Below are 57,671 nucleotides of genomic sequence, written 5' to 3' on the forward strand. Positions count from 1 at the left end.
CGTCATCCAGCACGGTACTACCGGAAGACTGCAGGATAGCCACCTCTTTTATGGTGCCGTCCTTCTTCAAGGACACCAGCAACCTCAGTGTGCCATAGATTCCGGCATTGCGCGCCTCGGTTGGGTAATTGATATTGCCCACCCGGGTTACCTTGCTCACCCAGTTCTGAACATACCAGGCGTTGCTGGACTTGAGCGTAGAGGCAGCGGTAACACGCATCACCCTGGGCTTGCGGGCATAGGCCTGCTGCTGGGCATCGAAGCGCGCCTCCAGGCTGGCAATTTCGAGGCTGCGTTCCATCAGGCTCTTTTTCTCCCGCACCGGAAGAGGTTCCTCTTCCGGCCTGGTGCGCTCCTCAGGCTGCTGAACCTTCTGACTGGACGAACTCTCGGTCTGCACCACCTGTTTTTCCTGGCGCGGCTGCGGCTCGATCTGGGACGGCGGCTCCGGCTGGACCTGAGCCACCTCAGGCTGGCTGACCTCTGCCGGTTGGGGCGTGGTCATTTCCCGAGCCTCTTCCTGGGTGCCGCTGCCTTTCTGACTGGTCTGGGCCAGAAAGTCCGCTTTCTCCGGGGCTTCTTCGTCGTCAAACTGGGACAGGGTGATTTCCATGGTCTGGGCCGAGGAACGGGGTGGCTCAGGCGCAAAGGTAATTCCCAGCACCACGATGGCATGCACCGCAAGTGCCATGAAAAGGGTGAAGGAAAACCGGTCGAAGTCGCTTACCTGAACTGCCATTCCTGATACGGATCCTGTCGTTAAACCTGCCCGGTCACCATTACCGGATTATGCCTGGCCCAGGCGTTTTGCAATTGCGTCCATTAACAGACCACCAATATCGATCCCGAACGCCGCATCGAGTTCCCGGATGCAGGTCGGGCTGGTGACATTGATTTCGGTCAGATAATCACCGATCACGTCCAGGCCGACAAAAATGAGGCCTTTCTCTTTAATCACCGGCGCAACCCGCTCGCAGATTTCCCGATCCCGGGCCGTCAGCTCCCGGCCCTCACCCCGGCCGCCGGCGGCAAGGTTGCCCCGATTCTCTCCGTGGGACGGTATTCTGGCAAGGGAATAGGGTACCGGCTCACCATCGATCAGCAGAATACGCTTGTCGCCATCGCTGATTTCCGGAATGTACTTCTGGGCCATGGCCTGGTGGGCGCCATAATTGGTGAGGGTTTCGATGATGACACCCAGGTTGAAATCATTTTCCCGGATCCGGAAGATCGAATGGCCACCCATCCCGTCCACCGGCTTCATGATCACATCGCCGTGTTTGGCATAGAACTCGCGGAAACGGCTTGCCGAGCGGCTGACCAACAGCGGTGGCGTAAGGTCCTCGAACTGGGTGGCAAAGAGTTTCTCGTTGCAGTCGCGAAGCGTGGATGCCGGATTGACCACCAGCGCGCCCTGCTGCTCGGCCGCCTCCAGTATATAGGTGGCCATCAGGAATTCCCGATCTACCGGCGGATCCTTGCGCATGAGGATGACATCCAGGTCGCCCAGCGCCCGGTCCTGGCTCGGGCCAAAGCTGTACCAGTTCTCGGGATCCATGTGGACGGTCAGGTCGCGGGTATGTGCCATGGCCCGGCCGCCATCGAGATACATATCCGGCAGCTCCATGTACTCGATTTCCCAACCACGCTTCTGGGCAGCCAGCAACATGGCCAGTGAGCTGTCTTTCTTGAAGTGGATATCTTCAATCGGATCCATCACGATCCCGAGTCTGACGGTCATGGGCGTTCCTGCACTCCTGAGGGTTAAAAACACGAACCGGTCTGCAGAGCGGACCGGGCATTAAGTGCTATGCTGTGAGATCAGATGGTATTGTACCCGAGCTGCAAATGCATCCGGAGAAATCCTCAGTCAGTTACGTGACGTTGCGGGCAGAAGTACATTTGGTCACAAACTAATACTTTTTATCCGGCCATTCATAATCTATAAATGAGCGGGGTTTATAGAAGAACCTTAAGGTTTGTGTTAAAAACCCCGTTTTAAAATAACGACAGTCGCTGAGCGCAAGGCAGTTGGACAATGGATGACAACTTCGAGAATTTGAAGATCATGGTGATCGACGACAGTAAAACCATACGTCGCACCGCAGAAACCCTTCTGAAAAAGGTCGGCTGTGAGGTCATCACCGCGACTGACGGCTTTGACGCTCTTGCCAAGATTGCCGATTCCCAGCCGGACATCATTTTTGTTGATATCATGATGCCCCGCCTGGACGGCTACCAGACCTGCGCACTTATCAAGAACAATTCCTCCTTCAAAAAGACGCCGGTTATCATGCTCTCCAGCAAGGACGGGCTGTTCGACAAGGCCAAAGGCCGTATCGTCGGCTCCGACCAGTATCTGACCAAACCGTTCAGTAAGGATGAGCTGCTCAATACCATCCGCCAATATGTTCCACAGGCGGAACAGTAAACCTGCTGACCCAAAGAACCATCGAGGAAACCATGGCCCGCATTCTGATTGTTGACGACTCCCCTACCGAGGTTAAGAAAATTTCCACGATCCTGGAAAAGCACCAGCACGAAGTGCTGACCGCCGACAACGGCGCAGACGGTGTTGCCAAGGCCCGTGCCGAAACCCCGGATCTGGTTCTGATGGATGTGGTTATGCCCGGCCTGAACGGCTTCCAGGCAACCCGCCAACTGACCCGTGCACCGGAAACCGCTTCCATCCCGGTGGTCATTGTAACCACCAAGGATCAGGAAACTGACCGCGTATGGGGTACCCGCCAGGGCGCCAAGGGTTACCTGGTCAAGCCGGTTAACGAAGACGACCTGATCAAAACAATCAACAGTCTGATTGCCTGATCCCCAACCGTGGAGTATGCATGTCCGCCCAGGCCGCCCCTTTTGCCGTTCTGACGGATATCGCCGCACGCAGCCGGTCACTGGCTGCCGGCCTGCCGGAACAACAGGAAGCCGTTGAACTGTGGAACGGCATCGGCTTCGTTCTCGCAGGTGAACGCTACGTTGCCCCCATGGGCGAAGTTACTGAAATCCTCCATGTCCCCCGGTTCACCCACATACCGGGGGTTCGCCCGTTCCTGCTTGGCGCCGCCAATGTCCGCGGCCGCCTCCTGCCCCTGGTTGATCTCGCCGGCTTTTTCGATATTCCCCGCTCTTCCCGAAGCCAGCGGGAGCGGCGAGTACTGGTGGTTGAACAGGGCGATATTTTCAGCGGGCTGGTGGTCGACAGTGTATTGGGCATGCAGTACTTCGCGACTGACAGTTTCAAGGATTCGCCCGAGGGCGTACCTGAAAACGTTCGACCGTTTGTCTCAGGCGGTTACGAACGCAACGAGGAAGTCTGGAAAGTGTTTTCGGCCGTCGACCTGCTCGAGGACGAACGATTTCTGGACGTCGCACAGTGGTAAGGGTGGTGACAATGGCAGGAACATCACCCTGACCGCCTGAAACCCGAAAAAACAAACTTGCCAATTTCTTGAAGAGGCCGGGAGCCAGAAAATGAAGAACAGAGCCGGAAGACTCAGTATGGGACAGGGAGGCAACAAGCTGGTTGCCGGCCTGATCGCCGCGCTGATCGCACTCACTATCCTGCTCGTTGTGGTGCTGTTCATTATCAACAAAGACAGCCAGAACGATCAGGAATACATCGCCAACACCGCCGAACTGAGGGTGCTCTCTCAGGAGATCGCGAAGAACGCGACCGAGGCTGCCGGCGGTACCGCCGAGGCCTTCAACCAGCTGCGCCGCTCCCGTGACGAATTCCAGCAGCTCTGGACCAACGTAACCGAGGGTAATCCGGAAACCGGTCTGCCGCCGAGTGAACTGGCCCAGCAGAGTGGCGTTCAGGAAAACTGGAACACCGTGCGGGAAAACGCCGACAGCATCCTCTCCACCCAGGATGCGGTGCTCGGTCTCCACGAGGTTGCCCGGACCCTGAACGAAACCATCCCGCAGTTGCAGGTTGAGTACGACGATATCGTACAGATCCTGCTCGACAACGACGCACCCGCCGAACAGATCGCACTGGCTCAGCGCCAGTCTCTCCTGGCGGAGCGGATTGTTCGCTCGGTCAACAACGTACTCTCCGGTGACGAAGACGCGGTTATTGCCGCCGACCGTTTCGGTCGTGACGCAAGCCTGTTCGGGCGAGTGCTCGAAGGCCAGCTGAACGGCAACCCGGCAATGGGTATCTCCCAGGTAAATGACGAAGACGCCATTTACGGCCTCGAAGCCGTCGATGAACTGTTCCAGTTCGTCTCCCAGAACGTAGACGCGATCCTTGAGGCCTCTCCCGACCTCTTCAAGGTTCGTACTGCTGCCAGCGACATCTTCCAGAATTCTGAGATCCTGCTTTCCGAACTCTCTGTGCTGGCCGAGAACTTCCGGACCCAGTCTGGCTCACGCCTGGTCAGCCCGACCCTAGCCTTTGCCATCCTGGCCGCCATGGTTGCCATTGTTGTGTTTATCGGTCTGGCCCTGTACCGCGAAGCCCAGGCCCGACTGGCCACTACGCAAGAGCAGAACGAGCAGAACCAGAACGCGATCCTGCGACTGCTGGACGAACTGGCCGACCTGGCTGATGGTGACCTGACCACGGAGGCCACGGTAACCGAGGACTTCACCGGTGCCATCGCCGACTCCATCAACTACGCGATCGACCAGATGCGCGGACTGGTACAGGCGATTCGTGGTACTGCCGTACGGGTAGCGTCAGCGGCTCAGGAAACCCAGGCCACTGCGATGCATCTTGCCGATGCTTCCGAGCACCAGGCCCAGGAAATCGCCGGCGCCTCCGCCGCGGTGAACGAGATGGCCGTGTCCATCGACCAGGTATCCTCGAACGCTGCCGAGTCCTCCGCGGTTGCGGAGCGGTCGGTTGCGATCGCGAAGAAAGGCGCGGAAGTGGTACAGAACACCATCCGCGGCATGGACAACATCCGTGAGCAGATCCAGGAAACTTCCAAACGGATCAAGCGTCTGGGTGAATCTTCCCAGGAAATCGGTGACATCGTATCCCTGATCAACGACATCGCCGACCAGACCAACATCCTGTCCCTGAACGCGGCGATCCAGGCCTCCATGGCCGGTGACGCGGGCCGGGGCTTCGCGGTTGTTGCGGACGAAGTACAGCGATTGGCGGAGCGTTCCTCCGCGGCCACCAAGCAGATTGAAGCGCTGGTTAAGACGATCCAGTCAGATACCAACGAAGCGGTTATCTCCATGGAACACACCACCGCCGAGGTGGTCCGTGGTGCCCGTCTGGCTCAGGACGCGGGTATCGCCCTCGAGGAAATCGAGAACGTATCCATGTCCCTGGCGGAACTGATCCAGAACATCTCCAACGCCGCACGTCAGCAGTCTTCGTCGGCCGCGCACATTTCCAACACCATGAACGTTATCCAGGAAATCACGTCCCAGACTTCCTCTGGTACCAATGCGACCGCGAAGTCCATCGGTAACCTGGCAGAAATGGCGTCCGAGCTGCGGTCTTCCGTTGCCGGCTTCACCTTGCCGGAAGAAGACGTGGCGGATCAGGAAGAAGAGGAAGACAGCGACGTTCCGGTGGTGGGCTGATTTCCGTTCCAGGGCTGTTGACGGTTTATGGCGCAAATGCATAACAACCTGTCACCTGCCGAGGGCATCTGGTCACTGCGCCGACTTCCGGATATGGACGAGGCGCAGTTCAGCCAGTGGCAAACCCTGCTGGAACACCGAACCGGCATAACCCTGTCCGCCGAGCGCCGTTCGTTTCTGGAAACGAATCTTGGCATTCGAATGCGGGAAATCGGGTGCGGCAGCTATCAGGCCTACTACGAAAAAATCGTATCCGGGCCCGATGCGATCAGAGAATGGTCAACGCTGGTGGATCGGCTCACGGTTCAGGAAACCCGGTTTTTCCGGGATCCCGACGCCTTCCGGCTGGTGTCCGACTATGTCCTGACCCGGCCACGGGAACAGCTGAAAAAGCGCCCCCTGGAGGCCTGGAGTGTTGGATGTTCCACCGGTGAAGAGCCTTATACCCTGGCCATGGTGCTGAATGAATGCATGAGCCAGCTGGCGTTGCAGCCGCTGTTTGGTGTCACCGGCTCTGACATCAGCAAACCGGTAATCGAGAAGGCCCGGAACGGCCAGTTCAATCCCCGCAAACTGCTGGGAATGGACGAAGACATGAAATCCCGGTATTTCCGCCCGGCCGAGCGGAATACCGTAGAAATTGTGAACAGCATCCGTGACAGGGTGTGCTTTACCAGACTGAATGTTCTGGATCTTGATAAGGCACCCATGCACGGGATGAACATTATCTTCTGCCAGAATCTGCTGATTTATTTCCGTCGCTGGCGCCGGCGGGAAATTGTCAAGCGACTTGCAGAGCGGCTGGCGCCCGGGGGGTTGCTGGTTCTGGGCCAGGGAGAGCTGACCGACTGGCAGCCTCCCGGGTTACAGAGAGTCCCCTCGGAACATGTGCTGGCGTGGATCAAACGCCAGACTGACGAAGAATAACCGGAGTGGTTATGGGCAATCACCATGACAGCATCGCCCTCGACTGGGTTCGGGGAGAGATACAGGACACGCTGACCCAGGGTCAGCATGCACTGGAAGCGTATGTCGAGAATCGTGACGACACCGCGCGCCTGCGCTTCTGCCTGAATTATCTCCATCAGGTACACGGCACCTTGCAAATGGTCGAGCTCTACGGTGCAGCCCTGCTCACCGAGGAAATGGAAAAGCTCACCCAGGCCGTTCTCAACGAAACCGTTGCCAATACCGACGAAGCCGTTGAAGTGCTGATGCAGGCCATCCTGCAGCTGCCCCAGTACCTCGAGCATCTGGCCAGCAGCCAGGACGATTTTCCAATGGTGCTGCTGCCACTGCTTAACGACCTCCGGGCCGCCCGCGGCGAATCCCTGCTGTCTGATACCTCATTGTTCAAACCGGACCTGGCCCCCTCACGCATCACCGTGACCGGGAAGGTGTCCCAGCGTCTGCAAGACCCGACGGTTCTGGGCCACATCCGCAAGCTGCGGCAGATGTACCAGTTTGCTCTGGCCGGCGTCATCCGGGAAGCGGATCTCGATGCCCATTTCGAGTACATGCAGAAGGTGATTCAACGGCTGATCCGTCTGTGCCAGAAAACGCCCCGGGGCGAGCTCTGGAAAGCGGCCAGTGCGTTCGTGGAAACACTGCAGGCACACGTGAACCCGGTGAATGCGGCGGTGAAATCCCTGCTCAGGGAGCTGGACAGTGAAATCCGCCGACTGACTGACGAGCATGCGGATATCCTTCAGCAACCGGCACCGGAAGCGCTGCTTAAACACCTGCTTTACTATGTTGCCCGTGCCCGGGATCTGGATTCACCCCAGGTCAGTGCCCTGCGGGATGCCTACCGTCTGAATCAGGCATTGCCTTCGGAAGACGACGTTGATGCCGCCCGAACCCGGGTATCTGGTCCGGGTCGGGATGCCATTCATTCCGTTGTCGGCGCACTCAACGAAGAGCTGGCGAAACTCAAGGATCAACTTGACCTGTTTGTTCGCTCAGAGCTGCGCCAGAACAGTGAGCTTGAGGACCTGCTGCCGGGTCTGCGTCAGGTAGCCAATACCCTGGCGGTGCTGGGGCTGGGCATACCGCGGAAAGTGGTTACCGAGCAGGTCGAACTGGTTGAAAAACTCAGCGCCCAGACCGAACAGGTCGATGATGGCACTCTGATGGACATCGCCGGCGCGCTGCTTTATGTCGAAGCCAGTCTCGCCGGCCTGGATAGTGAAGGACAGCAGGAGTCGTCCTCAGAAGAGGCCTCCGATGCCCCGGTGAACCTTGGCTCCAGGGAACTGGGCGAGGCTAGCGGCGCGCTGCTCCGGGAATCCCGGAACACCCTGGAACAGGTTAAATCCGCCATCGTGAATTTCATTGCCTCGCAATGGGATACCCGGGAAATTGAACACGTACCAGGCCTGCTGCACAGCATTCGCGGTGGCCTCAGCCTGATCCCGCTGGATCGGGTTGCCGGCATGCTGGCCTCGGCCGAACGCTACATTACCGATGTGCTGCTGGGCAGCAAACAGGTTCCGGACTGGAAGCAACTGGATATCCTGGCCGATGCGGTCACCAGCATCGAGTATTACCTCGAGCGCCTGGCCGACGGGATTGGCGAAAACGACTCGATTCTCAAGGTTGCGGAAGACAGTCTTTCATCTCTCGGTTTCCCGGTCGGGGCCGAACCCACCTGGACGGAAACCACCGCCGAGGACATACCCGTCGTTGAGCCGGTTGAAGAGCAACCGGATACCACCGCTACGGCCACCCCCGAAGAAACCAAGAGCTCGGATGCAGAGCTTCTGGACGATGAGATTCTCGGCATATTCGTTGAGGAAGCCGAGGAAGTTCTCGAAACCATCCATGAATTCTATCCCCGGCTGCGCCAGAATCACGATGACCGTGAAGCGCTGACCGAGGTCCGTCGTGCCTTCCACACGCTCAAGGGCAGCGGGCGACTTGTTGGCGCGACCAGTATTGGCGAGCTGGCATGGTCTGTGGAGAACCTGCTGAACCGCGTGATTGATCAGACCATTCGTCCCACCGACGACATGTTTACCCTGGTGGACGAGGTCAATGCCCGTATTCCTTCGCTGATCCGTGAATTCAAGGAAGGCCAGACCGCAGGCGACGTTGAAGCGCTCATCAGCCGCGCCGAAGCCATGGCGACGACCCGCCGTACTGATGATGAGGCCGCCGAGGCACCGGAAGTTCCCGAGGTCGAAGACACAGCGGTCGATGCACAAGAGGAAGCACAGGAAGCAGGCTCACCCAGTGAGGAAAGAGATACCGCCGAGGCCGCATCTGGAGAATCCTTCGATGAAGACGACCTGATTGACGATGAAATACTCGAGATCTTCGTTGAAGAAGCCGGTGAGGTGCTGGACACCATTCGTGAATACCTGCCGATGCTTCTGCGCCAGCATGATGACCGCAGCGCCCTGTCGGAAGTTCGCCGTGCCTTCCACACACTGAAAGGCAGTGGCCGTATGGTTGGCGCGCTGGTAGTGGGTGAGCTGGCCTGGTCCGTGGAAAATATGCTGAACCGCGTCATCGACGGCAGTATTTTCATGAACGATGACATCGCCAGCCTGCTGGAGGATGTCACCGCCAATCTGCCAGCCCTGGTCGAGGATTTTGAAAAGCGCCGGGCGCCGTCGGTCGACACGTCCAATCTGGAAGCCCGTGCCAATGCCCTGGCCAACGGCGAGATTCCCGATGCCAGCATGATGCCCGCCGCCGAATCGGATGGCTCGGAAGCGATGGCCGAAGCCGAGACCGGCACCGCCGGCGCAGAGTCCGAGACCGCTGAAGAGGATGCGGTGGACCCGGTATTGCTGGACATTTTTGAAAGCGAAACTGAGACCCACCTGCAAACACTGAAGGACTTCCTCTCGGCCGCCGGTGACAAAACCACGGTTACCTACACCGATGATCTTTCCCGTGCCCTGCATACACTCAAAGGCAGCGCACATACAGCAGGCATCGGCCCGATCGCAGCCGTGATCACGCCGTTGGAGCGCTTCGTCAAGGAATCACGGGCCCAGAACAAGCGCGCCAACCGCGACGTGCTTTCGCTGATCGAATCCGCCTGCGATTTCCTGACCCAGGGCCTGGCCCAGATCCGTGAAAACCCGCAGGCGTCGCTGCCAGGCACCGAGGCATTCCTTGAAAAACTGGAACACCTGACGGATGAAACACTGCGCAGCCACAGTGAGGAAGCACCGCGCCAGCACCCAGAGCAGGCGCCGTCACAGCTGGTTCAGCTGTTCCTGAACGAAGGTCTCGATATTGTTCTTGATGCCGACCGGATCCTTGATCACTGGGCGGACAACCCCGGCGAAATGGAGTCGTTGAACCCGCTGCGTTCCGAGCTGGAGCAGCTGACCTCCGGCGCCTCCGAAGCCGGGCTCGGCGACGTCGCAGCGCTCTCAGGTGCACTGAAGGAAACCTATGACGAGGCCGCGAAGCACGACAAAGTGCCAGACGAGGCTTTCTTCGAGACCGTGCGGGCCGCTCATGAACAACTGATCAACATGATGGACCAGGTGGCGGCCGGGCTCGCCACAGAGTCGGGCGAAGACATGGTCGCCGCCCTTGAAGGGCTGAAACAGACTCAGACCCCGGAAAACCAGGAACCCGACGCTTTCGAGCAGGAATTCACCGGCGACCTTGAGGAGATCGATCTCAGCCTTGAGATGGACGAGACCGAGACGCCAGCCAGTGAGGAGCCCGCAGCAACCGAGCAACCGCCGCTCCCGGAAACGGCCGAGTCCGATGACGAAATGGATGAGGAACTGGCGGAAATCTTCCTGGAAGAAGCCCGCGACCTCATCGATAGTACCGCCGAAGCACTCCAGAGCTGGAGCGAAGATACCGCCAACCTGGACATCCTGCGCCTGCTCCAGCGGGATCTGCATACCCTCAAGGGTGGCGCACGGCTGGCGGACATCCCGGCCGTAGGCGATCTCTCTCATGAACTGGAAAACCTGTTTGAGGGACTGACCGAGCAGCGGCTGTCGATCAACGATGAGCTGTCCGATCTGTTGTTCCGCTGCCACGATCGTTTGGCAGGTATGGTCGAAAATCTGGAGGCCAAGGAGCCGCCACGCCCTGCTCCGGATCTCATTGGCGAAATTCAGGCTTACATGGACAACGCCACCGGCACCCGGCCGGTCACCAACGTAGCCAGTCAGGACGAAGAGCCCGAAGCGGAAGCAGGTACTGGAGAACAGGTCCCGCTCCCGGACGTAGACGAGCCGGAAGAGGCTGACCTTGCCGAAGCCGATGAGGCCGGCGAATCAGAAGAAGGTGTCGCCGACCTCTCCCACCTGGATCCGGAACTGGTCGGCATCTTCCTGGAAGAAGCCTACGATCTGATCAACTCCACCGGCAGTGCCCTGCACACCTGGACGGAAGATCCTTCGGACCGGAGCATTGCCGCCGAACTGCAACGGGATGTCCACACTCTCAAGGGTGGCGCCCGGATGGCCGGCGTTGAAGCCATTGGCGACCTGACCCATGTGCTGGAAGACCTGTTCGAGAAGGTTGCGGAAGGTCAGCTGGAAGCCAGCGACTCCATGAATGACCTGCTGTTTGCCTGCCATGACAGGCTGGCGCAGATGGTCGAGCAAGTGGCCACCCAGAAGCCTTGCCCGCCGGCCGATGAGCTAGTCGCCCGCGTCCAGTCCATCCTGCGGGGCGAGGCGATGCCCTCAGACGCCCGTGAGGAAGAACCGGCAGAGGCTGAAAAAGCTGTGTCTGCGGCCGAGGAAACACCAGAAACCAGCAGCCTCAGTGAGACTCTGACGCAGGCCAGTGATGACGATCTTATCGGCATCTTCCTGGACGAAGGCCTGGAAATCTACGACGCCATCAGCGAGTGCCTGGATCAGTGGCGTGACGAACCGGAAGAACTGACCGGCCTGACCCAGCTTCAGCAGGAACTGCACACCCTCAAGGGTGGTGCACGGCTTTCTGACGTCGACCCGATTGCCAACCTGGCAGAGGCCTGGTCAGACGCCCTGGATCCGCTGATTTCCGGCTCCAATAACCAGAAGACTCTGCTCAGCCTCAGCGATCGGGCACTAGTCAGCCTCAAGACCATGCTCAACAGCCTGGAAGATGGCAGCAAGCCCGAACCGGATACCGGGCTTATTGAAGACTTCCAGGCAGCCCACGAGGTTGCCGCCGAAGAGACCGCAGCCCCCCGTGAAGAATCGGAACAGGAAGCGATCGATCCGGAAGTGCTGGAAATCTTCCTGGAGGAAGCCGGCGAGATCATGGATCAGCTCGAGCAGCTGCTTGATGACTGGCGCAAGGAGCCGGCAAACCACAACTTCAACCAGGAAGCCCAGCGGGCACTGCATACCCTCAAGGGCGGCGCCCGTCTGTCCCAGCTCACACAGCTCGGCGACAAGGCCCACGCCTTTGAAACCCGGTTGATTGATCTGGGCGGCAATGCCCCGGACGAATCACAGTGGCAGGCCATTACCGAAGATCACGACGCCATCATTGCCCTGGTTGCCGATATCCGTAAGGGCTATGAGTCGGGAGTGGGCGTGCCAGCGCCAAGCGCCGAACAGCCAGCGCCAGCCCCGGCCGCGCCGGAACCGAAAAAGGCCGAAGAGCCAACACTGCCAGCGAAGGCGGAAAAACCGGTCGCACCGGCACCCAAGCCCGGGAAATCGCCGGCCAAGGCGCGTAAACAGGCGGCCGAAGCCCAGCGGGCGGCCCAGGAAACCATCCGGGTATCCGCACCGCTACTGGATGAGCTGGTCAACCTGGCCGGTGAAACCAGTATTACCCGTGGCCGGCTTGAGCAACAGACCAGTGATTTTGGCCATACCCTCGATGAAATGGCCGCCACTATCGAACGTCTGCGTGAGCAGCTGCGCCGGATGGAAATCGAAACCGAAGCGCAGATCCTGTTCAGTGCCGAGAAAGAGCACGGTCCGGATTACGGCGACGACTTCGACCCGCTGGAGATGGACCGTTACTCGTCCATCCAGCAACTGTCCCGAGCCCTGACCGAGTCCTCCTCGGACCTTGCGGACCTGCGGGAAACCCTGTCTGACCGGGTACGGGACACTGAAACCCTGCTGGTACAGCAGTCGCGGATCAACACGGAACTCCAGGAAGGTCTGATGAAGACCCGGATGATTCCGTTCGCCTCCATGGTGCCGCGCCTGCGCCGGATCGTCCGTCAGATCAGCGGCGAGCTGGGCAAGAAAGTGGACTTCGATGTCCGCAACGCCGAAGGCGAGATGGACCGGAACATCCTCGAGCGTATGATCGCGCCCCTGGAACACATGCTCAGGAACGCCCTGGACCACGGCATCGAAAGCCCGGCCGATCGTAAGCAAGCCGGGAAGCCGGAAACCGGCGAAGTCACGCTGTCACTGACGCGGGAGGGCGGCGACGTGGTGCTGCGCATGATCGATGACGGCGCCGGCATTCCCTCTTCGGTGATCCGTGACAAGGCCATCCGTCAAGGCATGCTGCGGGAAGATGAGGATCTGTCTGAACGGGAAATCCTCCAGTTTATCCTGCAACCCGGCTTCTCCACCGCTCAGCAGGTAACCCAGATTTCCGGCCGCGGCGTAGGCATGGACGTGGTTGCCAGTGAAATCAAGCAGCTCGGCGGCAGCCTGGATATAGATTCCGCCGTTGGCCGCGGGACGACCTTCACCGTGCGCCTGCCGTTCACGGTTTCCGTGAACCGGGCCCTGATGGTGTCCACCGGCGAGGACTTCTACGCCATCCCGCTGAACACCATTGAGGGTATTGTCCGGGTCAGCACCTACGAGCTCGAGGAATACTACAAGCCGGATGCGCCGCTGTACGAATATGCCGGCCAGGAATACCGGCTCCAGTACCTGGGCAGCCTGCTGAACAGTGACCACCATCCGAAGCTGCAGGGCCAGGCCCTGCCGCTGCCGGTGATCCTGGTGCGCGGTGCCGAGCAGCCCATGGCCCTGCAGGTGGACAACCTGATGGGCAGCCGGGAAATTGTTGTTAAATCCCTTGGCCCGCAATTCAGTTCGGTCCGGGGTGTTTCCGGTGCCACCATTCTGGGTGATGGTAACGTGGTGGTGATTCTCGACCTGCCGGCCATGATCCGTTCCGACATTCTGTCCGAGCGTCAGCGCCTGGCCAATCTCGAGAAGGCCCGCGAGTCGGCGCGTTACGAGGAACAGGCCACCGTGGTCATGGTGGTGGACGACTCGGTCACGGTACGGAAGGTTACCTCACGACTGCTGGAGCGTAACGGCATGGAAGTCATCACCGCGAAAGACGGCCTGGATGCGGTCGCACAGCTTCAGGACCACAAACCGGACATTATCCTGCTGGATATCGAGATGCCGCGGATGGATGGTTTCGAAGTTGCCAGCTTTGTACGCCACGACGATAACCTGCGGGAAACTCCGATCTGCATGATCACCTCCCGGACCGGCGAAAAACACCGCGAACGTGCGCTGGCCATTGGTGTCAACGAGTATCTCGGCAAGCCGTTCCAGGAAACCGAGCTGCTTGAGACCATTGAGCGGCTGACCGGAAGACAGTGATGGCCGGCCAGTGCGGCCGGCCAAAGGTCGGGATCGTGTCGGACGTGGTCCTGCAGCGTCATCGGCTGCAGGCCGCCACATCCAAGTTTGGTCTCGAGGTGCGTTTCTCTGGGGATCCGGACCGGTTGCTGGGCTATCCGGAGTTTCCCGATGCCAGCCTCTGGCTGGTCACCCTCGAGGACGAGGCCGATCACCCGTTACTGTTCGATCACCTGCTTGAAAACACGGAAGCACCGGTGCTGTTCGGGCTGGACGAAGCCCCCAAGCCCGGAAGCACCGAGTACTTTCGCTGGGAAAGACGGCTGCTGGGCAAGCTGGAGCAGCAACTGGGGCATCTGGAAGAGCTGGATTCCGAAGCCACGCTGGCACAGCTGGAACAGGATACGCCGGCGGCGACACCATCACCGGACCTTCCTCACTGGATTCCACCGGCTGTTCCCGGATCGGTGGCCGAGGAAGTCTGGATCCTGGGCGCCTCATTGGGTGGCCCGGCAGCGGTAAAGACGTTCCTGGATCACCTGCCTCCGAATCTGCCCGTGGGCTTTATCTATGCCCAACACATTGATGGCAACTTTACCGAGGTTCTTACCCGGGTGCTGGGTCGCCACGCCCACTACCAGCTCAAGCGAGCGGAAGAAGGGTACCGGGTCAAGAATGGTGATGTTGTGCTGATGCCGGTAGAGCACGAGTGGAAGTTCGGCGAACAGGGCACCCTGACGGAAACCAGCAAGGCCTGGCCGGGTCCCTATGGGCCCTCTATTGATCAGGTTTTGCTGAATGTGGCTGATCATTACGGCCAGCGCTGCCATGCTATTCTTTTTTCCGGCATGGGCAATGATGGCGCTATTGCGGCGCCTCTGCTGAAAGCTTACGGTAGCCGGATCTGGGTGCAGGAGAGCACAAGCTGCGGCAACAGCTCCATGCCGGAATCCGTAGCCGCCACCGGTTGCGCCGGTTTTTGTGGTACCCCGGAGCAGCTGGCCCGGGAACTGGTAAAAACCATTGAAGAATCCTGCCTGCTCAAGAGCCGGCAGAAACGGGACTCCGCCTGAGGTAACAAGCAATGAATGACAACAGCCAAACCCTCTCCTGCGTCATGATTCCCATGAGCGGTCGGCAACTGTTGCTGCCAAACGTCTCGATTGCAGAAGTAGTCGACTACGCCAGCTCTGATGCGGGTGCCAACACACCGGAATGGCTGGTTGGCTACCTGGACTGGCGGGGCCTTCAGCTCCCCGTGATCTCCTACGATGCGGCCAACGGTGGCGCCCTCACCGTTCCAGGCGACAATCGTGGCCGGATTGTTGTGCTCAACACCATCGGAGACCACCATAAGGAAATCCCGTTTATGGCACTGGTCACCCAGGGTATTCCCAGCCAGGCCCGTCTGACAGAGGAACAGGTCAGGAAGCTGGAGGGCGAGCCAGGCCCGGCGGATCTCATGCTGGTTGAGGTAGAGGGCGAGAACGCCTGGATCCCCAACCTGGAATACCTGGAATCCCTGGTTCTCAAATCCCGACACTGACCGGTTTTCCGTTTCATTGCCGGGCATGGCAGACATTCCTGCAAATGTTATAATGTTTCAAATTTTGCAGGATTTCGACCATGTCTGCCCGAGCCATTCCCTATCGGCCCCACAACCACGACGCCTGTGTCAGCCAGGCCCTGACTGACGCACGGGCCATTTGCCAGCGCCAGAATGCCCGTCTCACCCCCATCCGGGAACGGGTGCTGGAACTGATCTGGCAGTCCCATAAGCCCCTGGGTGCCTATGATGTGCTCGGGGAGCTGTCCTCCGATGGCCACAACGCGGCCCCGCCAACGGTTTACCGCGCGCTGGATTTCCTTCAACAACACGGCCTGGTGCATCGTATTGCCTCACTCAATGCTTTTATCGGCTGCACCCACGCAGGTGAGAACCACACCGGCATGTTTCTGATCTGTCGCGCCTGCGGCAATGTTCTCGAATTGACTGCACCGTCGGTCTCGACGGAAGTGCGCAAAGCTGCCTCCGAGGAAGGCTTCCGGGCTGAGAACACTACCCTTGAGATAGCCGGCCTTTGTCCCCGTTGCCAGACGGAGCCGGACCATGAGTGATCCTCTGGTAAGCCTGGAAAATCTCACAGTCCAGTTTGACTCACGGCCTGTGGTTGACCGGGTCAACCTGAAGATCCATCGGGGCGATATCATCACGATTATCGGCCCCAACGGGGCCGGTAAAACCACGCTGATCAAGGCTGTCCTCGGTATCCAGAAAGTGTCCGCAGGCCAGGTGTCGGTGAAAAAGAACCTGGTGATTGGCTACGTGCCACAGCATCTGACTCTTGAGGCCACACTCCCCCTCAGCGTCAAGCGGTTCATGCTGCTCAGCGGGCAGTCGCTCAGCGAATGTGAGTCCGCACTTGCCCGCACCGGTGTCGGCCACCTGTTGCATGCCTCCGTGCACCATCTGTCCGGTGGCGAAAAACAGCGGTTGTTGCTGGCCCGGGCCCTGGCCCGCAAACCCGATCTGCTGGTGCTCGATGAACCCGCTCAAGGGGTCGATATCAACGGTCAGGCGTCGCTGTATGACCTGATTCGCCAGTTGCGGGACGACCTGAATTGCGGTGTCATCATGATCTCCCACGACCTGCATCTGGTTATGGCGGCCACTGACAAGGTGATCTGCCTGAACCAGCATGTCTGCTGCAGCGGTTACCCTGCAGACATCTCCCACGACCCGGCATTTATCGAGACGTTTGGCCGACCTGTGGCCGAATCCCTGGCGGTTTACCACCATCACCATAACCACAGCCACGACCTGCACGGGGATGTGGTGGACAGCGAGTCTCATAACGCCGCAGCTGGCCACGGCGGACACACGGAGTGTGATCATGCCCATCATTAACGCCATTCTGGACGATTTCTTCTGGCGCGCCCTGATTGGCGGCCTCGGCGTTGCCCTCGTGGCGGGACCACTGGGTTGTTTCGTGGTCTGGCGAAGAATGGCCTATTTTGGCGATACCCTGGCACACTCGGCGCTTCTGGGCATTGCCCTGAGCTTTCTGATCAGCGTGCCGCTGAACCTCGGGGTGATCATTACCTGCGTGGTCCTGGCCATGGCACTGGTACTGCTGTCCCGAACCAGGACGCTGGCAACGGATACCCTGCTCGGGATTCTGGCCCACAGCGCCCTGGCCATCGGCCTGGTAACGCTAAGTTTCATGCCGGATGTGCGCGTGGACCTGACCGGACTGCTGTTCGGGGATCTTCTTGCCATGAGTCGTGAAGACCTGCTGTGGATATACGGCGGCGCGGCACTGATCCTGGCCCTGTTGGCTGTGCTCTGGCGCGGATTGTTGATGAGCACTATTCACGAAGAGTTGGCCCGGGTGGAGGGCGTTGCCGTAGAACGTCTCCGTCTGGTTCTCATGCTGATGTTTTCGCTGGTTATAGCGGTGGCCATGAAAATCGTCGGCGTGCTGCTGATTACCGCATTGCTTATCATTCCCGCGGCAACTGCCAGACGACTGGCCCACAATCCGGAGATCATGGTGGCCATGGCGATCGGGTTCGGGTTTGTTGCGGTAAGCGGCGGCCTCAGTCTGTCCTGGCATCTGGACACACCGGCCGGCCCGTCCGTTGTTGTGACGGCTTTCGCCGTTTTCCTGCTGGTCTACGGCGCAGCCGGCAAAGTCCGGGCCTGAGCATTTCCCTCTATCCCCGGGCTGGACTAGAGTATAGGAGTACAGTCGGTCTGACCCAAGGGTAAAGACCCAGCCGCAAAGGACGCCCGGCATGGAAAGCTCAGCTCCAGCCCGGTTCCGTAGACCGGTACTTTGGCCAGGGCTCTGGATCCCCCTGCTTCTGGTCGCAGCCGGGCTGCTGGTAACCGGAATTACCGCGAATATCGAAGGACGGCGGGCCATGGCCCTGGCTGAGGCCCGTTACTATGCCCAGCATCAGGCCCTGGTCAATCATCTGCTGGCCAACGTGCCGAATCAATCGGAGGCGGGCGATAGCAGCCAGCCCGTATCGGTCTGGCTCCAGGCGTTGTTTAGCGACACTCTCCCCGATTCCCTCGGCCTGCGTATCGATACCCTCGAACGCCACACCAAGATGCCACTGCTGGAAATACGAACCAACGGTTCGGTGGACCCAACGCGGGCACTACGCACTGAAGTGTCACCGCTGGACCAGCATTGGATACTCACCACCGTGCCCTCTCCTGAGGGGCTGGAAGAGGTCGCCCGTGCGGCCGAGCATACGGTCTGGATAGCCGGTTTCGCGCTGTCCGTCTTCGCTGCCTCTCTTGCCCTGCTACTCAACCGGCGGCTTCATTTGCAGACGCTTCATAACCTTGGCCTGGAACAGCGGGAAATCGGGGCTGACCATCAGATCGCCAACTTTCAGGTCGAGAAGTCGATTTTGCGTCAGGCGCTGAATGACAGCGAACAGCGAAGTCGTGATCTGGTGGCTCTATCCGGAGCCGTGATCTGGGAACTGGATGAAAATGGCAGGATCGGCTTTGTTTCACCACAGATCGCCGAACTTCTGGATCGAGCGCCGGCCGACCTGGTAGGGCAGCCCCTGGAGGAGCTGGTTGCACCGGCCTTTCAGTCCAACTACCGACGGGCCCTGGCGGCCGCTCGCAGTGATCGCACCATTGAGCGGATTGATCTTCCTCTACTCCACCGCAACCAGGAAGCGGAGGTCCCGGTTGTGCTCAGGGTCCGGGCGCTGAAGGACCCGGTCCACGGGCTGTCAGGCTTCAGGATAAGTACACTGCAACGTTTGGCTGTCTAGTCTAGCGTTTTGTGAGTGCCATCGCATAAGGGGGCGTTGCCGGTCTGCTTGCACCCGCAGAACCAGACCCACTCTTTCTTTTCCGCCTCGTATTTCACCGGGCTTATACCGGTGCCCTTATGGGAGCCGTCACAGAATGGCTGGCTGCCACTGCGGCCACAGGCACACCAGAAATAGTTCTTTCCTGCCTCCACCATCACAGAGAAAGGTGTCTTGCTGGCAACCAGCGGTTTTTCATCCGACATCATCTGTTCCCCCAAGTCATAACTGTACTGAAACAGTATAGACACTCCTGAAGAAACACCGTCTTTAAAGGGGCCTGACGATATCTGTAAGACGCCCGGTTTCAATAAGCTCCAGAAACTCGTCACCCAGGCGGTCACTTTCGGTAATAGCCGATCGCCAGGCCCGCTCCCGGCCGGCGTCATCACCGACATAGCGCTCAAAATCCTTCCGGTCCGGGAGTTTTCGGTCAGGCAGGGATTCCAGATAGGTTTTTGAGGGTGCAACCAGCAGTACATCCTGTAACCGGGTGGCGTCGCCCCGCCGCCAGGGCAATGACTTGTCGAACCAGCCGGGGACCACCTTATCTGTGAAGTGCGGGTATAGCACCACGCCCGGCTGCTGGTAGGGCAGGTCCAGGTGATAGTCCAAAAGGCCACCGTCACGATAGACCCCTTCAGGCGCACCGGGAATATTGCGGACACCGGACATAACCAGCGGAATGGAGGCAGAGGCCAGAAGGGCAGGCAGCAGGTTCTCGCGGGATAACGCCACTTCGTGACTGGGGAAATCCACCAGCTTCGCCACGGGCGCTTTGAGGCGGGCGTCGTGGATTATGCCCCGCTCCATAAACCGGCCCAAATGCCGGCGACTGACCATATTGGCGCTGATGGCACTCATTAGACCAAGCCCCAACCGCCCACGCGCATCCTCCGCCAACCTGCCAAGACTGCGAACCACCACAATGTTCAGCCGGTACCAGGGGTGGTTCAGAATGGCGTCTTCCCGACCACCAAGCAGTTCCTCCAGAAACAGCACACTCTTGCGGCTCACTTCCGCAGCACTGACACCTTTGGCAAACCGCTGAGCGGTATAGAGTTCAGCCAGCCGACTGAGCTGGGCTTTCGGGTCATCGGAAGAAGCCACGGCGGCAAATCGCCAGCTTCCAATCGAAGAGCCGATCAGCGATCGCTCCTGCGGCACCCGCGGCAGCCAGTCGCCGAATATGGCCTTATCCAGGCCACTTATTCCCAGAGCCTTGGGGCCACCGGCAGCACCTGGAATCACGTGTACGTCTTCCGGTGACAACGGTTTTTCCTTGAGGCGCTGCAAAGCGCGACGGCCGGCCCGGATCGTCAGGGCCGGTTCTCGGGTGTGAATAGCTGTCATAGGGTGGTCCCTGGGCGTGTCCCTGAATTGTTCTCGCGGAGTTTAGCGAAGTGGACAGGGCCCGGCCAACTGAACAAAACTAATGGTGGTCATAAACGACGCTATCTGCTTAATTAGAGAAATGGCCATGCTAGACTTCAAGACGGTCCCGGCACAGGACGCGGGCGGATACGACTCAGACAGCGGGAGTATGCTGTGAATTTTTCGGTACCACCCTCTACCCTTGCAACCAACCCGACCCTCGCGGTGCTGGGTTTCAAACGCCAGTTGGTCTATCACCTCCATTTCTGGGCCTTTATTGCGGTAGCGCCCCTGGTAATGGTGCAGTGGCAGCAATCCCATTATCTGCTGTCATCCGTGCTGGTTCTCTTTTGTGTCAATGCCCTTCTGGTCATCGCTTTTCTGAGGTTCCGCGGCACCTATTTTCTCAAAGGCCGACTGTTCCCCCTGCTCGCGGTGGTCAGTGCTGCCTATTCCACGCACATCAATGGCCACGCCGGTCTCTACTGGGCCTACCCTGCCGCCACGGCCCTGTTTTTCCTGTTGCCGCTGAGAGAAGCAATCGGCAGCAACATCATCTTTGTGGTGGTTATGGCTGTCGTGTCCTTCCTGCGCTTTCCTGAAGCCGACTTTTGGCGAATCACGTTTTCCCTTGGCCTGACCTGCCTGTTTGCCATGATTTTTGCCTTCCTGGTGGGCAAACTCCAGCAGGAGCTCACACGCCTGGCTACCACGGATCCATTGACCGGTTGCCTGAACCGGTCACAGCTTGCCGACATCCTCAACGGCCAGATTCAGATGCGGGAGCGGTATGAGCGGGTATCCAGCCTGATTTTGCTGGATCTGGACTACTTCAAGACCATTAACGATCAGTGGGGACATCTGGCCGGTGACAAGGTTCTCACGGAAATGGCGCTGCGTTTGCGCAAACGATTGAGGGAAAGTGATCAGTTGTTCCGGATCGGCGGCGAGGAGTTCATGATTGTCCTGCCGGAAACTCGCCAGAAAGATGCCGATGCGCTGGCCCACCAGCTTCTGACCAGCATCAGTGCCCGGCCCTTCCTGGAAGACATCAAGGTGACGGCCAGTGCCAGTGTCGCGGAAGTCAGCAAGGGGGAAACCTGGTCGGTCTGGCTGAACCGGGCGGATCAGGCGCTGTACGAAGCGAAGTCCCGGGGGCGCAACCAGGTGGTCAATGCCGCTCGGCCGCTCCCGGTTGTCGGCCGGGGCGCCGACGACATGCCCGATTCTGCGTCGGGTTGAAGCTTAGTACCTGCCTCGCTTACTGATCGCAGCGTTTACGAAACTCCCGGTAGGCGCTGAAAACCTCCCAGGGGCACTCGAAATGCGGGTAGTGCCCGATATTCCTCAGAGTGACTACGTCGCCTTCGGGTATCAGTTCGCGGTACCGACGTGCCATGCCGGCTCCGGAGACAGGATCGGCCGTACCGGAGATAAGTCGCATCGGTTGAGTCGCCTTCTGCAGCGCGCCAACCCAACGGTTCCGGTGACAACGACGCTCTTCCATAAACTGGATCAGGTGGTGCAGGATGCCTCGCCCGTTGTTGTAGGTCAGCAGATGCCAGAAGTCCTCCATGTCCTGACGGTCCGGCGGATTCTGGCTGCCGAACAAGCGGCGGAAGTTGCGCTCGAAACTGCGTCGGGTCAGGCCTCGACTAATCAAACCGCCAAAGGGGCTTCTCAACAGCTTCTGAATCAGCAACGGATTGTGGACTTCCGGGAAAAGGGCACCATTGAGAAAGCAGACACTGGCAATCCGGAAAGGCAGCCCGCCATCCTGCTCACGGGCCAGGAGCTCCTGGGCCACACTGCAACCATAGTCATGGACCAGCAGGTGCACCGACGGCAGGCCCAGCCCCTCAATCCAGCCCTGGAACAGGTCGGCCTGGTCTTCGATGCTGTAATCGTAGTTGGAGGGCTTATCTGAAAAACCGAATCCCAGCATATCCAGAGTCAGCACATTGTGCTGCTGAACAAGCATCGGCCAGAGGCGGTTCCAGTCCCAGCTCGCGGTAGGAAAACCGTGAATCAGGACCAGCGGTTCTCCCGTACCTGCCATCCGGCTGAAAATGGCATGCCCCTCGAAACTGAACCACTTACCTCCCTGTTGCCACCCTTCAAGGGTGCCTTCCTCGCGCCCTGCGGCGGAAATCCCACCAACGGTGGGCATCACCTCTTCCATGTATTGTCCCCGGCGAACATTTACAGCCTGAAACTGTAGAACAAAGCAGTCCCCACTGCCATAGCCCTATCGCCCAAGCCGCAGGGCAAGGCAGCCAAAGTGGTCTTTTCCGGCAATGACTCCGTAAACCGTAGAGATGGTGGGCAAATTGCCTTAAGCTTTGGCCCTCGTAAGACACTGCTAACCGGAAAAGACTATGAGCAAACTCCTTGACGACCTCTCCGGGCACTTTCGTGCCATTATCGATGGCCTGGGCGAAGACCCGGACCGCGAGGGTCTGCAAGACACTCCAATGCGCGCCGCCAAGGCCATGCAGTTCCTCACGTGCGGTTACAAGCAGGACCTGGGCGACCTGGTGAACAATGCGGTATTCGAGTCGGCCATGGACGAAATGGTCGTGGTCCAGGACATCGAGCTTTACAGCATGTGTGAACACCATATGTTGCCGTTCATCGGCAAGTGCCACATCGCCTATCTGCCCCAGGGCAAGGTGCTGGGTCTGTCCAAATTCGCCCGCATCGTCGACATGTATGCCCGCCGCCTGCAAATCCAGGAAAACCTGACCCGGCAGATTGCCGAAGCAATCGAGAGCGTCACCGGCGCGAAGGGCGTGGCGGTGGTTATCGAGGCCCAACACATGTGCATGATGATGAGAGGCGTGGAAAAACAGAATTCCCGCATGAAGACGTCGATGATGCTGGGGCAGTTCCGTAAATCCCAGGCTACTCGCACCGAGTTTCTGACTCTGATCAGTACCAATCGCTGAAGCACCTGACCCTAGGGAGGCCGCATGACAGACGTCCACGGGAACCACCTGGCAAAAGTCCGTATCAAGGATCTTCTCCTGAGAGCCTACATCGGCATAAAGGAAGAGGAAATCAACAACCAGCAGGATGTGTTGATCAACGTTGCGCTGACCTACGATGCTTCTGAAGCGGTAAACCGGAATGAAATTTCAGCCGCCCTCAACTATCGCACCATCACCAAGCAAATCATCCATCATGTGGATGGCAACCGGTTCGCACTACTCGAACGACTCACCCACGAGGTCCTGACCATCGTGATGGAGCATGAGGCAGTGCAATGGGCCGAAGTGGAAATCGACAAGCCTCACGCGCTACGCTACGCGGAATCCGTGTCTGTCTGTCTTCAGGCACACCGTTAATTCAGCGAGGTTTCCCCAGCATTATGCCCAGCAATACCCCGGACCAGATGCGTGACATCCTGACGACGGTCAGGACCATTGCCCTTGTTGGCGCCAGTGAGAAGACCAGCCGGCCTTCCCACGAGGTCATGGAATTCCTTCAGGACCAGGGCTACCGAATCCTCCCGGTCAATCCACGTCTGGCAGGCCAGAAGGTGCTTGGCGAAACCGTTTACGCCGATCTGCATAGCTTGCCGGAACCGGTGGACATGGTTGATCTGTTCCTGGCACCAGAACGCACCGATGCGATCATTGATCAGGCCATCGATCTCAACATCCCGGTAGTGTGGCTGCAGATTGGTGTTATCAATGAGGAAGGTGCTGCTCGGGCAGAGGCAGCGGGGCTGACGGTGGTGATGGATCGTTGTCCAAAGCAGGAAATCCCCCGCCTGGGTATCCCCGGGGTTTCTTAACACCCCTGAAACCTGACCTGAATCAGGAACTGCGTCACACTTCCGGCACTCTTCTGTAACGGGCCTTTCAGGTCTGACATAATCACCGGACATATACAGAAGACTGGTAGAGCCATGTGGTTCCGACGTAAATCCAGCAAACAACACCGACACTCAGTCTCGGCGCCATCGGCGCTGCCTACCGATTGTGACGACGCTGTCTCCACCCTCCAGCGGGTGAGACTGCCGGTGGACCTTCTTCAGCCGGGCATGCGCATTGTCAGCCTGGACAGGCCCTGGACCCAGGTACCGGTTCTGTTTCAGGGGTTCACCCTGACCGACGATAACCAGGCGCAGATTCTGCGGCAGTACTGTGAATGGGTATTGGTGGAGGATGAGGAAGAGCGCCTGAACCCGGTGCTCGATCAGATTTCGGTACTCAAGCGTCGCACCAACGAACCGCTCCCGGAAACCCGTTCGCTGCAACAGGAACTGCCCAGGGCGCAGGCGACCTGGAGCCGGACCCAGGCCTTTGTGGAAGAAGTCACCCGACGGATCGAGGCCGGCAACGACCTTAATCTCGAGAGCGCCCGCCCCATCATTCGAGAATGCGTGGACAGTGTGAAAGCCAATGCCAGCGCCATGTTCTGGATGAGCCGCATAAAATCCCGGGATGCCTACACCGCCGAACACTGTCTCAGGGTGGCTATTTTCTGTGTCGCCTTTGCCCGTTTCCTGGGGATGCCGGATGAAGATCTGGAAACCGTCGGCATGTGCGGACTGCTGCACGACCTTGGCAAATTGAAGGTACCAGACGAGATCCTCAACAAGCCCGGCGCGTTAACGCCTGAAGAGCACGGCATCATGCGTCAGCACACCACCCTGGGGTACGAATTGCTGAGTGCCGATCCGCACCTTGATCCGATCATCAGTGATGTATCCTGTCACCACCACGAGCGCATCGATGGCCGTGGCTACCCGAAACAACTGGCAGAGTGGCAGATCAGCCGGTTCGCCCGTCTGGTTTCCATTGTTGATGCCTTCGACGCCATTACCAGCGACCGATGCTACCGGGACGGACTTCCGGCTTCCGATGCTATCCGCATCCTCTTCAGGAACCGCGGCCAGCAGTTCGATGCCACCATGGTGGAAGCATTCATACGAATGATCGGTGTGTACCCGCCGGGCAGTCTGGTAGAACTGTCCACGGGGGAAGTAGCAATCGTGGTGGCGACGCACCCGGGACGAAAGCTGAAACCCAGGGTGGAGGTGTTGCTCGATGGCGACAAGCAACCAGTGCCACCCCGGATCATGGATCTTGGATCGGCTGGTTCTGAGACTGGTCAGGCTGCACCGGATATTGCCCGGCCACTGCCCGACGGTGCCTTTGGAGTCTCACTTCGGGACCGAATCAAGCAACTGATGGCGGTAGCCGATACAAATGCCTCATAATTGCGTGGGCGTTGCCAACAGTCTGGCACCACCGTTTCAAGTCACGGAGTAACCTGTGGAACAACCTGTATCACCCCCCAAAGCTGTTGTTTCGGGCCTCTTGAGCCCGGCGTTTCCGGTGGTGATTTTCTTGGTTTTTCTGGGCCTGGCAGCCGGCCTGCGCTACGGACTGGTTCAACAGGACAAAAGTCAGATCGAAGCAAATCTGGCCAATGAAGCAAGGGCCATGGCCAACCACCTGGAGCGGGAGTTCCGGGTCCACGCCGAGGCGATCCGGCGCATGGCCAAACGCCTTGAGGCAGACCCGGCCAAAACCGAACAGGAGTGGCGGAGGGATGCCCGCAACTACCTCGACGACTTCGGCGTTTACCAGGCCATCGAATGGATTGACTCCGATTTCATTATCCGCTGGCTGGAACCAATAACCGACAACGAAGAGGTCATCGGCTACAACGTCGCCTTCAACGAGGAGCGCCGCCAGGCACTGGAACTGGCAAAACAGTCAGGCACCTGGGATCTTTCCGGTGTGATCGATTTGCGCCAGGGCGGCAAGGGCATGGTGATTTATGCACCGGTGGGTGCCGGCCCTGAAAACAATGGCTTCATGGCTGGCGTGTTCCGGATGGAGGTGCTGGCCCGCCAGCTCCTCACCGAACGGGTTCTGGAATCGTTCCGGATTGAAATCCGCGAAGCCGGCGAAGTGACCTATGAACTGAATGTGTCGCAGCCGGTCAATAGCGAATTCACTAAAAGCCAGTCCGTTAATCTACCAACACTCGATTGGACATTGACGCTGCGCCCGTCCGTCGGATGGGTCGAACGCCAATACAGCAACTGGCCGGCCCTTACCTTTACCACGTTCCTGTTGATGGGCCTTCTGACCAGCCTGACCACGCTGCTGGTACAGCTCATTCTGAAACGCAACCGCGCGTTGCTGAAGACCCGCCGGGAACTGGATCAGGAAATCGAACAGCGCACCGCGATCCAGAAGGATCTGGCGCGGCTGGAATCCACCGACACCCTCACCGGCCTGGCGAACCGTCGGTTCTTCATGGAAGACCTGTCTCACACCCTGAACATTGCGGATCGCCAGATGCGCCAGGTTGCCCTGGTAATGCTGGACCTCGACCGGTTCCAGACGCTGAATGACTCGCTTGGCCACCAGTTCGGGGATGAGCTGCTGATCAAGGTGTCCGAGCGGCTGAACCGTCTGAGTAACGAACGGCTGCTGGTGGCCTACTCCGGAGGCGATGAGTTCATGTTCTGCCAGCAGCAGGTAGACGACATTGACGACATCATTCACCTGCTCGGCCAGATCAAACAGTGCTTTGACCAGCCCTACGACGTTCAGGGGCAGTCCCACAGCATTACCGGCACCATGGGCGTGGCGGTGTATCCCCAGAGCGGTCTGGACGCAGATACGCTGTTGCGCAATGCCGACATTGCCCTGTATCGCGCCAAGGAGCAGGGCCGGAATACCTACCAGTTCTATACCGAAGGCATGCAAGAACGGGAAGTCATGCGCCTGGAGCTGGACAAAGATCTCAGCCAGGCCCTGGCCAACAACGAATTCGTGCTCTTCTACCAGCCTCAGTTGAATCTGGACACCGGTGAAATCCAGAGTGTTGAAGCGCTGATACGCTGGCGCCATCCCCGCCGGGGGCTGCTGCCTCCCGTGGAATTCATTCCCCTGGCCGAGGAGAGCGGCCGGATCACCGATATCGGGCGCTGGGTAGTGATGGCCGCCTGTCGGCAGCTGGCGGCGTGGAAAGGCACTCCCCAGGAAGGCCTGCGAATTGCAGTCAATCTCTCGGGCCGGGAGCTGGACGACGAGGATCTGGTGGATCATATCCGGGAAGCGCTGGCCGCAGAGAATGTCCCGGCGGATCGTCTGGAGGTTGAGCTGACCGAGGAGATCTTCATCCAGAATATCGAGCACAATCGCAATCAGCTCTCCCGTCTGCATCAGTTGGGAGTGAACCTGGCTATTGATGACTTTGGTGTCGGTTATTCGTCTCTCGGCTACCTGCGGGATTTCCCGGTCGACCTGTTGAAGATCGACCGCTCGTTCATCACGGAGGTTACGGAACGCCACGACGATGCCGTCATTACCAGGGCGGTAATCAATCTGGCGCACAACCTGGGTATTCAGGTGGTTGCCGAGGGTGTGGAAACCGAGGAGCAACTGAGCTTCCTGAAAAACCAACGCTGCAACTTTGCCCAGGGTTACCTGATCAGCCGGCCGATCCCGGTTTCCGACCTTGAAAAGGCTCTGGCTTCCGGCGTTCTGGTGGCGGGCATTACGGCCGATTCCGGATTGTAATTGCCGCGGCCCGTCCCCAAGATACGGTTAAATCCTTCAGGTGATATTCTATGGCCGCGCAATACCTGACACCGGAGCAGGACGATAAGATTCGCCAGTGGGAACGCTGGAACCGGAACTATTTTATTTTTGCCTTCGTGGCGCTGACCGTCATTCTGGTGTTCAGCAGCCAGCTGGGCTTGTCCAGCGACGAAAGCTGGGGCCCCCTGGGTGTTCTGATCGCCGCCCTGATCACGCCCATCATAGTTCTGCAGCTCAAGCTGGCGTGCCCGGCCTGTGGCCACAAGATTGGCTGGCAGGCAAAGCTGATGGCGCCGGATCAATGCAAGACCTGCGGTACGTTTCTACGCTCGCGGGATTGATAGCCCTCCTTCCATTTTCCCTTCTCAAGAAAACCTTTGACCTGTGAGTTGCTCACAGGTTTTAGTCTATTCTTAATTGGTTTGGAGTTTGCCGTGCTGAGGTGGGTACGGCTTCCGAAAACCGCTGTGAATACGTCCCTGTACGCTTGCTCTGAACCTTCCCTGGTTCAGAGCATTTTCGGAAGCCGTACCCACCTCAACACTCCGCTGACTTCAGTCTCTGGTTCCTGAAGCCATTATCTTTGGCACATTGAGAACAAGGCGATGAAAGTAAAAGAGCTTGCAGAAGCCGCTGGCGTCAACCCGGATACGGTCCGGTTTTACACCCGCGAGAACCTGCTCAAACCGACCCGTAACCCGGACAACAACTACCAGCAGTTCGATGCCGAGGATCTTCGACGGCTTCGGTTTGCCCGTAAGGCGCGGCAGCTGGGATTTTCGTTGCCTGAGATACGACAGATTCTGGATCAGGCGGACGATCATCATTCGCCGTGTCCGATGGTTCGGGATGTGTTTCAGCATCGGTTGGCGGAGGTTGAACGGGAGATTCGGGAGCTGCAGCAGTTACGCAAACGGATGACCACCGCGCTGGCGGCCTGGCAGGGCATGCCCGATGGCACGCCGGATGGCCATACCATTTGCCGGTTGATCGAACACTGGGATGATCCGGCGCCCTGTTGCGGGGCAACTGAACAGAACGAGGAGTGATTCTGGATGACTGACACACCTGTTTTACAAACCACTCTCAGCATTTCCGGGGCTTCCTGCCAGGGCTGCGTGAAGAAGATTCGCAGCGCCCTGGAGCCGTTGACTGGTGATGCTGAGCTGGTTGAAGTCGATCTGGAAAAGCAGACCGTGGCTCTGCCGGAGGGCGTGGATGCCGATGAGGCGGCTCGGATCGTTACCGAGACCGGCTACCCGGCCGAGCCTTTCCAGGAAGACGCCGAGCCGGCCAGTTGCTGTTCCTCGGGGAATAAGGATGAGGCCGATACCGCCGGCGACTCGGAAGATCAGGCAACCGAGGCTGATTCTGCTCCGACTGGTTCTGGGGCAATAGCCGGTGCGGACGGGCAGATTCATCTGTCGGTGACCGGTGCTACCTGTTCTTCCTGTGTGAACACCATTGAGAAGGCCCTGATGTCGGTCTCCGGTATCAGCCATTCCCATATGAACCTGGCGGATAATACCGCCACGGCCACGGGTAATGCCGATCCCGAGGCGCTGGTGAAGGCAATTGAAAGTGCCGGTTATGGCGCCAGCGTGATTGAAGACGAGGACGAAGCCGACGCGCGCAAACAGGAGGAAGACCGCAGGCAGTACAAGACGCTGCTGGTGAAGATGGCGGTGAGTCTGGGCCTGGGTCTTGGGCTGATGGTCTGGGGGATGGGCTTCGGCACCATGATGGTGACCGACGCCAATCAGGGCACCTGGCTCGGGCTGGGTGTGCTGACACTGGTCGTGATGGCCGCCACCGGCGGGCATTTTTATACCGGCGCCTGGAAGGCGTTTCGGCACCACAATGCCAACATGGATACCCTGATTGCCCTGGGTACCGGCACCGCCTGGCTTTATTCCATTGTCGTCGCCAGTATTCCTGGCGCGTTGCCGGAGATGGCCCGCCATGTCTACTTTGAGGCCTCGGCGATGATCATCGGCCTGATCAACCTGGGTCAGGCGCTGGAGCTTCGGGCCAAAGGCAAGACGTCGGAGGCGGTGCGCCGGTTGCTGGACCTGCGGGCGAAAACCGCGCGGGTGATTCGCGATGGTGAAGAGCAGGACATTCCAGTAGAGGAGGTTCGCAAGGGCGATCACATTCGGGTCAGGCCCGGTGAGAAACTGCCGGTCGACGGCGTGATTGCCGAAGGCTCTACTCGCATTGATGAGAGCATGCTCACGGGTGAGCCCATGCCGGTGAACAAATCCGAAGGCGATGAGGTGTCCGCCGGCACCCTCAATACCCATGGCTCGATTGTCTACGAGGCCACCCGGGTTGGCAGTGACACCGCGCTGGCTCAAATCATCAAGCTGGTGAAAAAAGCCCAGGGCTCGAAGCCTGCCATTGGACGGCTTGCGGACAAGATTTCGTCGGTGTTCGTGCCCACCGTGATGCTGATTGCCGTCGTGGCGGCGCTGGTCTGGTACAACGTCGGTCCGGAACCGGCGGTGGTTCATATGATGGTGGCGGCCACCACGGTGCTGATCATCGCCTGCCCCTGTGCCCTGGGCCTGGCCACGCCGATGTCGGTAATGGTTGGAGTTGGCAAGGCCGCGGAATACGGCGCGCTGATTCGTCAGGGCGATGCCCTGCAGACCGCTGGCAAGCTGGACCTGGTGATACTCGATAAAACCGGCACCATCACCGAAGGTCATCCGGCAGTTACCCGGGTTTATGCCAGCGACGGTGACGAGCAACGCCTGCTGGCCCTCGCGGCAGGGCTGGAACAACACTCCGAACACCCTCTGGCCGAGGCGATTCTGGCGAAGGCCAAAGAAGAAAGCGTTCAGCTGGAGAAGGTGACCGGTTTCGAGGCCCTGAATGGTAAAGGCGTGCAAGGTGAACTCGACGGCAAGCCCGTGCGTCTGGGCAACCGCCGCTGGCTGGAAGACCAGGGCGTTGCTCTGGGCGATCTGGACGATGCCGCCCACTCGATTACCGAAGAAGCCGGCACGCCTCTGTTTCTGACATTGGGCACCGAAGCTCTGGGTGTCATCGGCGTTGCCGATGCCATCAAGCCGGACTCCAAGGCTGCCATCCAGCGCCTCCACAAGGCTGGCATCAAGGTGATGATGGTCACTGGCGATGTCGACGCCACTGCAAAGGCCATCGCGAAAAAAGCCGGCATCGATGACTATCGCGCGGAAGTGCTGCCTGAAGACAAGGCCGAGGTGGTCAGTGAAATGCGTGGCAAGGGCCACACAGTCGCTATGGTCGGCGATGGCATCAACGATGCTCCGGCCCTGGCGGCAGCAGACGTCGGTTTTGCCATCGGCACCGGCACGGATGTGGCCATTGAGAGCGCCGGCATCACTCTGATGCGAGGCTCGCTCCATGGCGTGCCTGATGCCATCGAGATCTCCCGGGCCACGGTGAAAAATATTCACCAGAACCTGTTTGGCGCGTTCGTATACAACACAATGGGTATTCCGGTGGCCGCCGGCCTGCTCTACCCTGTTTGGGGAATACTGATGAGTCCGATACTGGCCGGCGCTGCCATGTCCCTGTCTTCGGTCACCGTGGTCTCCAACGCCAACCGTCTGAGGTTGTTCCGAACCAGTCACCGTCCGGAACGGAGCGACAGCAACAGTGATCCGAAACAGCAACAGGAGCGGAACTGATGGAAACACTGCTGGTCAACGTCGGAGGTCTTGCCCTGATGGCAGCCATCGTCTGGTGGTTCTGGCTGTCCGGTTCTGACGACACAGGCTCAAGTGAACATCAACATCACCACTGAGGTACTTGCCATGAAAAAACACACCCTGGCTTTTGGCCTGATGGCAGCCCTGGGATTCAGCACCACGGCGCTGGCAGCCGGCGCAGCCCAGAGCATCCACGTCTACAAATCCCCGACCTGCGGCTGCTGTGGTGACTGGATTGATCACCTGGAAGAAAACGGCTTTGAGGTGGAGGCGACCAACACCAACGATATGGGCAGGATCAAGGCCGAAGCAGGCCTGATTGCCGGTCTTGGCAGTTGCCATACCGCATTCGTGGGTGATTACGTCATCGAGGGCCATGTGCCGGCCGAGGACATCAAGCGCCTGATCAGCGAGGCCCCCCAGGCCACCGGCCTTAGCGTGCCTGGGATGCCCATCGGGTCACCCGGCATGGAGATGGGCGACCGGAAAGATCATTACAAGGTCATCCTGTTTAACGAGGCCGGACAGACCCGGATCTTTTCCGAGCACAATTAACGCGAATCACCAGGCAAGGGCCGGTATTTATCGGCCCTTGCGACCGATTTTTTTCTCCCGCTTTCCGCCAGTCCCTGTCTGTTTTTTCTACACTCTGGTTAACCAGTGTTCTATCATTGGCGCCCAGAAACCCAGAAAATCCGAGAGGGATACTCGTTGAGCCTTAAAACCCGCATCCTTGGCCTGGCCGCCAGTCTCATCATCGTGGCTTCCGTGGCTTCGTGGCTGGCCTATCGGGAGCTGTCCGAGAGCATCATCGAGCGCTGGGGCCAACAGGTCGCGGAAATACAGGTACGCTACGACAGCGCCCGCCTGCTGCAGTCCCTGGAGCGGGAAATAGGGTTGGCCAAACAAATGGCAAGTTCCTCCGCCCTTATCAACTGGGCCGCCAATCCCGATGACGCCGCACTCGAAGCTGAAGCCATCCGCCAGATGGAGAGTTTTCGTTCCAATTTCCGGGACAACAACTACTTCGTTGCCCTCGTCAACAATGGCCACTATTACTACAACAACGAGGAAGACGAATACGCCGGTAACCAGTTCCGATATGTGCTGGATAACGAAAAACCCGACGATGCCTGGTTTTTCCAGCTCATAGAGGAAGGTCGCGACTTTCATCTCAACGTCAATCCGGATACCGAGCTGGGTGTTACCAAACTCTGGATTGATGTGCTGATGCGCGATGAGGCCGACGGAATTGTCGGCATGGTCGGAACCGGTCTGAGTCTGGACGCTTTTCTGCAGGATATTGTCGACATCGGTCAGGAGGGCATCACCACCCTGTTCGTGGATTACAACGGCGCCATCCAGCTATACCGCGACCGCAACTACATCGACTTCGCCAGCATAATCAAACCCGAGGGCCAGAAAAACACCGTCGATCTGCTGTTCGATGATCCTCAGGACAAACAGCAGATTCTCGGTATGCTGCAGCTTCTCAAGAAGCGAAGCGACCAGGCCGGCCAGGTGGAAAGCGGCTTCGTGACGGTGGATGGCCGCAAGCATCTGGCCGGGGTTGCCTTCCTGCCGGCCATTGGCTGGTTTGAGATCACCCTGCTTGACCTCAATACACTCCTGCCAACCAGCTATCTGTGGCCGCTGGTGGCGGTGTTCCTGGGCACACTGCTGGTCACTCTGGTGCTGTTCCACCTGATCATCCAGTCCCGGATTCTCAAGCCCATCATGAGCCTGGAACACGCCGTGGAAAAAGTCCGGGAAGGCAGCTTCGATCTGCCGCGGCTGGATAAACCGGATAATGAGATCGGCTGGCTGGCGGATCATTTCGAGAAAATGACCCAGAGCCTCGGCCACTCCACCCGGGAACTCGAAGAAAAAGTCGCTCAAAGAACGGATGAGTTGAACCGACTGGCCCGGATCGATCCCCTGACCGGCCTGAAAAACCGTCGTGGTCTGGACGAGGTGCTGGATGAGGAAATCCAGCGAGCCCGCCGCCAGGAGACCGGCTTTGGCGTGATCTGGCTGGACATTGACCATTTCAAAAGCATCAATGACAACCTGGGCCATCAGGCCGGCGATCAGATCCTGTGCCGGGTTGCCCTGTGGCTGAAAGCCGGAGTTCGCCCCTACGACCATCCGGGACGCTGGGGTGGGGACGAGTTCGTGGTTCTGTTGTCGCCCTGTGATCCCGAGACACTAAGCCGTATCGCCCTCCGCATCCGGGAATCCGTGGAACAGGAAAGCCGTAAAACCGGGACCCAAGTCACCGTCAGTATTGGTGGCTACTTTGCTCTGCCGGGTGACAGTACCGATACCATTCTTCGTCAAGCGGATCGGGCCCTTTATCAGGCCAAGGATGAGGGGCGCAACCGGGTCTGTATTACCACCTCGGAAGACCCGGAGATTAACCCCGCGTAACGGGTCTGACTCATACCGCCATAACCGTTATACTCCGCCCCATCATTCATTTTTTACCAGCCAGGTTACTTCATGCTCAATGCCGACGCCCTCAGCCAGTTGCGCCAGCTGAAATCGGATATCAAGGACAACAAGGTGGTTTTCCCCGGAACTGTCAAAGCCACCAATGGCCGCTTCGGATTTGTAGCGCTCGACGAGGGCCGGGATGTCTTCCTGCCACCCGAGGAGATGCAGAAGGTACTGCCCGGGGACCGGGTGAATGTCACCGAGCAGGAAGTCGAGAAAGGCAAAACCCAGGGTGTGGTGGACGAACTGCTGGAAACCCGCCTGAACACCTTTGTGGGGCGGTACCTGGTGAAAGGCAAAGGGCATTTCGTGGTGCCAGAGACCCCGGGCATCAACCGCTGGATCTTCATTCCCCCCAAGGAGCGAATGAACGCCCAGCAGGACGATTACATCTATTGCCAGATTCACAAGCATCCCATCAAGGACGGCAAGGGTCAGGCCAAGGTATTACGGGTAATCGGCAAGGCCGGGGAACCCGGCATTGAACGCTCCTTCACCCTGGCTACCTTTGATCTGGCGGACACATGGCCAGACGCCGTACGCGCGCAGGCCGACAGCCTCAGTGACAGCGATATCGAGTCCCGGGAGGCCGGACGGGAAGACCGAACGGATCGCCCGTATGTGACCATCGACAGCCCGGGCACCCAGGACATGGACGATGCCCTGCTCGCCGAACCCAACGCCACCGGCTGGACCCTGTCGATTGCCATTGCCGACCCGACCGCCATGATCGACACAGACAGCCCGGCCGAACAGGAAGCGTTCAATCGGGCCACCGCCATTTACTTCCCGGGCGAACCCCTGCCCATGCTGCCTGACAGCATCAGCACTCGCCTGTGCTCGCTGATGCCGGAAACCAGGCGCCTGGCTCTGGTGTGCGATCTCCAGGTCAACAATGATGGCAGCCTCGGTGACTACAGCTTTCATCAGGCGGTTATCCAGTCCAAGGGCAAGCTCAGCTACGAGCTCGTCTCAAACCTGATCGAAGGTCGGGAAGACGATGAGATCAAGGCACTTCCGGACGCCGTTGCCAACAGCCTGGACCAATTGCATCAGGCAGCGACAGCACTCAGGAAATGGCGCAGTGAACATGCGCTGCTAAGCGGCGACCGGCCGGAATTCCGCCTCCGCCTGGATGAAAACAAACGTATCCGGCTGATTGAACCATCCATCCAGAATGAAGCCCATCGCCTGGTGGAAGAGTGTATGGTCGCCGCCAACCGCTGCGCCGCGGACTTCCTGACCAACCAGACCGCAGGGCTGTTTATCCAGCATCCCGGGCTACGTGATGATCGTGCCGATAACATCCGGGCGCTGATCGACAGCCATGCACCGCATCTGGCCGACGTTGATGCCCATCAGGCCGAGGGCTTCCGCAAACTGATGAAGGAAACCGACTCCCTGGAAGCCGAAGTACCGGTCAAAGCCATACTCTCCCGCCAGCTGGCCCGGGCCGAGCTGAGCTTCAAGCCTGCGCCTCACCAGGGTATGGGCCTGGACGCCTACACCACGTTTACTTCGCCGCTGCGCAAGTTCTCAGACTTCTATGTCCACCGGCTGATCAAGTCGGCACTGTGGGATACCCCCATGAAAGCCTTGACTGAGGATCAGCTCGAGGCCCTGCAGGCTGCACAGATCCGCGCCCGTCAGGCGGCAAACAGTCTGGAAGCCTGGCTCAAGAGTGACTTTGCCAAAACACTCGGCGAAGAACCCATGGGCGGTGTGATCAGCCGCACCGTGCCGGCCGGTTTCTTTGTACGACTGGATGCCAACGGTCTGGAAGGGTTCGTCAGCTGCAAGGATCTGGATGGCAAATACAGCTTTGACCCGGTCACGCTTCGCCTGATCCACAACAAGAACGGCCGCATATTCCAACTGGAACAGCCGGTGACGGTCAGCTTTGCAGGGGTAGACGAGGAGCGCAGACAGATCAATTTCAAGCTGGTGGAAGCGCAGGAGATACCCACCGGGGCCAGTTCCGACGGCGGTTGAAAAACCACGCAGGCAGGCGCATCGTACTTACAAGGACATATTCCTTTGATGGAGGTGCGCCATGCCCATCAGCCCTGACGAATTTCTGAAAAAGTACGGTTTTGACAAGGAAGAGGAAGAGCGGGACCACAGCCTGCGCCACAACGCCATGGAGCACGCCAAGCATCTGCGCCGGCCCCATGCGGGAACGCCCCACGACTGGGAAGAGTGGGAGCGGTACAAGAGGGAACATCCGGATGACGTTGAAGACGATGATCAGTAAACGATAAACGCCTCATCAACGCCAGTTACTGGCATGGTTAACAAATTTTTGCATTGTTTTTCATTTCTCTATACTTTCCGGAAATAAGAAATTACTGCCTATTTTTCATTTAGTTAGAAAATACACATTCCTAACCCTTCTATTCCATTATTAGAGATGCCTCACCTTGGTGCGCTTGAGGCGAGGCGCATCCATTAAAAATTGTTTATACATTTACCCGAATTCCGGAGTGTCGCTGTCCCGGACTCATTTCAACCAGTGGAATTTGGGTATCAAAATGAAGTTCAGTCGTTTTCAAAGCTTTGGGAAAAAAGCCGCCGCGGCTTCGAGGGCAGGCAAGGCTTTCGTCAGTCTTGCCATGGCCGTTTTTCTGGCAGGGTGTCAGGTCTATCAATTCGACCGTAGCAGCGTAAGCGCCAATAGCACAGCTTCCTATACCACCGGGACAGTCCCCTTCACCGTCGTCGGAGACGATCGTCCTGACTGGTTGGTTCCCGAATCCCCTGATGCGCCTGAGGTGGTCGTCACGCGAACGACTGAAGTGAAGGCTTCGGCAGACTTTAACGGCGTCAGTTTCCTGGGCTACATGGTCACCCTGTCACTGATTCCCTATCACGACGCAGTTCAGTACGAGGATATCTACGCGCTGAGCTGGCAGGGTGAAACGCTGCTGGAGAGCCGCGTGAGCTATTCCATTGACTCCTACCTGTCCCTGTATTTCCCAACGCCAATGATGTTTATGGGATCACTGAGTGATGAAGCCGCAGAACAGGCAGTGGCACGAGACTTCATCACCGAGCACCATAAAGACAGCGTCCTGGCAGTCATTGATCAGCAGCGCAGGGATTTCGAGCAAGCAAACCCTCAGACTGCCGATGAAATTGCGGCCTATCTGAGGACTAGTGGAGCAAACTCTGTCTATCGCCCGTCGGCGGTGCTCAGGCTGATTGACCTGGCACCCGAGACCGACACGCTTGCCTATCATGCAGCAAACAGCCAGGTACCGGGCTACGTTGATCTGCTACCTGCTCGCTACAAGGCCTGGTTGATTGGCCCGGAGGGTCTGCGTGGTATAGACCTCAAGGCCGCTCTGGATCAAGGAGCCAAAACTGACGACTTGCTGATCCAGGTACTCAATGCCTATCCCGATGAGGACAACATTCCCGCAACCTATGAAATAGTGGGCGGCCAGTATCAGATTGTTAAGAAAATCCGGACGGGATACTACACGGGCATGACAGATGACCATCGCTCTTTACTCAAGGTGGGGGGGCTGCCGGAGCGACTGGTCGACCGGATGAGTAACGAAGCACCGTCAAAACAACTCTTGGCCGCCGCGAAAACCGGTAAACTTCGCGACGGGGATGGAAACATCCGGATTCCCACCGAAGAGGAACTGCTTGAACAACTGGTTCGCCAGGACAACCTTGGCAAATACATGAGCCCGTATACCAGCGATGACGTACTTGCCGAGTGGGTGAACTCCGCCATCAACGCCAATATCGGCGCAACGGTTGGCACCGGAGTCGGCGCAGCAGCCGGCGCCTACGCAGGAGAAAAAGCCCTGGAGCAGATTCCTTTCGTTGGCGGTTTTCTCGGTGGTGCCGTGGGGGCCGAAATCGGCAAGTCTGTTGGTCGGGAAACGGCGATCAGCGCCTCAGGCGGCTGGGAAGCCATTCGCGCCTCCTCAGACCGCAGCTTTGATGACATTCATTCCATGGCTCGCTACCTGAAAGCAAAATACGGCCACACCGGCAACTTTGCCGATGCCATGAAAGCAACCCGACAGATCTACCCGGAATTGGCAGAAGCCCTCGCGCGTGCCTACTGACATAACTGGAGATATACATGTTCACCAAAAACACTCTCAAACCGGCCTGCGCTCTGGTCCTGACGTCCCTGTTTCTTTCCGGCTGTGCCAGCAAGATCGAAAACGTACAGGGTAAGCCCAGTGTCTATGAGGACGTATCGACTACAGGCAGTGTGGGCGGCGTGGGGATCGAGAGCCAGGATGTGGTCGCGATGACTGACCAGATGATGCGTGACATGCTGGCCAACCCCATGCTCACCGGCCGTTCAACACCACCCCGGATCATTATCGATAACGAATACATCAAGAACGAAAGCACCTCGGTGATCAACACCAACATGCTGACCGATCGCCTGCGCATTGAACTGAACCGGGCTGCTAACGGCCGGATGATCTTTGTTGGTCGTCACTTCTCCGACATGGTCCAGAAAGAGCGGGATCTGAAACGGGATGGCGCGGTGGATGGCGGCACCATTCGTCAAACCGCTGCTCAGGCAGGCGCCGACTTCCGCCTCGGTGGCCGCATTTCGTCACTGGACGCCATCGATCGCAACACCGGAACCCAGTCACGCTACAGCCAGGTGACCTTCGAGATGGTCGATCTCGAGCTGGGCACCATTGTCTGGAGCGGACTCTACGAAATGAGAAAGGCGGCCCGTGACAATGTGGTTTACCGATAACACCTGGCTGAAGCCGGTCTTGGCCTCGGCGATCGCCGGCATACTGGCGGGCTGCGCCAGAGGCCCGAAAGTCTATGACCGGGCAACGCTGGCCCCGGCTGAACAGTCGCTGGTCAGCAGCAAACCCGAGATCCTTCAGGCCGACTTCCAGAACCTGTTTGAAGAAGGCCGGCGCAACAAGGTCCTCAACCTGATGGAGATTGGGGTCAAGGCCTACCGCGCCGGCTATCGCGAGGAAGCGAAGAATACGCTTACCCAGGCACGTCTGGAGATCGAGAACGTCTACGCCGATACCGACGCCGCGCGAAAAGCCCGAAGCATCTGGTACGAAGAAGCCGAAAAGGACTTCAAGGGCGAGCCCTATGAGCGCGCCATGGTCTACTTGTACCTGGGCCTGATCTACCTTGAGGAAGGCGACTACGGCAACGCACGGGCCAGCTTCCTGGCTGGATTGCTGCAAGACGCCTTTGCCGAAGAGGAGCAGAACAGTACCGACTTCGCACTGCTACTGTATCTGGCCGGCTGGTCCGCGATGCAAATGGGCAGTGACCAGTTGGCACGGGAGCATTTCGAGGAACTGAAGCTCTATCGGCCGGACGCCCCCATTCCGGAAGCCGACGACAACGCGCTTTTGATCGTGGAAACGGGCAGGTCTCCCAGAAAGCTGGGTGACGGTGTCGGGCACTATCAGTTGGTCTATCGCCGTGGCAAGAACTTCCAGGATGTGGCTGCCGAAGTCCGTAACGGTGAGGAATGGTCCGCTCTGTACCCCATGGAAGATATTTTCTTCCAGGCCTCCACTCGCGGGGGCCGGGCTATAGATCGGATTGTCGAGGGCCAGATCCAGTTCAAGGAAAACACCCGGGCCGTCGGCTCCACCCTCAGCAGCATCAGCCAGGACAGCATGCTGGCCGGCTTCAGTAACGCTGCCGGCGGCGCCGTCGGGGCCGGATACGCCGCCATCAGCCTGATCAGCGTTGCGGCCGAAGGTATGTCAGCGTCCGCCAATACCCGGGCAGACATCCGGTACTGGGCGGGGCTGCCCGACACCATACACCTGTTACCTGTAACAGCCGCCGACGGCGATCCAGTCACTGTCCGTTTTCTGGATAACACCGGTCAGCCCGTGCCAGGCCTTGCCGACAATACCGAATTCAAATTTGATGGTCGCGGGGCAGGTCTGGCCTTCGCCACGTCTCGCCGTCCGGATTCCGGAGGAACCCAATGAACACACTGATTAAATCCATGGCCGCAGCAGCGGTCTGCCTGGGCCTGCTGTCTGGCTGTGCCGTCAAATCCGCCAGCAGCACGGACCTGATCGAGCGCACCGCGCCAATCACCATGAACTCCGTGGCATTCACCGACTACAACCTGCAGCGCACCTGGAGCCGAGGGTTCGGCCAAGTGGAGGACGGCGAACGCTATCGCCTGTCACTGGTCCAGCACGGCCAGCGGCCAACGGCAACCGGAACCACAGAGGTGTACGTGGTTCTGCGCAACCACACGGATTACGATTACCGGATTGAAGCCCGTACCCAATTCTTCGATCAGGACGGGGTGCCCACCGATGTGAAACCCACGTGGCAGCGCTCGACCATCCCGGCGAACAGCATCGCCACCTATCGTGAACTGTCTACCAGCACGCAACCTTTGCAATACCGCGTGGAAGTCCGGGAGCTTAACTGATGAAGCGATTTGCGCTGGCACTCTGCGTGCCCTTGCTGGCGCCGGGTTTTGCCCTGGCCGCCGACCAGACCCATGAGGCTGCGCCGATGATGGCGCCGGCCCAGAAGCCGTTGACTGATGAAGACCTGAAAGAAGATCGTTCGGCACCCCAGCGCACAGAAAGCGTGGACGTGATTCTCTCACGCTTCAAAGGTGCCTTCGGCAAACAGCCACCCCGCATGGCCGTGTTCTGGAATCGCGCCTTCGACGACCAGGTCAGCGACTGGAGCAGCAACACCCGTGGCGTGGTATCAACACGAGCCTCTCTGAATGGGGAGATTCCCGACGGCAACGTCAATCTCCAGGCACAGGGCCAGGCAGCAGCGCAGGGTGAATACCGTTCTAATCGCCAGACAGGCCCTGCCGGACCGGCGTTTGAACTCCAGAGTGGGCTCGTCAGCCAGATGGTTGAGGCCGGCGTCACGGTGGTGGATCGGGCGGCCATCATGCGTATTACCGATAACGCACTGGAAACCGGTGAGTTCTCTCGCCTCTCCCCGGATCGGCGCCGGCTGGAAATGCGCGCACTGGGCGAACACGCGGACATGTTACTGGTGTTTCGGAAGCTTGCCAGCGACCGATTCGAAGTGCAGGTTCTGGACGTTCGCGACGGCAGCATCCGTGTGATGCTCAGTTCCAATGGCGTTCCACCTGAGAAAGCCGGGAGCCGCCAGTGGAAAGCCACCGATCGCGGTTTTCAGAAAGTCGAGCAAACCATCACTCTGGATGAAATCGGTCGGGAGCTTGCGCTGCAAACACTGGCCAAACTGTCCTCCTGATTCAGGAGGCCAGCATCCGCTCCAGCCGTTCATCCTTCGCTTGCCACTGATCCCCCAGCCAGTTTTTCACATTCCGGCGATGCTCAGCATCCGTTGAGTAGTCCCGGCCTTTCAGATGGTCCGGGATATCAACGGTGTGGATTTCCATTTTGACTTCCTTGACCCGGCCACAGATAAACTCCCAGAAGGTGGGTGCTCCGTCCGGATAGGCGATGGTCACATCCACCAGCGTCTGGATCGAATCGCCCATGGCGTCGAGCACAAAAGCGGCACCGCCAGCCTTGGGTGTCAGCAGGTGCTTGTAGGCCGACTTCTGTTTGTCGTGTTTGGCCTGGGTAAACCGGGTGCCTTCAACGAAGTTCATCACACTGACCGGGGTATGGCGGAACTGCTCACAGGCCCGACGCGTTGCCCGCAAATCTTCACCGCGTTTCTCCGGGTGTTTGATCAGGTACTCCCTCGTGTAACGCTTCATGAATGGGAAATCGAGGCCCCACCATGCCAGGCCTATGACGGGCACCCATATCAGTTGCTGCTTGAGGAAAAATTTCAGGAACGGCGCCCGATGGTTGAACACCCGCTGCATGGCGAAGATGTCCACCCAGCTCTGGTGATTGGCCAGCACCAGGTACCAGCTTTCCCGCTGGAGATTCTCCGCGCCTTTCACATCCCATTTCGTACCATGGGTCAGCTTCATCCAGCCGGTGTTGCAGGCAACCCACGCTTCCGCGATCCAGATGATGACTCGGGTGCAAAGGACCCGGAAGCCCTGAATGGGGATGATCAGTTTCAGAATGGCCGGTATATAAAGCAGTATGCACCAGAACAGGGTGTTGATTCCCAACAGGATGGAATTGAGTACACCGATCACGGGGGCAGGGAGAAAGCTGAGCATGGCGGTCCTGTTTCTGGTTATTGTTTGCAAATAGGGGCTAATGATAGCAACCACAGACCGCATTGGGCAGTGGCCTGAAGTGACCGGTTTGCCCACCGGTTTGGACGCTTCTGCCATGGTGATTTGCACCTCACCATGGATAATCTCGATGTCTGACCTGCAAGACGGGACAGCAGAGTTCGGTAATCCGTATAGTGAGCGTCAAATTCTCCATGGACATTCCCATGCCCAATCTCTTCAAATCCGCCGCTGACCGGGCGGCAGGCGTTACCCGGCAAACGGCCCTTTATGCCGGCAACGCCTTCGACCGGGTGTTCCGGGCCGCCAGCCTGGTTCAGGCCGGGCAGACGCCGTTTGAGACTCTGTATACCGATGGCCTGGTAAGCCTGCGTTACTACCCGCCACTGGCCGAGGATTTCATTGAGCTGGAAGGCGAGACCATTCCGGTTGAGCGAACGGCCCATAAGACACCGATTGTGATCGTGCCGCCCCTGGCGGTGAATATGCTGATCTACGATCTGTTTCCCCAGCGCAGCCTGGTTCGGTTTCTGCGTGCCAAGGGGTTCGAGGTATATCTGATTGACTGGGGCATACCAACGCGGGAGCACAGTCACTACAACCTGCATACCTATGTGGCCGAGTTGTTGCCGGCCTACCTGAACCGGGTTCGTGAGCACAGCGGTGAACAGGAGTTGTCGCTGCATGGCTGGAGTATGGGTGGCATGTTCACGCTGTTCTATTCCGCACTCAGCAACGATCAGCACGTGCGCAACGCCATCGTGCTGGGCTCGCCGATCGACAGTCATGCATCCGGGATTCTGGGGCTTGTGAATCAGCGCATGGCGGATGTGGCCGGGTTTGTGCGGAAACGCACCGGGTTCCGGCTACACGATGTGAAACCTCACTGGTTTCACACTCCCGGCTGGGCCAATACCATCGGGTTCAAGCTGACCAATCCGATTGCCAGCGTGATGAGTTACTGGGAATTGATCATCCGTCTGGGTGACCGGGAGTTTGTCACCAGTCACGCCACCACATCGGCGTTTCTGGACCGTATGGTGGCCTACCCCGGCGGGATCATTCAGGACACGGTGGTGCGGGTCTGGATCGACAACCAGTTGTCCAAAGGGGAAATACAGATCGGCGAAGACGTTGCCAGGCTGGACAATGTGAGTGCCAACTTACTGGCCATCGCCGGGGGCGACGATACGCTCGTGACGCCGGGTGCGGCCAAGCGGGTGATGGATCATGTGAGCTCTGCGGACAAGACGTTCCGGGTTGTGCCGGGTGGCCATATGGGCATTCTTGCCGGGAGCAAGGCGCCTCGTCAGAGTTGGCTGGAGTTGGCGGAGTGGTTGGCTTTGCGGTCGGACTGAGCCTTCTGCTTGGGATGCTTTGGAGTTTGCCGGCGAGTGTTGGGGTAGGCTTTCCAAAACCCGCTACGAGCACATCCATGTGCGCTTGTTTCGGGCCATCCTTGGCCCTCTACAGTTTTGGAAAGCCTACCCCAACACCCGCCTCCGCTGGCATCAGAGGTTCTTCAAGGTTGCCTCTAGTTCTGAGAGACTGTTGATTACAGCAGACGGTTGAATTCCCCAATCTTCAAACACCTTATTCGGATCCCTTTGAACCCAGATTGCGAGTAATCCTGCAGCTCGGGCACCAATCACATCCCAGGCGTTACTGGAGACAAGGCACAGGGGCTTTTCCCAGGAACCGGTTGCTCGCCGGGCATAGGTGTAAACGGCAGGATCGGGTTTGAAGCTTTTAACGTCATCTACCGAGACCAGGCCTTCAAGTTGGTCCAACAGGTCGTTATGCCCCAACACCTTTTCCAACGCCGGGTAGCTTCCATTGGAAAACGCGAACAGCGGATACTGCCCTTTCAGTGTTTTCAGCGCCGGCAAGGCATCGTCAAACGCGGGCAGAGACAGGTAGGCTGCCATCAGGGCGTTTTCGCGCTCTTCGGACAGGGTCAGTTTGTGGGTGGCCATGGCGTAGCGCAGGGCTTGGCGGGTGCAGACACCGAAGTCTTCGTAGACTTTCATCAGGCCCTTGCGAAACGAGAACTCCAGTTGCTTCTCCCGCCACAGCGCGGCCACGGCTTCTGCCCTGTCGCCCGCGTCTTCCGCCAGCACGCGGGACATGCCCATGGGGTCAACCAGGGTTCCGTAGACGTCGAAAGCGAGGGTCATGTTCATCTGTGGGGCTCCTCATCCGGAAGGCGGTTCTGGGTCGTATACTGGAGTCACAGTATCGGGATTTGAACGATCACTCAACACAGTCAGCAATGACGACAGTAATGACCAAAGGAGCGAAACCCACACGCCGGCTATGACTATCCTCAGGACTTTGATTGCTTTACTGGTGCTGGCCGCCACTGCCGCCTGCGCCACCAGCACTCAACTCTACAGGCCCGGGCCATCAACCCTGGGCGCCGAACCGGTGACCGACTTCGACCGCTACGTCGAATCTGTCAAAGCCTATGTCGATACCAATCTGGTGCCTGTGGACGGGTTTGAGCGGGAACAGCAGGTGCAGTGGAACCTGCCGTACCGGCTGGCACCGTCGGCGGGTTGCAGCTCCGGGGATCGTACCGGGATCCTATTGGTTCACGGCCTGAGCGATTCGCCCTTTGTATTCCGGGATCTGGCCCGTTACCTGGCGTATCAGTGCGTTGAGGTCCGGACCCTGTTGCTGCAGGGGCACGGCACCCGGCCCGGCGATATGGTGACGGCCAGCGCCGACGTCTGGCGCGATCAGGTACGCCATCACTTTGTTGCCCTATCACAGGACGTGGACCGGGCGTTTATTGGCGGCTTTTCACTGGGCGGGGCACTGGCCACAAATTACGCGCTTTCGGAGACCGGGCCGCGGCCTGCAGGTCTGATTGCGGTTGCACCGGCCTGGCAGCTTAACGGTTTGCGGGACTACCTCTGGCTGGCGCCCATTGCCGACGTGTTTGCTGATTTTGTAGAGAAAGAGCCCGAGCTTAATCCGGTGAAGTACGAGTCGTTTTCCTTCAACGCCGGCAGTCAGATCGGCGACGTTATATCGGCGGCCCAGAGCCGGATAATTCAGCAAGACAGTATCGATATGCCTTTATTCCTGGCTGCCACGGCGGCGGACTCGGTGATCAATCTCGACTATCTCGTCACACAGTTCCGGGAACGGTTCAGCAACTCCGGGAACGCCATGGTGATCTTTCGGGATACCCGCACACCCTGGCCCGACGCGCAGGCCCATGAGCGCATCCGTTTTCTGAACAGCTATCTGCCGGATGCCAATATCCTGGAGTTCTCTCACCAGTCGCTGCTGGTTGCGCCAGACAACGAACTTTATGGCCTGGGTGCGCCGCTGCAGCGATGCCTGGAACCAAATAACATTTCCCTGGAGAGCTGCCGTCAATTGCCAGAGGAGGATCTGTGGTTCAGTGCCTGGCACGACACGGAGCGTCCGGTGTATACCAGCCGGCTGACCTACAACCCCTGGTTCGAAGATCTGGCGGAGGCTGTCGGGACATTCATTCAGGCAAACGAATCAGGCGAGGCGCCGTAGCGCCACCGAAGGCATCGGGTTACACTGCCATTCATGAACCCGATTGATACATTCAACCTGGATTTCCGGGCCCTCAGCACCTTTCTGGCGGTGCTTGATGAAGGCAGCGTTTCCCGTGCCGCACTGAGGCTTGGTGTTACCCAGTCCGCGGTAAGTCACACCCTGGAACGTCTGCGCCAGGCCCTGGGCGACCCCCTGTTCGTGAAGTCCGGGCGCGGCATTGTGCCAACGCGCTACGCACTTCAGGCCGGGCCGCATATTCGCCAGATCCTGGATGACCTGCAGTCGCTGTCGTCGGGCCCGCCGTTCAGCCCCGCCACGGCCGAGTTCACTTTCACCATTGCTGCCAATGACTACCAGCGGGACCTGCTGTTACCCGGGCTGGTGCGAACGTTGCGGCAAGAGGCTCCTGGCATCAGTCTCCAGGTGATTCCGTCTGGTATTCCCAGGGCCGATCTGTTGCGAAAGGATGTCTGTGATCTGGTGATTTCTCCACATGCGCCGGAGGCGACGGACATTATGCAGCGGGGCCTGATGGCCGACCGTATGGTGGTGTTCTACGATCCCGAACACCGGAAACCGCCAGCGGATCTGCCGGAGTACCTGAAGGCAGACCACATTGCCCTGTTGTTTGCCACGGGTGAAAAACCGACTGTGGAAACCGCCATGGACACTCGTGGCCTGGTTCGTCGCAACGTGGTGACGGTTTCCAACTTCTCCGGCCTGCCGGAGTTCCTCCGCGGAACAGATATGCTTGCTACGGCGCCGGAGGGCATGAGCAAACACTTACTCCGAGACTTCGCCTGGGTTCCGCTACCTTTTGATTTCAAACCCTTTACCCTGCTAATGCTGTGGCACCGCCGCAATCAGAACGACCCCGCCCACAAGTGGCTGCGTAATCAGGTGAATGCCGTTGCCGCTACGCTTAATGGCCTGAAAAGTTAATCAATTAGTTTTGCTCATAGGTTGTATGAGCTTTGCTGGCGTTATCTTCTGGCCTCCCCTCACCTAGACTGCCATTACTCGGCGGTCGGCCAGGTTGGGAAAGGCTTTCCAAAACACGCTACGAGCACATCCATGTGCGCTTGTTTCGGGCCATCCTTGGCCCTCTACAGTTTTGGAAAGCCTTTCCCAACCTGACCTGTCGTAACTCTTTTGGTAACTCTCTGACAACGCATTAGGAAATCCATGCTGACTTTGACCAGTGTCTGGACAACGGTACTTCTCGCCGCCGCTGTGGCCCTTGGGCCGCTGGCGACTGATATGTATCTGCCGGCACTGCCACAAATAGGTTCAGACTTTGGCACCGGCACCGATCAGGTTCAGCTGACACTGAGCCTGTATCTGGTGGGCTTTGCCATTGCTCAGCTGATTTGCGGTCCGTTGGCGGACCGTTTTGGTCGCAAACCGATCATGATCGGTGGTTTCGTGCTTTTCGCCATTGCCAGTATTGGCTGTGCCCTGGCGACGAACATCGAAACACTGATTCTGTGCCGTTTCCTGCAGGCTCTTGGCGGTTCTGCCGGCCCGGTTCTGGGTCGGGCCGCCATTCGGGATATCTACACGCCTCGCGAAGCCGCCAAGATTCTCGCCATCCTGGCCAGTATCATGGCCCTGGCGCCTGCGGTCGCGCCGACCATCGGTGGTCTGCTGACGGCCAGGCTGGGCTGGGCTTCGGTGTTCCTCGCCCTGGGTGGCTATGCACTGGTGATGGCCGTGGTGGTGGCCTTTGGTATTCCCGAGCCCATGCGCCCGGAGCATCGTCAATCGCTGAAGCTCTGCAGCCTGCTGCGGAACTATCGGATCATCGCGAAGGACATCAGCTTCCTGGGTTACACCCTGACCAATGCCCTGATCTTCTCCGGCCTGTTCGCCTTCCTGTCAGGTTCTTCGTTCGTGCTTATTGATTTCCTGGGCGTGCCGACAGAACAGTTCGGTCTGTACTTTGCCTGCATGGTGGCCGGCTACATTGTTGGCAACCTGACCGCCGTCCGTCTCGGCCGTCGGCTGCTGCCGGACCAGATCCTGGTTCGCGGCCTGATCATTGCCGTTGCTGGCGGCAGCCTTATGGCCGTGCTGGCACTGAGTGAAGTGTTCAACGTCTGGGCAGTCATTCTGCCCCAGGCCCTGTTCATGATCGGCACCGGGATGGTCCTGCCCCAGACCATGGCGGGCGCCCTGGCAAACTTCCCCACCATGGCCGGCTCCGCCTCGGCCCTGTTCGGCTTCACCCAGATGGCCGTCGCCGCTGTTGCTGGCATGCTGGTCGGCCACCTGCACGATGACACCTCTCTGGTCATGGCCTTGATCATCGCCGCCTGCGCAGCACTCGCCATGGCCTGTTATCTGCTGCTGGTTCAGCGTTATCCTGCGAAAGGTTTCGAACCACAAAGTGCCACTGGCAATTAAGGCAAAATCATCCAAAGTGGTCTACACAGAGTACGTAAGACTCTAAACCAGACACCGAGGAGCGAATACCATGAGCAGTGTTAACCTGGACGGCAATCCCATTGAATTGAGCGGTAAATTTCCCGAAACAGGCGACAACGCGCCTCCCTTTACCCTGACCAACAGCGGGCTGGAAGAAGTCAAACTCGACAACTGGGCCGGCAAACGCAAAATCCTGAACATCATCCCCAGCATCGACACCGGCGTCTGCGCCGCCTCCACCCGGAAATTCAACGAAAAGGCCGGCAGCCTGGACAACACCGTGGTCCTCGTCGTCTCTGCTGACCTGCCCTTCGCCGCCGCCCGGTTCTGCGGTGCCGAAGGCCTGAAAAACGTCGAAACCCTCTCCACCTTCCGGAACTACAGCTTCCAGCAGGACTACGGCGTCGCCATCCAGGACGGTCCCCTGGCCGGTCTCTGCGCCCGTGCGGTGGTTGTACTGGATGAGAACGACAAGGTCATCCACAGCCAGCTGGTCGATGAGATCAAGAACGAGCCGGATTACGATGCGGCGTTGAAGGCGCTTTAAAACCGGCAATCAATAATCCGGCAGTTGGCAGCATCGCCTGAGCCCGGGCGAAGCGGCCGGTGCGACTTTCCAGGACTGTGCATTGCCAGGGATGGCAATGCCAAGCCCCCATGGATGGGTTCACGGCGTGTCCTGGAAAGTCGCACCGGCTGCTTTGCTAACACCCAAGCCAGGACCTGTTAGAATCCCCGCCCAAAGCCCGAACCCCAACCGAAGGCCCACAACACCCCGTGCAGACCACCACCCAAAACCCATCCCTGGCCCGCCAGCTCTACAGCATGACCTGGCCCATGCTCTTCGGGGTACTGTCCCTGATGACCTTCCAGCTGGCCGACAGTGCCTTCGTGGGTCAGCTTGGCCGGGATCCGCTGGCGGCACTGGGTTTCACACTGCCGATGCAGCAACTGATCATCGGCCTTCAGGTGGGTCTGGGCATTGCGACCACGGCGATCGTCTCCCGCACACTGGGTGGCGGCGATGAACTGCGCGCTTACCGGCTGGGCGGACTGATCATTACCGTTGGCGGCAGCCTCGTCTTCGTGATCTGCGGGGCTCTGTGGTTTCTGCAGGGGCACATCATGACCGCGCTTGGCGCAGAAGACTCGCTTCTGCCCCTTATCCGGCAGTACTGGGTTCCCTGGCTGATGGCCGCCTGGACCGGAGCCTTCCTGTACTTCGGCTACAGCGTTTGCCGGTCCCACGGTGACACCAAATTACCGGGATACATGATGGTGGCCACGAGCCTGACCAACATCGCCCTGGACCCGCTCTATATCTTTGTTTTCGGCTGGGGACTACCTGGCGCCGCCTGGGCCACCATTACCTCTTTTGGTATCGGCTGCCTGGTCATCTACCCGAAACTCCTGAAACGCCAATGGGTGCGTTTCGATCTTCAGGAGCTTGCCCTCTGGAAGGCCCTGAGACAGCTCAACGGCATCATGGCCCCGGCCATGGTGAGCCAACTGATGCCCGCTGTCTCGGCCATGCTGGCAACGGCTCTTGTCGCCGGCTTTGGCTCCGCCGCCGTTGCCGCCTGGGGCCTGGGTACCCGCCTGGAATTTTTCTCCATCGTAGTGGTGCTGGCCCTGACCATGTCGATGCCGCCGATGATTGGCCGTTTATTGGGTGCCGGGGATATCGAGCAGATCCGGAAACTGGTGCGCCTTGCGGTCCGGTTTGTGGTGGTGTGGCAGCTGGCCATCGGCCTGACCTGGGTGGTGGCTTCCGGCTTGGTATCGGAGCTGTTCTCCAGCGACAGTGATGTGCAGGAGGTTCTGGCCGGTTATCTGGTGCGGGTGCCGCTTAGCTACAGCGGTCTGGGCGTCTGTATGCTGATGGTGTCGGTGTGCAATGCCCTCGGCCTGGCGATGCGGGCCCTGTTGGTCTCCACCCTGCGCCTGTTCCTGTGCTTCCTGCCCCTGCTCTGGATCGGTAGCCAGATCAACGGGGTCTACGGCCTTATGAGTGGTGCGCTGGTGGGCAATCTGTTTGCGGGCGCCATGGCTTACAGCTTTTACCGTGCCGGCATGACGCGTTTGAAAGCGGAGCTCGCCTCAGGCAAAGCGTGAGCGGAAGCTCTCGGGCACCGGCACCACTTCCTTGCGGTGGTAGTTGAAGAAGACGAATCCGTATTTGGCCAGTGCCACCGGCTGGCCGCTCTCGGCCTTGGTGACCCGGAACACGAAATCCCCGCCATACTTGTTGAAGTCCATCAGACCCACTTCAAAGCGCAGCATTTCCGGGAAGAAGGATTCTGACTGGTACATGGTGGCCAGGTCGGTAACGATAATGCCGGTGCCGTCTTTGCTCGCTTCCTGGATACCGTAACTGACCAGGAACTGGGCCCGGGCTTCTGAGAGCATGGAGATCAGGGCGTCGTTGCCGAGGTGGTTGGCGCCGTTGATGTCGGTGATTCTGACGGGCATTCTGGTTTCGAAGCAGAAGACGTCGTCCGGGAAGGAGAGTTTGATTCGGGCCACGGGGGTTCCTGTTTTCGCTGAGGATCTTGGGGCGAATCATACGCTGTTCGACTTTAGTGTTCATCTCAAGACGCCCAGTCCCAAATCGGTTATCTTGCTATGAGACCTCCGCGCCTATGGTTTTGGTGGAGCGACGGCAGGGAAGGGCTTTCCAAAACGCGCTCCTTACGGCACGTCCATGTGACGCTTGACTGTCGCCATCCATGGCGACAGACAGTTTTGGAAAGCCCTTCCCTGCCATCGTTCGTATCACTCCCGCGCACTGACAATAAATATTTGAAGATGGAGTTTTATGGATATTCGCCCTGCTGCCACCTTGGTTCTGGTTCGAGACACTGCCGACGGTCTTGAGGTCCTGCTGCTGCAACGTACCTGGGACGCCGTGTTTATGCCCGGCTATTTTGTGTTCCCCGGTGGGCGGGTCGAGGAAAACGAGACTCACGGTCAGGACCATATTATCGGGTCCGGAGACGCTGAGATCAGTCAGACCATGAGTGTCGATGAAGGCGGCGCGGACTATATGTTGGCGGCGGTTCGGGAGTGTTTTGAGGAGTCCGGGGTTCTGGTTGCGGTGGATAAGCAGGGCAACCCGATATCCGGGGATCATCCGGCCCATGCGGACCGGAGGTCGGTGTTCGATGGCGATCTGTCTTTGGCCAGTCTATGCAAAAAGCACGGGCTGGCGCTTCCGCTGGACAGGCTGGCCTATCTCGGCCACTGGATCACGCCACCGGGGCCGCCGAGGCGTTTCGATACGCGGTTTTTTGTGACGCCCGCTCCGGAAGGTCAATTGGCCGGGCACGACGGTATCGAAACCATCGATCATGTCTGGATCCGCCCGGAGCAGGCCCTTGAGGATCATCGGAACGGCCAGCGGTTGCTGGGGTTGCCGACGATTCGGACGTTGCGGGTGCTGAACGGGTTCGAGACCACCGATGCGCTGATGCGCTATGCCCACGCCAATCCCCCTGAACCGTACCCGAATCAGCCCTGGCCGGCGGTCAAAAAGGGCAAGCCGGTGACGCTGGAACCCGGAGCGCCGGCCTATGATGAGGCGGCCAAGCTGGATCCGGAGGGTGAAGGCTCGACCCGGGCGGAGATTATTCCCGGTGAGCCGGTTGAGGTTGCGGCCCGGGTCACCCGGCTGACGGCGCCCAACCCGGGAATGATGACCGGGCCCGGGACCAACACCTACATTCTGGGCCAGGAACGCTTCACGGTGATTGACCCCGGCCCCGCCAACGAGCCCCATATCGAGCGGATTCTGGAGGTGACCGGGGGAGTGATTGATCAGGTTCTGGTGACCCACACGCACCAGGATCATTCGCCGGCCGTAGCGGCCCTGAAAGAGCGCACCGGTTGCCGGGTGTTCGGTTGGCCGGCGCCCCCGGGTGCCGGCCAGGACCAGACTTTCCGGGCCGACGATGAACCGGAGCACGGTGATCTGATTGTGACCGAAGCCGGGCTCCTGAAGGTGCTGCATACCCCGGGCCATGCCTCGAATCACCTGTGTTTTCTGCTGATCGACCAGAAGCTGCTGTTCTCCGGTGACCACATCATGCAGGGCTCAACGGTGGTCATTAATCCGCCGGACGGCGACATGAAGGCCTACATCGAGTCGCTCTACGACTTGCTGGCCGAATCCATTCGCTACATTGCGCCAGCACACGGCTTCCTGATGGGGCATCCCGAAGCGGTGATCGATTTCCTCATCACCCACCGCCTGTCCCGTGAGCACAAGGTGGCCCGTGCGCTGGAAGCCCTGGCTCCAGCGGATCTGAAAGCTCTTACCGCAAAAGCCTATGACGATGTTCCGGCCGCCATCCACGGCCTTGCGGCACGGTCAGCCCTGGCGCATTTGCTGAAGCTGGAGGCCGAGCACAGGGCGTTCCGGGAGGACGATCTGTGGCATGCCGTACACGACAGCTAACGCGGGAGTAACGAAAGCACACGGGATTTCGCAAAACACCCATATTGTTAATCACTTTTCCGGCGTATAACTGTCTTCGTTATAACTTGCCCGGATTTCATGAAAGTGGCATTAAACCTTTGTCACAGCAGTATTCATGACCGCCAAAGGCACTCTATCCTTGAGCGCACACTGACGAACCGTGAGGAAATATGCTGTTTGAGCGGCTTCAAAAACCGTCCCGCCGGATCCTGCTGATAAGCCTGGTCATACCCTGGCTGTCGGCGCCTGTTCTGGCCGAAACCGATTCGGCAAAGGCCAGCAAAAAATCCGAAGTCCTGATCGCGGAACTGGCCGAGGACGAGAGCGTCGAAGACGTTGAACAGTCGGCCCCCCTGCAGACCAAAGGGAAGGACAACAAGGCCCGTAAGCCGGAAGCCCCACAGGGCGGAGTCGGTATCGATACCCCCTCAGCGGGTTCCCGCAAAGTGGCCCCGAATATCGATCTGAAGCAGGTTGCACCGCCACCGGAGGCACAGGTTTCAGCGCCCGCTGATACCGATGCAGATGCCGCAGAATCCGAGGTTATGGCAACCGAAGCGGTGGCCGAACCTGAGCCGCAACCCGAACCCGAAATTCGCGAGGGCAAGGTATTCACCCTGCTCGACAACGATGTCATGCCGGGCACGTCTACCCGCCTGGCCTGGACGCCAGGCATCCAGATTGCCGGTCTGTCCCAGACCACGCCGGTACTGGTGGTTAACGGTATCAATGCCGGCCCCACGCTGTGCCTCACCGGCGCCATCCATGGGGACGAGCTGAACGGCATCGAAATTATCCGCCAGACCATGTATGACCTGAACCCGGAAAAACTGTCGGGCACGGTCGTTGGCGTGCCGATTGTGAACCTGCCCGGATTCCAGCAGGGCAGTCGTTATCTGCCCGATCGTCGAGATCTCAACCGGCATTTTCCGGGCAGCCCCAATGGCAGCCTGGCCGACCGGATTGCCCATTCACTGTTCGAGAACGTGATTCGCAAGTGCGACATGCTGGTGGACATTCACACCGGCTCACTGAAGCGCACCAATCTGCCGCAACTTCGCGCCGACATGAATAACCCGGACGTGGCGGAATTCACCCGGGGCTTTGACCGCATGGCGGTGGTTCACAGCTCCGGTTCTGCGGGCATGTTGCGCACGGCCGCTGTGGAAGCCGGTATTCGCACCGTCACCCTGGAAGCCGGCGAATCCCACCGTATCCAACAGCACCAGATCAGCGCCGGCGTGAACAGCCTCACCAGCCTGATGGAACGCCAGGGCATGATCTCCCGAATGTTCGTGTGGGGCGATCCGGAGCCGGTCTACTACGATTCCGACTGGATCCGCGCGGACCACGGCGGGATCCTGTTCAGCGAAATTGAGTTGGGAGCAAACGTATCGGAAGGGGAGATTCTCGGTTACGTCTCCGATCCGATCACCAATGCCCAGCACCCCATCCGGTCCACCACCGATGGCCGGGTTATCGGTATGGCCGTGGACCAGGTAGTGATGGCCGGTTTTGCCGCCTACCACATTGGTACGGAGGCAGAAGTTCCCGGAGAGTAGTATGCTAGGCTTTTTTCGGGCATCACCAACCCAGAGGAGCCTTTGTGTCTTCCGAGAACGCCGGAGTTTTATCACGTATTCCCGGCCTGGCCTACATCGGTCTGGTTCTTACGCCGCTGTTCTGGGCCGGTAACGCGGTGGTTGCCCGGGGCACGGTAGAGAACATTCCGCCGCTCTCCATGTCGTTCTGGCGCTGGGTTATCGCCCTGGCCATCCTGCTGCCTTTCGGCCTGCCGGGTATCTGGCGCCACCGCCAGGTTATCCGCCAGCGATTCGGTTCCATGCTGGCCCTGGCGACCTTCAGCGTGGGGGCGTTCAATACCCTGCTGTACCTGGCGGCGACCACAACCACCGCTACCAATATTGCCCTGATCAACGCCACCATCCCCATTTTCGTGGCACTGCTGGCCTGGATTCTCCTCGGCGACCGCACCCGTCCGGTCCAGGCCTTCGGGATCGCACTGGCAATCACCGGCATCGTTACCGTGATTGCCCGCGGTGATCTATCGGTGCTCACCAGCCTTCAGGCCCAGCCGGGGGATCTGATCATGGTGGCGGCGGTATTCAGCTGGGGCCTGTTCTCGGTGCTATTGCGGCGACAGGCCGTGCCTCTGCCTGCGCTGACCTTTCTTACCACGCAGATTCTTCTGGGCACGCTGGTTGTGCTGCCGTTCTATCTGACGGATCTGATTTTCTTCTCCGGCGGCTTTGAGCTATCAAAAAGCACCGCCATGCCGTTGCTGTACTTCGCCATCTTCCCGGGGATCCTGGCCTATGGATTCTGGAACCACGGTGTGCATAAAATTGGCCCGGCCAGGGCGGCCATCTTCATGTACCTGACCCCTGTGTTTGCCTCGATTCTTGCAGGCATTTTCCTGGCCGAATCCCTCGGCCTGTTTCATGTTGTAGGCGGGGCGCTGATCCTGGCCGGGCTGGTGCTGGCCACGCAGACCCGGAAACGTACCCACTACCCAACTCCAGAGCAGTTAGCAAAAGGAGACACCCATGATTAAATCTATCCCAGAAAATTCTCGCCCCTTCTTTTGCCTGGCTCTGGTCCTGTTGACCGCTGGCCTATCAGCACCGGTTGCGGCTGAACCTTGTGATCCCGAAGAGTCCAAGTGGGTACCTACCCGTTATTATCCAGCCGGTGCCGCGGTCTTTCACAAAGGCAGTTGGTATGAGTCCCGCGAATTGCACGAAGGCCTGGAGCCGGGTATTACGTTTGATTGGAAGGAGCTGGATTCTGTGCCGGACTGCCAGGGCCGGAAGCAAAAGGTTGATCAGGCCAACAATGAGGGCGACCCGGAAGGAACACCGACAGGAGCCAACCAAACCGCCGGTAAAAGCAAGCGGGGTGAGACGGCCTCGGGTATGTGCGTTCGACCGGATCCATGGCTCTTTTCCAAAAGCTACACGGTTGGCAGCCTGGTCACCCACGGCGGCCAGATCTGGGAGGCTATCCGGGCAACCAACGGCGATATGCCCGGCATGAACAAGCCTCCTCGCTGGCAACTGGTTGAGGATCATTGTTCGCTGGAAGGCCAACAGTAACGAGAAACGGACAACTAACTAGAGAGCCGCTTCGATGCGGCCAATGACCTCTTCCAGAATCGATCTGGCGCAGCCGATGTTCAGGCGCATAAAGCCACTGCCCGGGTCGCCAAAGGAGAGTCCGGGGTTCATGCCCACACGGGCTTCCCGGACAAAAAAGCGTTTCAGGCCCGCATCGTCCAGGCCCAGTTCGCGGCAATCAAGCCACATAAGATAGGTGCCCTCCGGTGCGGACACGCGAATGCCGGGCAGGCGCTGAGCAACAGCTTCCACCACATAGTCCCGGTTCGCCTGCAGATAGGCCATCAGATCGTCCAGCCAGGGACCGCCATGACGGTAGCCGGCCTCAAACCCGGCAATACTGAACGGATTGCACTGGGGCAGATGCATGGATTCGAACACCGCCTTCATGGCCTTGCGCCGATCAGCATCAGGGATCACCAGGGCTGACAGGCCGAGGCCGGGCATGTTGAAACTCTTGCTCGGTGCAACCGCCGTTACCAGTGCATCTTCAGGACCGGCCAGGTTCGCCAGCATTGCGTGGCGCGGTTTATCCGGGAAGGTCAGATCGCAATGGATCTCGTCGGAGACCACCACCAGCTGGTGCCTGCGGGCGATATCCAGTACCGCCCTCAGCTCTTCCTCGGACCAAACCCGGCCCACCGGGTTATGGGGCGAGCACAGCAGCAGGATTCGGGCATCCGGGCGGGCAGCGCATTGCTCCAGATGATCAAGATCCATGCGGTAGTGGCCCAGGTCTCCGGTGACAGGATCCTCCGGCACCAGCGGGTTTTCGATCACCACCCGGCCACTGTGCCGCACCGAACTGAAAAACGGCGGATAGACCGGCGGCTGGATGATGACACCCTCACCGGGTCCCGCGTAGGCCATGCACGCGGCGTTGATCGATGGCACCACGCCGGGCGCCATCAGTATCCACTCACGCCGAATTTCCCAGTCATGGCGACTGGCAAACCAGTCAATCATCGACTGGTAAAGACTGTCCGGAAACAGGGTATAGCCGTATACCGGATGTTCCGCCCGCGCCTTCAACGCACGGGTAACAGCCTCCGGTGCCGCGAAATCCATATCGGCCACCCAGACCGGGATAACATCCTCGGTACCAAAAACCGCCTTGCGGGCATCAAACTTGACGGAACAGGTGTGTTCCCGGGAAACCGGCTGATCAAACGGGCTGGACACAGGGACTCTCCAGGGCAGATAACAACATTGGAAAACGGTATTGTGGTGGGCCCGAACGGCCATCGCAACCGCCTGCTCTCGATGTCGCCACAGTGTCCATATCCGGCTTTGGTCGAACATCGTCGATTAACACTTGCCCAGATGGGCCGATACTTGCGAACCTAACGGTTTATCCAACAAAAACTTCCAAACTTTCTCCCGGAGCCTGTTCAATGATTGGCCAGATCCTGTCCACCATGTTGCCGGTGTTCCTGATCGCTGGTTGCGGCGCCCTCTACGGCCGTTATCGGACCCCCGATATCCAGGGACTGAACGTTCTCAACATGGAGCTGTTTGTGCCCATGCTGGTCTTTGCCGTTCTTGCAGACCAGCAGGCTCCGCTGCAGGAGTATGCCCGGCTGGCACTGGCGGCCACCGTGGTTGTGCTCGGATCAGGTATTGTCCTGTACCCCCTGGCAAAGGTTCTGAAGCTTAACCTGAAGACCTTCCTGCCGCCGATGATGTTCAACAATTCCGGCAACATGGGGATTCCGCTGCTGGTATTGGCCTTCGGCGATGAGGCCCTGCCGGCGGCCATTGTGCTGTTCATCGTGGAAATGTTGCTGCACTTTTCGGTGGGGCTTTACATGCTCGACCCCCATACGTCGATCATCAAACGGCTCAAGCTGCCCATCGTTTTTGCCAGTATTGC

Annotated in this window: 50 protein-coding genes (2 of these 50 only partly in view); 41 read left to right on the forward strand and 9 right to left on the reverse strand. The window is 58.9% G+C overall.

The window, feature by feature from the left end; genetic code table 11:
• Window positions 1–739, reverse strand: partial view of an energy transducer TonB gene (locus ACO06L_RS13165; protein ID WP_202346144.1) — the 5' portion only. Its footprint begins 128 nt before the window's first position; only the first 739 of its 867 coding nucleotides appear in the window; the start codon lies at window positions 737–739; the stop codon falls past the left edge of the window.
• Between the two features lie 48 nt (window positions 740–787).
• The gene (gshB, locus tag ACO06L_RS13170) at window positions 788–1,741 is read right to left on the reverse strand and encodes a glutathione synthase (RefSeq protein WP_082905159.1); all 954 of its coding nucleotides are present in this window, start codon (window positions 1,739–1,741) and stop codon (window positions 788–790) included.
• Window positions 1,742–2,038: 297 nt separating this feature from the next.
• Between gshB and pilG the strand changes: the two genes are divergently transcribed.
• The 12 genes from pilG to ACO06L_RS13230 all read left to right on the forward strand — a co-directional run bounded on the left by pilG (window position 2,039) and on the right by ACO06L_RS13230 (window position 18,872).
• Window positions 2,039–2,431: a twitching motility response regulator PilG gene (gene pilG, locus ACO06L_RS13175; RefSeq protein WP_008175635.1), complete on the forward strand. Its 393-nt coding sequence runs from the start codon at window positions 2,039–2,041 to the stop codon at window positions 2,429–2,431.
• 32 nt (window positions 2,432–2,463) lie between these two features.
• Window positions 2,464–2,826: a twitching motility response regulator PilH gene (pilH, locus tag ACO06L_RS13180; RefSeq protein ID WP_008939836.1), complete on the forward strand. Its 363-nt coding sequence runs from the start codon at window positions 2,464–2,466 to the stop codon at window positions 2,824–2,826.
• A gap of 20 nt (window positions 2,827–2,846) precedes the next feature.
• Window positions 2,847–3,392 (forward strand): chemotaxis protein CheW, encoded by a 546-nt coding sequence (locus ACO06L_RS13185; protein ID WP_064229600.1) that lies wholly within the window; start codon window positions 2,847–2,849, stop codon window positions 3,390–3,392.
• Window positions 3,393–3,483: 91 nt separating this feature from the next.
• Window positions 3,484–5,559, forward strand: coding sequence for a methyl-accepting chemotaxis protein (locus ACO06L_RS13190; protein WP_202346145.1), 2,076 nt, complete (start codon window positions 3,484–3,486; stop codon window positions 5,557–5,559).
• Window positions 5,560–5,586: 27 nt separating this feature from the next.
• On the forward strand, window positions 5,587–6,486 hold the full coding sequence (locus tag ACO06L_RS13195; RefSeq protein WP_202346146.1) for a CheR family methyltransferase: 900 nt from the start codon (window positions 5,587–5,589) through the stop codon (window positions 6,484–6,486).
• Between the two features lie 11 nt (window positions 6,487–6,497).
• Window positions 6,498–14,087, forward strand: coding sequence for an Hpt domain-containing protein (locus ACO06L_RS13200; protein ID WP_202346147.1), 7,590 nt, complete (start codon window positions 6,498–6,500; stop codon window positions 14,085–14,087).
• On the forward strand, window positions 14,087–15,139 hold the full coding sequence (locus tag ACO06L_RS13205) for a chemotaxis protein CheB (protein WP_064229596.1): 1,053 nt from the start codon (window positions 14,087–14,089) through the stop codon (window positions 15,137–15,139). Before ACO06L_RS13200 ends, ACO06L_RS13205 begins: the two co-directional genes overlap by 1 nt.
• Window positions 15,140–15,150: 11 nt before the next feature.
• A complete protein-coding gene (locus tag ACO06L_RS13210) occupies window positions 15,151–15,612 on the forward strand; it encodes a chemotaxis protein CheW (protein ID WP_064229595.1) in 462 nt (153 codons plus the stop codon).
• An 80-nt stretch (window positions 15,613–15,692) separates the two neighbouring features.
• Window positions 15,693–16,184, forward strand: a complete 492-nt coding sequence (locus tag ACO06L_RS13215) for a Fur family transcriptional regulator (RefSeq protein ID WP_202346148.1) — start codon at window positions 15,693–15,695, stop codon at window positions 16,182–16,184.
• Window positions 16,177–16,974: a zinc ABC transporter ATP-binding protein ZnuC gene (gene znuC / locus ACO06L_RS13220; RefSeq protein WP_202346149.1), complete on the forward strand. Its 798-nt coding sequence runs from the start codon at window positions 16,177–16,179 to the stop codon at window positions 16,972–16,974. Before ACO06L_RS13215 ends, znuC begins: the two co-directional genes overlap by 8 nt.
• Complete coding sequence (gene znuB, locus ACO06L_RS13225; protein WP_202346150.1) at window positions 16,961–17,773, forward strand: zinc ABC transporter permease subunit ZnuB; 813 nt, start codon at window positions 16,961–16,963, stop codon at window positions 17,771–17,773. The genes znuC and znuB overlap by 14 nt, the downstream gene beginning before the upstream one ends.
• 91 nt (window positions 17,774–17,864) lie before the next feature.
• A complete protein-coding gene (locus tag ACO06L_RS13230; protein WP_202346151.1) occupies window positions 17,865–18,872 on the forward strand; it encodes a PAS domain-containing protein in 1,008 nt (335 codons plus the stop codon).
• Here the strand turns inward: ACO06L_RS13230 and ACO06L_RS13235 are convergent.
• Together ACO06L_RS13235 and ACO06L_RS13240 are read right to left on the reverse strand one after the other, a co-directional pair.
• Window positions 18,869–19,117 (reverse strand): CDGSH iron-sulfur domain-containing protein, encoded by a 249-nt coding sequence (locus ACO06L_RS13235; protein ID WP_064230100.1) that lies wholly within the window; start codon window positions 19,115–19,117, stop codon window positions 18,869–18,871. The genes ACO06L_RS13230 and ACO06L_RS13235 overlap by 4 nt on opposite strands.
• Before the next feature lie 64 nt (window positions 19,118–19,181).
• Window positions 19,182–20,264, reverse strand: coding sequence for a patatin-like phospholipase family protein (locus ACO06L_RS13240; protein WP_064229590.1), 1,083 nt, complete (start codon window positions 20,262–20,264; stop codon window positions 19,182–19,184).
• A 195-nt stretch (window positions 20,265–20,459) separates the two neighbouring features.
• On the opposite strand from ACO06L_RS13240, the gene ACO06L_RS13245 reads away from it, so the two are divergent.
• Window positions 20,460–21,527 carry a GGDEF domain-containing protein gene (locus ACO06L_RS13245; protein WP_064229589.1) on the forward strand — a complete coding sequence of 356 codons (1,068 nt, stop codon included), beginning with the start codon at window positions 20,460–20,462 and terminating at the stop codon, window positions 21,525–21,527.
• A 19-nt stretch (window positions 21,528–21,546) separates the two neighbouring features.
• Here the strand turns inward: ACO06L_RS13245 and ACO06L_RS13250 are convergent, their stop codons facing one another.
• On the reverse strand, window positions 21,547–22,467 hold the full coding sequence (locus tag ACO06L_RS13250; protein WP_202346152.1) for an alpha/beta fold hydrolase: 921 nt from the start codon (window positions 22,465–22,467) through the stop codon (window positions 21,547–21,549).
• 196 nt (window positions 22,468–22,663) lie between these two features.
• On the opposite strand from ACO06L_RS13250, the gene folE reads away from it, so the two are divergent.
• The 17 genes from folE to ACO06L_RS13335 all read left to right on the forward strand — a co-directional run bounded on the left by folE (window position 22,664) and on the right by ACO06L_RS13335 (window position 41,301).
• The gene (folE, locus tag ACO06L_RS13255; RefSeq protein WP_064229587.1) at window positions 22,664–23,233 is read left to right on the forward strand and encodes a GTP cyclohydrolase I FolE; all 570 of its coding nucleotides are present in this window, start codon (window positions 22,664–22,666) and stop codon (window positions 23,231–23,233) included.
• 24 nt (window positions 23,234–23,257) lie between these two features.
• Entirely contained in the window at window positions 23,258–23,632 is a 375-nt protein-coding gene (gene folX, locus ACO06L_RS13260; RefSeq protein ID WP_064229586.1) for a dihydroneopterin triphosphate 2'-epimerase, read from the forward strand.
• 23 nt (window positions 23,633–23,655) lie between these two features.
• Window positions 23,656–24,084 (forward strand): CoA-binding protein, encoded by a 429-nt coding sequence (locus ACO06L_RS13265; RefSeq protein WP_064229585.1) that lies wholly within the window; start codon window positions 23,656–23,658, stop codon window positions 24,082–24,084.
• A gap of 114 nt (window positions 24,085–24,198) precedes the next feature.
• On the forward strand, window positions 24,199–25,515 hold the full coding sequence (locus ACO06L_RS13270) for an HD-GYP domain-containing protein (protein WP_227512820.1): 1,317 nt from the start codon (window positions 24,199–24,201) through the stop codon (window positions 25,513–25,515).
• Between the two features lie 55 nt (window positions 25,516–25,570).
• Window positions 25,571–27,838 (forward strand): putative bifunctional diguanylate cyclase/phosphodiesterase, encoded by a 2,268-nt coding sequence (locus tag ACO06L_RS13275; RefSeq protein ID WP_202346153.1) that lies wholly within the window; start codon window positions 25,571–25,573, stop codon window positions 27,836–27,838.
• Window positions 27,839–27,888: 50 nt separating this feature from the next.
• The gene (locus tag ACO06L_RS13280) at window positions 27,889–28,200 is read left to right on the forward strand and encodes a hypothetical protein (protein ID WP_064229583.1); all 312 of its coding nucleotides are present in this window, start codon (window positions 27,889–27,891) and stop codon (window positions 28,198–28,200) included.
• 264 nt (window positions 28,201–28,464) lie between these two features.
• Complete coding sequence (locus ACO06L_RS13285; protein ID WP_202346154.1) at window positions 28,465–28,908, forward strand: MerR family transcriptional regulator; 444 nt, start codon at window positions 28,465–28,467, stop codon at window positions 28,906–28,908.
• Window positions 28,909–28,914: 6 nt separating this feature from the next.
• Entirely contained in the window at window positions 28,915–31,536 is a 2,622-nt protein-coding gene (locus tag ACO06L_RS13290; protein WP_202346155.1) for a heavy metal translocating P-type ATPase, read from the forward strand.
• Between the two features lie 126 nt (window positions 31,537–31,662).
• Window positions 31,663–32,112, forward strand: a complete 450-nt coding sequence (locus ACO06L_RS13295) for a DUF411 domain-containing protein (RefSeq protein ID WP_202346156.1) — start codon at window positions 31,663–31,665, stop codon at window positions 32,110–32,112.
• Between the two features lie 156 nt (window positions 32,113–32,268).
• The gene (locus ACO06L_RS13300; RefSeq protein ID WP_202346157.1) at window positions 32,269–33,987 is read left to right on the forward strand and encodes a diguanylate cyclase; all 1,719 of its coding nucleotides are present in this window, start codon (window positions 32,269–32,271) and stop codon (window positions 33,985–33,987) included.
• 72 nt (window positions 33,988–34,059) lie between these two features.
• Window positions 34,060–36,045, forward strand: a complete 1,986-nt coding sequence (locus tag ACO06L_RS13305; RefSeq protein ID WP_202346158.1) for a ribonuclease R family protein — start codon at window positions 34,060–34,062, stop codon at window positions 36,043–36,045.
• A gap of 61 nt (window positions 36,046–36,106) precedes the next feature.
• Window positions 36,107–36,307, forward strand: coding sequence for a hypothetical protein (locus ACO06L_RS13310; protein WP_064229577.1), 201 nt, complete (start codon window positions 36,107–36,109; stop codon window positions 36,305–36,307).
• Between the two features lie 277 nt (window positions 36,308–36,584).
• A complete protein-coding gene (locus ACO06L_RS13315) occupies window positions 36,585–38,138 on the forward strand; it encodes a carboxyl-terminal protease-like protein (RefSeq protein WP_202346159.1) in 1,554 nt (517 codons plus the stop codon).
• A gap of 17 nt (window positions 38,139–38,155) precedes the next feature.
• Window positions 38,156–38,797, forward strand: a complete 642-nt coding sequence (locus ACO06L_RS13320; RefSeq protein ID WP_064229575.1) for a penicillin-binding protein activator LpoB — start codon at window positions 38,156–38,158, stop codon at window positions 38,795–38,797.
• A complete protein-coding gene (locus ACO06L_RS13325) occupies window positions 38,781–40,025 on the forward strand; it encodes a hypothetical protein (RefSeq protein ID WP_202346160.1) in 1,245 nt (414 codons plus the stop codon). Before ACO06L_RS13320 ends, ACO06L_RS13325 begins: the two co-directional genes overlap by 17 nt.
• Window positions 40,022–40,483 carry a YcfL family protein gene (locus ACO06L_RS13330; protein ID WP_202346161.1) on the forward strand — a complete coding sequence of 154 codons (462 nt, stop codon included), beginning with the start codon at window positions 40,022–40,024 and terminating at the stop codon, window positions 40,481–40,483. The genes ACO06L_RS13325 and ACO06L_RS13330 overlap by 4 nt, the downstream gene beginning before the upstream one ends.
• Complete coding sequence (locus ACO06L_RS13335) at window positions 40,483–41,301, forward strand: hypothetical protein (RefSeq protein ID WP_202346162.1); 819 nt, start codon at window positions 40,483–40,485, stop codon at window positions 41,299–41,301. The genes ACO06L_RS13330 and ACO06L_RS13335 overlap by 1 nt, the downstream gene beginning before the upstream one ends.
• Before the next feature lies 1 nt (window position 41,302).
• Here the strand turns inward: ACO06L_RS13335 and ACO06L_RS13340 are convergent, their stop codons facing one another.
• Complete coding sequence (locus tag ACO06L_RS13340) at window positions 41,303–42,196, reverse strand: acyltransferase (protein ID WP_202346163.1); 894 nt, start codon at window positions 42,194–42,196, stop codon at window positions 41,303–41,305.
• A gap of 224 nt (window positions 42,197–42,420) precedes the next feature.
• On the opposite strand from ACO06L_RS13340, the gene ACO06L_RS13345 reads away from it, so the two are divergent.
• Window positions 42,421–43,572, forward strand: a complete 1,152-nt coding sequence (locus tag ACO06L_RS13345) for an alpha/beta fold hydrolase (protein ID WP_202346164.1) — start codon at window positions 42,421–42,423, stop codon at window positions 43,570–43,572.
• 153 nt (window positions 43,573–43,725) lie between these two features.
• Here the strand turns inward: ACO06L_RS13345 and ACO06L_RS13350 are convergent, their stop codons facing one another.
• Entirely contained in the window at window positions 43,726–44,397 is a 672-nt protein-coding gene (locus tag ACO06L_RS13350; RefSeq protein ID WP_202346165.1) for a haloacid dehalogenase type II, read from the reverse strand.
• Window positions 44,398–44,530: 133 nt separating this feature from the next.
• Here ACO06L_RS13350 and ACO06L_RS13355 point away from each other — a divergent pair, with 133 nt between their 5' ends.
• The 5 genes from ACO06L_RS13355 to ACO06L_RS13375 all read left to right on the forward strand — a co-directional run bounded on the left by ACO06L_RS13355 (window position 44,531) and on the right by ACO06L_RS13375 (window position 50,299).
• The gene (locus tag ACO06L_RS13355) at window positions 44,531–45,754 is read left to right on the forward strand and encodes an alpha/beta hydrolase (protein WP_202346166.1); all 1,224 of its coding nucleotides are present in this window, start codon (window positions 44,531–44,533) and stop codon (window positions 45,752–45,754) included.
• A 33-nt stretch (window positions 45,755–45,787) separates the two neighbouring features.
• Complete coding sequence (locus ACO06L_RS13360) at window positions 45,788–46,699, forward strand: LysR family transcriptional regulator (RefSeq protein ID WP_202346167.1); 912 nt, start codon at window positions 45,788–45,790, stop codon at window positions 46,697–46,699.
• Window positions 46,700–46,942: 243 nt separating this feature from the next.
• On the forward strand, window positions 46,943–48,163 hold the full coding sequence (locus tag ACO06L_RS13365; protein ID WP_202346168.1) for a Bcr/CflA family multidrug efflux MFS transporter: 1,221 nt from the start codon (window positions 46,943–46,945) through the stop codon (window positions 48,161–48,163).
• 70 nt (window positions 48,164–48,233) lie between these two features.
• Entirely contained in the window at window positions 48,234–48,731 is a 498-nt protein-coding gene (tpx, locus tag ACO06L_RS13370) for a thiol peroxidase (protein ID WP_202346169.1), read from the forward strand.
• 230 nt (window positions 48,732–48,961) lie between these two features.
• The gene (locus ACO06L_RS13375; protein ID WP_320407618.1) at window positions 48,962–50,299 is read left to right on the forward strand and encodes an MATE family efflux transporter; all 1,338 of its coding nucleotides are present in this window, start codon (window positions 48,962–48,964) and stop codon (window positions 50,297–50,299) included.
• Here ACO06L_RS13375 and ACO06L_RS13380 read toward each other — a convergent pair.
• Entirely contained in the window at window positions 50,285–50,710 is a 426-nt protein-coding gene (locus ACO06L_RS13380; protein WP_008172718.1) for a thioesterase family protein, read from the reverse strand. The genes ACO06L_RS13375 and ACO06L_RS13380 overlap by 15 nt on opposite strands.
• 292 nt (window positions 50,711–51,002) lie before the next feature.
• Between ACO06L_RS13380 and ACO06L_RS13385 the strand changes: the two genes are divergently transcribed.
• From ACO06L_RS13385 to ACO06L_RS13400, 4 genes are all read left to right on the forward strand, one after another.
• Window positions 51,003–52,640 (forward strand): MBL fold metallo-hydrolase, encoded by a 1,638-nt coding sequence (locus ACO06L_RS13385; RefSeq protein WP_202346170.1) that lies wholly within the window; start codon window positions 51,003–51,005, stop codon window positions 52,638–52,640.
• A 191-nt stretch (window positions 52,641–52,831) separates the two neighbouring features.
• A complete protein-coding gene (locus ACO06L_RS13390) occupies window positions 52,832–54,223 on the forward strand; it encodes a succinylglutamate desuccinylase/aspartoacylase family protein (RefSeq protein WP_202346171.1) in 1,392 nt (463 codons plus the stop codon).
• A gap of 44 nt (window positions 54,224–54,267) precedes the next feature.
• Entirely contained in the window at window positions 54,268–55,236 is a 969-nt protein-coding gene (locus ACO06L_RS13395) for a DMT family transporter (protein WP_202346172.1), read from the forward strand.
• A complete protein-coding gene (locus ACO06L_RS13400) occupies window positions 55,229–55,777 on the forward strand; it encodes a carbohydrate-binding protein (RefSeq protein WP_202346173.1) in 549 nt (182 codons plus the stop codon). Before ACO06L_RS13395 ends, ACO06L_RS13400 begins: the two co-directional genes overlap by 8 nt.
• A gap of 18 nt (window positions 55,778–55,795) precedes the next feature.
• Here ACO06L_RS13400 and ACO06L_RS13405 read toward each other — a convergent pair whose 3' ends face one another.
• Window positions 55,796–56,980 (reverse strand): MalY/PatB family protein, encoded by a 1,185-nt coding sequence (locus ACO06L_RS13405; RefSeq protein WP_202346174.1) that lies wholly within the window; start codon window positions 56,978–56,980, stop codon window positions 55,796–55,798.
• Window positions 56,981–57,192: 212 nt separating this feature from the next.
• Between ACO06L_RS13405 and ACO06L_RS13410 the strand changes: the two genes are divergently transcribed.
• Window positions 57,193–57,671, forward strand: the 5' portion of a protein-coding gene (locus ACO06L_RS13410; protein ID WP_202346175.1) for an AEC family transporter. Its footprint extends 409 nt past the window's final position; the window shows 479 of its 888 coding nt (coding positions 1–479); it begins with the start codon at window positions 57,193–57,195; its stop codon lies off the right edge, out of view.

The sequence above is a fragment of the Marinobacter sp. genome, from assembly GCF_965229985.1.
Taxonomy (GTDB): domain Bacteria; phylum Pseudomonadota; class Gammaproteobacteria; order Pseudomonadales; family Oleiphilaceae; genus Marinobacter.

Excerpts from the sequence above, each read along its gene's own strand:
- gshB (WP_082905159.1), bottom strand. The coding sequence starts at position 1,741 with ATGACCGTCAGACTCGGGATCGTGATGGATCCGATTGAAGATATCCAC.
- pilG (WP_008175635.1), top strand. The coding sequence starts at position 2,039 with ATGGATGACAACTTCGAGAATTTGAAGATCATGGTGATCGACGACAGT.
- pilH (WP_008939836.1), top strand. The coding sequence starts at position 2,464 with ATGGCCCGCATTCTGATTGTTGACGACTCCCCTACCGAGGTTAAGAAA.
- ACO06L_RS13185 (WP_064229600.1), top strand. The coding sequence starts at position 2,847 with ATGTCCGCCCAGGCCGCCCCTTTTGCCGTTCTGACGGATATCGCCGCA.
- ACO06L_RS13190 (WP_202346145.1), top strand. The coding sequence starts at position 3,484 with ATGAAGAACAGAGCCGGAAGACTCAGTATGGGACAGGGAGGCAACAAG.
- ACO06L_RS13195 (WP_202346146.1), top strand. The coding sequence starts at position 5,587 with ATGGCGCAAATGCATAACAACCTGTCACCTGCCGAGGGCATCTGGTCA.
- ACO06L_RS13200 (WP_202346147.1), top strand. The coding sequence starts at position 6,498 with ATGGGCAATCACCATGACAGCATCGCCCTCGACTGGGTTCGGGGAGAG.
- ACO06L_RS13205 (WP_064229596.1), top strand. The coding sequence starts at position 14,087 with ATGGCCGGCCAGTGCGGCCGGCCAAAGGTCGGGATCGTGTCGGACGTG.
- ACO06L_RS13210 (WP_064229595.1), top strand. The coding sequence starts at position 15,151 with ATGAATGACAACAGCCAAACCCTCTCCTGCGTCATGATTCCCATGAGC.
- ACO06L_RS13215 (WP_202346148.1), top strand. The coding sequence starts at position 15,693 with ATGTCTGCCCGAGCCATTCCCTATCGGCCCCACAACCACGACGCCTGT.
- znuC (WP_202346149.1), top strand. The coding sequence starts at position 16,177 with ATGAGTGATCCTCTGGTAAGCCTGGAAAATCTCACAGTCCAGTTTGAC.
- znuB (WP_202346150.1), top strand. The coding sequence starts at position 16,961 with ATGCCCATCATTAACGCCATTCTGGACGATTTCTTCTGGCGCGCCCTG.
- ACO06L_RS13230 (WP_202346151.1), top strand. The coding sequence starts at position 17,865 with ATGGAAAGCTCAGCTCCAGCCCGGTTCCGTAGACCGGTACTTTGGCCA.
- ACO06L_RS13235 (WP_064230100.1), bottom strand. The coding sequence starts at position 19,117 with ATGTCGGATGAAAAACCGCTGGTTGCCAGCAAGACACCTTTCTCTGTG.
- ACO06L_RS13240 (WP_064229590.1), bottom strand. The coding sequence starts at position 20,264 with ATGACAGCTATTCACACCCGAGAACCGGCCCTGACGATCCGGGCCGGC.
- ACO06L_RS13250 (WP_202346152.1), bottom strand. The coding sequence starts at position 22,467 with ATGGAAGAGGTGATGCCCACCGTTGGTGGGATTTCCGCCGCAGGGCGC.
- folE (WP_064229587.1), top strand. The coding sequence starts at position 22,664 with ATGAGCAAACTCCTTGACGACCTCTCCGGGCACTTTCGTGCCATTATC.
- folX (WP_064229586.1), top strand. The coding sequence starts at position 23,258 with ATGACAGACGTCCACGGGAACCACCTGGCAAAAGTCCGTATCAAGGAT.
- ACO06L_RS13265 (WP_064229585.1), top strand. The coding sequence starts at position 23,656 with ATGCCCAGCAATACCCCGGACCAGATGCGTGACATCCTGACGACGGTC.
- ACO06L_RS13270 (WP_227512820.1), top strand. The coding sequence starts at position 24,199 with ATGTGGTTCCGACGTAAATCCAGCAAACAACACCGACACTCAGTCTCG.
- ACO06L_RS13280 (WP_064229583.1), top strand. The coding sequence starts at position 27,889 with ATGGCCGCGCAATACCTGACACCGGAGCAGGACGATAAGATTCGCCAG.
- ACO06L_RS13285 (WP_202346154.1), top strand. The coding sequence starts at position 28,465 with ATGAAAGTAAAAGAGCTTGCAGAAGCCGCTGGCGTCAACCCGGATACG.
- ACO06L_RS13290 (WP_202346155.1), top strand. The coding sequence starts at position 28,915 with ATGACTGACACACCTGTTTTACAAACCACTCTCAGCATTTCCGGGGCT.
- ACO06L_RS13295 (WP_202346156.1), top strand. The coding sequence starts at position 31,663 with ATGAAAAAACACACCCTGGCTTTTGGCCTGATGGCAGCCCTGGGATTC.
- ACO06L_RS13305 (WP_202346158.1), top strand. The coding sequence starts at position 34,060 with ATGCTCAATGCCGACGCCCTCAGCCAGTTGCGCCAGCTGAAATCGGAT.
- ACO06L_RS13310 (WP_064229577.1), top strand. The coding sequence starts at position 36,107 with ATGCCCATCAGCCCTGACGAATTTCTGAAAAAGTACGGTTTTGACAAG.
- ACO06L_RS13315 (WP_202346159.1), top strand. The coding sequence starts at position 36,585 with ATGAAGTTCAGTCGTTTTCAAAGCTTTGGGAAAAAAGCCGCCGCGGCT.
- ACO06L_RS13320 (WP_064229575.1), top strand. The coding sequence starts at position 38,156 with ATGTTCACCAAAAACACTCTCAAACCGGCCTGCGCTCTGGTCCTGACG.
- ACO06L_RS13325 (WP_202346160.1), top strand. The coding sequence starts at position 38,781 with ATGTGGTTTACCGATAACACCTGGCTGAAGCCGGTCTTGGCCTCGGCG.
- ACO06L_RS13330 (WP_202346161.1), top strand. The coding sequence starts at position 40,022 with ATGAACACACTGATTAAATCCATGGCCGCAGCAGCGGTCTGCCTGGGC.
- ACO06L_RS13335 (WP_202346162.1), top strand. The coding sequence starts at position 40,483 with ATGAAGCGATTTGCGCTGGCACTCTGCGTGCCCTTGCTGGCGCCGGGT.
- ACO06L_RS13340 (WP_202346163.1), bottom strand. The coding sequence starts at position 42,196 with ATGCTCAGCTTTCTCCCTGCCCCCGTGATCGGTGTACTCAATTCCATC.
- ACO06L_RS13345 (WP_202346164.1), top strand. The coding sequence starts at position 42,421 with ATGCCCAATCTCTTCAAATCCGCCGCTGACCGGGCGGCAGGCGTTACC.
- ACO06L_RS13350 (WP_202346165.1), bottom strand. The coding sequence starts at position 44,397 with ATGAACATGACCCTCGCTTTCGACGTCTACGGAACCCTGGTTGACCCC.
- ACO06L_RS13355 (WP_202346166.1), top strand. The coding sequence starts at position 44,531 with ATGACTATCCTCAGGACTTTGATTGCTTTACTGGTGCTGGCCGCCACT.
- ACO06L_RS13360 (WP_202346167.1), top strand. The coding sequence starts at position 45,788 with ATGAACCCGATTGATACATTCAACCTGGATTTCCGGGCCCTCAGCACC.
- ACO06L_RS13365 (WP_202346168.1), top strand. The coding sequence starts at position 46,943 with ATGCTGACTTTGACCAGTGTCTGGACAACGGTACTTCTCGCCGCCGCT.
- tpx (WP_202346169.1), top strand. The coding sequence starts at position 48,234 with ATGAGCAGTGTTAACCTGGACGGCAATCCCATTGAATTGAGCGGTAAA.
- ACO06L_RS13385 (WP_202346170.1), top strand. The coding sequence starts at position 51,003 with ATGGATATTCGCCCTGCTGCCACCTTGGTTCTGGTTCGAGACACTGCC.
- ACO06L_RS13390 (WP_202346171.1), top strand. The coding sequence starts at position 52,832 with ATGCTGTTTGAGCGGCTTCAAAAACCGTCCCGCCGGATCCTGCTGATA.
- ACO06L_RS13400 (WP_202346173.1), top strand. The coding sequence starts at position 55,229 with ATGATTAAATCTATCCCAGAAAATTCTCGCCCCTTCTTTTGCCTGGCT.